55 protein-coding genes (3 of these 55 cut by a window edge) are annotated in these 54,633 nt (G+C 67.8%); 26 read left to right on the plus strand and 29 right to left on the minus strand.

Features of this window, described 5'->3' with window-relative positions:
- A protein-coding gene (locus tag AC07YZ_RS08500) for a hypothetical protein (RefSeq protein ID WP_494794436.1) crosses the window boundary here: on the minus strand, positions 1–517 show its 5' portion. Its footprint begins 302 nt before the window's first position; the window shows 517 of its 819 coding nt (coding positions 1–517); it begins with the start codon at positions 515–517; the stop codon falls past the left edge of the window.
- 180 nt (positions 518–697) lie between these two features.
- Between AC07YZ_RS08500 and AC07YZ_RS08505 the strand changes: the two genes are divergently transcribed.
- A complete protein-coding gene (locus AC07YZ_RS08505) occupies positions 698–1,045 on the plus strand; it encodes an FKBP-type peptidyl-prolyl cis-trans isomerase (RefSeq protein ID WP_226493598.1) in 348 nt (115 codons plus the stop codon).
- A gap of 142 nt (positions 1,046–1,187) precedes the next feature.
- Entirely contained in the window at positions 1,188–2,183 is a 996-nt protein-coding gene (locus AC07YZ_RS08510; protein WP_226493597.1) for a 2-hydroxyacid dehydrogenase, read from the plus strand.
- 44 nt (positions 2,184–2,227) lie between these two features.
- On the opposite strand, the gene AC07YZ_RS08515 is transcribed toward AC07YZ_RS08510, so the two are convergent.
- The 4 genes from AC07YZ_RS08515 to AC07YZ_RS08530 all read right to left on the minus strand — a co-directional run bounded on the left by AC07YZ_RS08515 (position 2,228) and on the right by AC07YZ_RS08530 (position 5,822).
- Positions 2,228–3,244, minus strand: coding sequence for an ankyrin repeat domain-containing protein (locus AC07YZ_RS08515; RefSeq protein WP_494794437.1), 1,017 nt, complete (start codon positions 3,242–3,244; stop codon positions 2,228–2,230).
- Positions 3,241–3,816: an RNA polymerase sigma factor gene (locus AC07YZ_RS08520; protein ID WP_226493595.1), complete on the minus strand. Its 576-nt coding sequence runs from the start codon at positions 3,814–3,816 to the stop codon at positions 3,241–3,243. Before AC07YZ_RS08520 ends, AC07YZ_RS08515 begins: the two co-directional genes overlap by 4 nt.
- Before the next feature lie 59 nt (positions 3,817–3,875).
- On the minus strand, positions 3,876–4,790 hold the full coding sequence (locus AC07YZ_RS08525) for a hypothetical protein (RefSeq protein WP_226493594.1): 915 nt from the start codon (positions 4,788–4,790) through the stop codon (positions 3,876–3,878).
- Between the two features lie 99 nt (positions 4,791–4,889).
- Complete coding sequence (locus AC07YZ_RS08530; RefSeq protein ID WP_226493593.1) at positions 4,890–5,822, minus strand: LysR family transcriptional regulator; 933 nt, start codon at positions 5,820–5,822, stop codon at positions 4,890–4,892.
- A 203-nt stretch (positions 5,823–6,025) separates the two neighbouring features.
- Between AC07YZ_RS08530 and AC07YZ_RS08535 the strand changes: the two genes are divergently transcribed.
- The 5 genes from AC07YZ_RS08535 to AC07YZ_RS08555 all read left to right on the plus strand — a co-directional run bounded on the left by AC07YZ_RS08535 (position 6,026) and on the right by AC07YZ_RS08555 (position 9,845).
- The gene (locus AC07YZ_RS08535; protein WP_226493592.1) at positions 6,026–6,649 is read left to right on the plus strand and encodes a DUF4148 domain-containing protein; all 624 of its coding nucleotides are present in this window, start codon (positions 6,026–6,028) and stop codon (positions 6,647–6,649) included.
- A gap of 128 nt (positions 6,650–6,777) precedes the next feature.
- On the plus strand, positions 6,778–7,161 hold the full coding sequence (locus AC07YZ_RS08540) for a cupin domain-containing protein (RefSeq protein WP_226493591.1): 384 nt from the start codon (positions 6,778–6,780) through the stop codon (positions 7,159–7,161).
- A gap of 130 nt (positions 7,162–7,291) precedes the next feature.
- On the plus strand, positions 7,292–7,561 hold the full coding sequence (locus tag AC07YZ_RS08545; protein ID WP_226493590.1) for a MoaD/ThiS family protein: 270 nt from the start codon (positions 7,292–7,294) through the stop codon (positions 7,559–7,561).
- 27 nt (positions 7,562–7,588) lie between these two features.
- Entirely contained in the window at positions 7,589–8,683 is a 1,095-nt protein-coding gene (locus AC07YZ_RS08550; RefSeq protein WP_494794438.1) for a WD40/YVTN/BNR-like repeat-containing protein, read from the plus strand.
- 313 nt (positions 8,684–8,996) lie between these two features.
- A complete protein-coding gene (locus AC07YZ_RS08555) occupies positions 8,997–9,845 on the plus strand; it encodes a 2OG-Fe(II) oxygenase (RefSeq protein ID WP_226493588.1) in 849 nt (282 codons plus the stop codon).
- Positions 9,846–9,878: 33 nt separating this feature from the next.
- Here the strand turns inward: AC07YZ_RS08555 and AC07YZ_RS08560 are convergent, their stop codons facing one another.
- The 4 genes from AC07YZ_RS08560 to AC07YZ_RS08575 form a co-directional block, all read right to left on the minus strand.
- Positions 9,879–11,249: a sensor histidine kinase gene (locus AC07YZ_RS08560; protein ID WP_226493587.1), complete on the minus strand. Its 1,371-nt coding sequence runs from the start codon at positions 11,247–11,249 to the stop codon at positions 9,879–9,881.
- Positions 11,246–11,908: a response regulator gene (locus AC07YZ_RS08565; protein ID WP_226493586.1), complete on the minus strand. Its 663-nt coding sequence runs from the start codon at positions 11,906–11,908 to the stop codon at positions 11,246–11,248. Before AC07YZ_RS08565 ends, AC07YZ_RS08560 begins: the two co-directional genes overlap by 4 nt.
- A 4-nt stretch (positions 11,909–11,912) precedes the next feature.
- On the minus strand, positions 11,913–12,965 hold the full coding sequence (locus tag AC07YZ_RS08570) for an endonuclease/exonuclease/phosphatase family protein (RefSeq protein WP_226494769.1): 1,053 nt from the start codon (positions 12,963–12,965) through the stop codon (positions 11,913–11,915).
- 191 nt (positions 12,966–13,156) lie between these two features.
- A complete protein-coding gene (locus tag AC07YZ_RS08575; protein WP_494794439.1) occupies positions 13,157–14,956 on the minus strand; it encodes a DEAD/DEAH box helicase in 1,800 nt (599 codons plus the stop codon).
- 258 nt (positions 14,957–15,214) lie between these two features.
- Here AC07YZ_RS08575 and ettA point away from each other — a divergent pair, with 258 nt between their 5' ends.
- From ettA to AC07YZ_RS08590, 3 genes are all read left to right on the plus strand, one after another.
- Positions 15,215–16,876, plus strand: a complete 1,662-nt coding sequence (gene ettA, locus AC07YZ_RS08580; RefSeq protein ID WP_494794440.1) for an energy-dependent translational throttle protein EttA — start codon at positions 15,215–15,217, stop codon at positions 16,874–16,876.
- Positions 16,877–17,001: 125 nt separating this feature from the next.
- The gene (locus AC07YZ_RS08585; protein WP_494794441.1) at positions 17,002–17,547 is read left to right on the plus strand and encodes a DUF1415 domain-containing protein; all 546 of its coding nucleotides are present in this window, start codon (positions 17,002–17,004) and stop codon (positions 17,545–17,547) included.
- 109 nt (positions 17,548–17,656) lie between these two features.
- Positions 17,657–19,756 carry a DUF1631 family protein gene (locus tag AC07YZ_RS08590; RefSeq protein WP_494794442.1) on the plus strand — a complete coding sequence of 700 codons (2,100 nt, stop codon included), beginning with the start codon at positions 17,657–17,659 and terminating at the stop codon, positions 19,754–19,756.
- Between the two features lie 63 nt (positions 19,757–19,819).
- On the opposite strand, the gene AC07YZ_RS08595 is transcribed toward AC07YZ_RS08590, so the two are convergent.
- The 6 genes from AC07YZ_RS08595 to AC07YZ_RS08620 form a co-directional block, all read right to left on the minus strand.
- Positions 19,820–21,157, minus strand: coding sequence for a TAXI family TRAP transporter solute-binding subunit (locus AC07YZ_RS08595; RefSeq protein WP_226493581.1), 1,338 nt, complete (start codon positions 21,155–21,157; stop codon positions 19,820–19,822).
- A 40-nt stretch (positions 21,158–21,197) separates the two neighbouring features.
- Complete coding sequence (locus AC07YZ_RS08600) at positions 21,198–22,784, minus strand: methyl-accepting chemotaxis protein (RefSeq protein WP_494794443.1); 1,587 nt, start codon at positions 22,782–22,784, stop codon at positions 21,198–21,200.
- A 284-nt stretch (positions 22,785–23,068) separates the two neighbouring features.
- On the minus strand, positions 23,069–23,548 hold the full coding sequence (locus AC07YZ_RS08605) for a DUF411 domain-containing protein (RefSeq protein WP_494794444.1): 480 nt from the start codon (positions 23,546–23,548) through the stop codon (positions 23,069–23,071).
- 228 nt (positions 23,549–23,776) lie between these two features.
- Positions 23,777–24,205: a hypothetical protein gene (locus AC07YZ_RS08610; protein WP_226493578.1), complete on the minus strand. Its 429-nt coding sequence runs from the start codon at positions 24,203–24,205 to the stop codon at positions 23,777–23,779.
- Positions 24,206–24,249: 44 nt separating this feature from the next.
- Positions 24,250–25,032, minus strand: a complete 783-nt coding sequence (locus AC07YZ_RS08615) for a DUF1223 domain-containing protein (protein WP_494794445.1) — start codon at positions 25,030–25,032, stop codon at positions 24,250–24,252.
- A 108-nt stretch (positions 25,033–25,140) separates the two neighbouring features.
- Positions 25,141–25,803, minus strand: coding sequence for a cation efflux transmembrane domain-containing protein (locus tag AC07YZ_RS08620; RefSeq protein ID WP_494794572.1), 663 nt, complete (start codon positions 25,801–25,803; stop codon positions 25,141–25,143).
- A gap of 85 nt (positions 25,804–25,888) precedes the next feature.
- On the opposite strand from AC07YZ_RS08620, the gene AC07YZ_RS08625 reads away from it, so the two are divergent.
- Positions 25,889–26,359, plus strand: a complete 471-nt coding sequence (locus tag AC07YZ_RS08625; RefSeq protein ID WP_226493576.1) for a Cd(II)/Pb(II)-responsive transcriptional regulator — start codon at positions 25,889–25,891, stop codon at positions 26,357–26,359.
- A gap of 92 nt (positions 26,360–26,451) precedes the next feature.
- On the opposite strand, the gene AC07YZ_RS08630 is transcribed toward AC07YZ_RS08625, so the two are convergent.
- The 4 genes from AC07YZ_RS08630 to AC07YZ_RS08645 form a co-directional block, all read right to left on the minus strand.
- Complete coding sequence (locus AC07YZ_RS08630; protein ID WP_264181860.1) at positions 26,452–27,207, minus strand: amino acid ABC transporter ATP-binding protein; 756 nt, start codon at positions 27,205–27,207, stop codon at positions 26,452–26,454.
- A 32-nt stretch (positions 27,208–27,239) separates the two neighbouring features.
- A complete protein-coding gene (locus AC07YZ_RS08635; RefSeq protein ID WP_494794446.1) occupies positions 27,240–28,343 on the minus strand; it encodes an amino acid ABC transporter permease in 1,104 nt (367 codons plus the stop codon).
- Positions 28,344–28,353: 10 nt separating this feature from the next.
- Entirely contained in the window at positions 28,354–29,553 is a 1,200-nt protein-coding gene (locus tag AC07YZ_RS08640) for an amino acid ABC transporter permease (RefSeq protein WP_494794447.1), read from the minus strand.
- 110 nt (positions 29,554–29,663) lie between these two features.
- A complete protein-coding gene (locus AC07YZ_RS08645) occupies positions 29,664–30,692 on the minus strand; it encodes an amino acid ABC transporter substrate-binding protein (RefSeq protein ID WP_226493573.1) in 1,029 nt (342 codons plus the stop codon).
- A gap of 302 nt (positions 30,693–30,994) precedes the next feature.
- On the opposite strand from AC07YZ_RS08645, the gene AC07YZ_RS08650 reads away from it, so the two are divergent.
- Both AC07YZ_RS08650 and AC07YZ_RS08655 read left to right on the plus strand, forming a co-directional pair.
- Complete coding sequence (locus tag AC07YZ_RS08650; protein WP_494794448.1) at positions 30,995–32,743, plus strand: long-chain fatty acid--CoA ligase; 1,749 nt, start codon at positions 30,995–30,997, stop codon at positions 32,741–32,743.
- 4 nt (positions 32,744–32,747) lie between these two features.
- Positions 32,748–32,972 (plus strand): hypothetical protein, encoded by a 225-nt coding sequence (locus AC07YZ_RS08655; protein WP_494794449.1) that lies wholly within the window; start codon positions 32,748–32,750, stop codon positions 32,970–32,972.
- 50 nt (positions 32,973–33,022) lie between these two features.
- On the opposite strand, the gene AC07YZ_RS08660 is transcribed toward AC07YZ_RS08655, so the two are convergent.
- Complete coding sequence (locus AC07YZ_RS08660) at positions 33,023–34,174, minus strand: CaiB/BaiF CoA transferase family protein (RefSeq protein WP_226493570.1); 1,152 nt, start codon at positions 34,172–34,174, stop codon at positions 33,023–33,025.
- Between the two features lie 80 nt (positions 34,175–34,254).
- Positions 34,255–35,553 (minus strand): 4-aminobutyrate--2-oxoglutarate transaminase, encoded by a 1,299-nt coding sequence (gene gabT / locus AC07YZ_RS08665; protein ID WP_494794450.1) that lies wholly within the window; start codon positions 35,551–35,553, stop codon positions 34,255–34,257.
- Positions 35,554–35,698: 145 nt separating this feature from the next.
- Between gabT and AC07YZ_RS08670 the strand changes: the two genes are divergently transcribed.
- The 4 genes from AC07YZ_RS08670 (at position 35,699) to AC07YZ_RS08685 (ending at position 41,638) form a co-directional block, all read left to right on the plus strand.
- Positions 35,699–37,105, plus strand: a complete 1,407-nt coding sequence (locus AC07YZ_RS08670) for an aminotransferase-like domain-containing protein (RefSeq protein WP_226493568.1) — start codon at positions 35,699–35,701, stop codon at positions 37,103–37,105.
- A gap of 124 nt (positions 37,106–37,229) precedes the next feature.
- Positions 37,230–39,851: an alanine--tRNA ligase gene (alaS, locus tag AC07YZ_RS08675; RefSeq protein ID WP_494794451.1), complete on the plus strand. Its 2,622-nt coding sequence runs from the start codon at positions 37,230–37,232 to the stop codon at positions 39,849–39,851.
- Positions 39,848–40,411, plus strand: coding sequence for a TlpA family protein disulfide reductase (locus tag AC07YZ_RS08680; protein ID WP_494794452.1), 564 nt, complete (start codon positions 39,848–39,850; stop codon positions 40,409–40,411). The genes alaS and AC07YZ_RS08680 overlap by 4 nt, the downstream gene beginning before the upstream one ends.
- A 111-nt stretch (positions 40,412–40,522) precedes the next feature.
- Positions 40,523–41,638, plus strand: a complete 1,116-nt coding sequence (locus AC07YZ_RS08685) for a transglutaminase-like domain-containing protein (RefSeq protein ID WP_494794453.1) — start codon at positions 40,523–40,525, stop codon at positions 41,636–41,638.
- 36 nt (positions 41,639–41,674) lie between these two features.
- Here the strand turns inward: AC07YZ_RS08685 and AC07YZ_RS08690 are convergent, their stop codons facing one another.
- Complete coding sequence (locus tag AC07YZ_RS08690; protein WP_494794454.1) at positions 41,675–42,628, minus strand: pseudouridine synthase; 954 nt, start codon at positions 42,626–42,628, stop codon at positions 41,675–41,677.
- Between the two features lie 85 nt (positions 42,629–42,713).
- On the opposite strand from AC07YZ_RS08690, the gene AC07YZ_RS08695 reads away from it, so the two are divergent.
- Positions 42,714–42,986 (plus strand): hypothetical protein, encoded by a 273-nt coding sequence (locus AC07YZ_RS08695; RefSeq protein WP_494794455.1) that lies wholly within the window; start codon positions 42,714–42,716, stop codon positions 42,984–42,986.
- Positions 42,987–43,263: 277 nt separating this feature from the next.
- On the opposite strand, the gene trmB is transcribed toward AC07YZ_RS08695, so the two are convergent.
- The 6 genes from trmB to AC07YZ_RS08725 form a co-directional block, all read right to left on the minus strand.
- Complete coding sequence (gene trmB, locus AC07YZ_RS08700; RefSeq protein WP_494794456.1) at positions 43,264–44,031, minus strand: tRNA (guanosine(46)-N7)-methyltransferase TrmB; 768 nt, start codon at positions 44,029–44,031, stop codon at positions 43,264–43,266.
- 58 nt (positions 44,032–44,089) lie between these two features.
- A complete protein-coding gene (locus AC07YZ_RS08705) occupies positions 44,090–45,397 on the minus strand; it encodes a glycosyltransferase family 2 protein (RefSeq protein WP_494794457.1) in 1,308 nt (435 codons plus the stop codon).
- Positions 45,394–45,939, minus strand: a complete 546-nt coding sequence (locus tag AC07YZ_RS08710; RefSeq protein ID WP_494794458.1) for a dTDP-4-dehydrorhamnose 3,5-epimerase family protein — start codon at positions 45,937–45,939, stop codon at positions 45,394–45,396. The genes AC07YZ_RS08705 and AC07YZ_RS08710 overlap by 4 nt, the downstream gene beginning before the upstream one ends.
- A 107-nt stretch (positions 45,940–46,046) precedes the next feature.
- Positions 46,047–46,958 carry a tRNA glutamyl-Q(34) synthetase GluQRS gene (gene gluQRS / locus AC07YZ_RS08715; RefSeq protein ID WP_494794459.1) on the minus strand — a complete coding sequence of 304 codons (912 nt, stop codon included), beginning with the start codon at positions 46,956–46,958 and terminating at the stop codon, positions 46,047–46,049.
- Positions 46,959–47,063: 105 nt separating this feature from the next.
- Entirely contained in the window at positions 47,064–48,188 is a 1,125-nt protein-coding gene (locus tag AC07YZ_RS08720) for an NAD(P)/FAD-dependent oxidoreductase (RefSeq protein WP_226493559.1), read from the minus strand.
- Between the two features lie 71 nt (positions 48,189–48,259).
- Positions 48,260–49,210 (minus strand): LysR family transcriptional regulator, encoded by a 951-nt coding sequence (locus tag AC07YZ_RS08725; protein ID WP_494794460.1) that lies wholly within the window; start codon positions 49,208–49,210, stop codon positions 48,260–48,262.
- A 148-nt stretch (positions 49,211–49,358) separates the two neighbouring features.
- Here AC07YZ_RS08725 and AC07YZ_RS08730 point away from each other — a divergent pair, with 148 nt between their 5' ends.
- From AC07YZ_RS08730 to AC07YZ_RS08745, 4 genes are all read left to right on the plus strand, one after another.
- Entirely contained in the window at positions 49,359–50,060 is a 702-nt protein-coding gene (locus tag AC07YZ_RS08730) for a pirin family protein (protein ID WP_494794461.1), read from the plus strand.
- Between the two features lie 46 nt (positions 50,061–50,106).
- The gene (locus AC07YZ_RS08735) at positions 50,107–50,517 is read left to right on the plus strand and encodes a DoxX family protein (protein WP_494794462.1); all 411 of its coding nucleotides are present in this window, start codon (positions 50,107–50,109) and stop codon (positions 50,515–50,517) included.
- A gap of 86 nt (positions 50,518–50,603) precedes the next feature.
- On the plus strand, positions 50,604–51,161 hold the full coding sequence (locus AC07YZ_RS08740) for a flavodoxin family protein (protein ID WP_226493555.1): 558 nt from the start codon (positions 50,604–50,606) through the stop codon (positions 51,159–51,161).
- Between the two features lie 29 nt (positions 51,162–51,190).
- Positions 51,191–51,886 carry a DUF599 domain-containing protein gene (locus AC07YZ_RS08745; protein ID WP_226493554.1) on the plus strand — a complete coding sequence of 232 codons (696 nt, stop codon included), beginning with the start codon at positions 51,191–51,193 and terminating at the stop codon, positions 51,884–51,886.
- A 10-nt stretch (positions 51,887–51,896) separates the two neighbouring features.
- Here the strand turns inward: AC07YZ_RS08745 and AC07YZ_RS08750 are convergent, their stop codons facing one another.
- Complete coding sequence (locus AC07YZ_RS08750) at positions 51,897–52,478, minus strand: phosphatase PAP2 family protein (protein WP_226493553.1); 582 nt, start codon at positions 52,476–52,478, stop codon at positions 51,897–51,899.
- Between the two features lie 354 nt (positions 52,479–52,832).
- On the opposite strand from AC07YZ_RS08750, the gene AC07YZ_RS08755 reads away from it, so the two are divergent.
- On the plus strand, positions 52,833–53,078 hold the full coding sequence (locus tag AC07YZ_RS08755; protein ID WP_494794463.1) for an acyl carrier protein: 246 nt from the start codon (positions 52,833–52,835) through the stop codon (positions 53,076–53,078).
- On the plus strand, positions 53,075–54,340 hold the full coding sequence (locus AC07YZ_RS08760; RefSeq protein WP_494794464.1) for a beta-ketoacyl-[acyl-carrier-protein] synthase family protein: 1,266 nt from the start codon (positions 53,075–53,077) through the stop codon (positions 54,338–54,340). Before AC07YZ_RS08755 ends, AC07YZ_RS08760 begins: the two co-directional genes overlap by 4 nt.
- Before the next feature lie 9 nt (positions 54,341–54,349).
- Positions 54,350–54,633, plus strand: partial view of a phosphopantetheine-binding protein gene (locus AC07YZ_RS08765; protein WP_226493550.1) — the 5' portion only. The gene runs 1 nt beyond the window's last position; the window shows 284 of its 285 coding nt (coding positions 1–284); it begins with the start codon at positions 54,350–54,352; the stop codon is cut by the window's right edge — 2 of its three bases fall inside, at positions 54,632–54,633.
- A protein-coding gene (locus tag AC07YZ_RS08770; RefSeq protein ID WP_494794465.1) for a COG4648 family protein crosses the window boundary here: on the plus strand, positions 54,631–54,633 show its beginning. It continues 672 nt past the right edge of the window; only the first 3 of its 675 coding nucleotides appear in the window; its start codon is at positions 54,631–54,633; the stop codon falls past the right edge of the window. The genes AC07YZ_RS08765 and AC07YZ_RS08770 overlap by 4 nt, the downstream gene beginning before the upstream one ends.

Below are 54,633 nucleotides of genomic sequence, written 5' to 3' on the forward strand. Positions count from 1 at the left end.
CGCTGCGCTCGTAGGGACGGATCTCCGGCTCGGGCGCGCGGTAGAACCTGCGTTCGCGGAACACCGCCACGCCGATCACGCCGACATCGTCCGGGCGGCCGGTGCGCGCGGCGTAGGAGCGCGACAAGCGGGTGAATTCGAAGGCCGCGATCTCGCGGCGGCTCTTGCGCCAGCCGCTCACGTCGTAGCGCTGCCCCGGCGCGAGCACGTAGCCGGGCTGGTCGAAGTCCGCGGTTTCGCCGGTGATGACGTTCACCCCATCGACCGACACCACGTTGAGCAGCCGTCCGCGGGTGGGGTTGTACAGCTCCACCGCGTAGCGCGCGCCCGGTTCACCCGCCACCCAGAACTCGCCCCGGTGGCGGTAGAGCGGCAGGATTTCACCGCTGTCGCGGTTGATGATGCGCACATCGGCCAGCTGGCCCTGGGCCATGGCGGGCAGCGCCGCCAGCAAGGCCGTGCCGGCGATGGCGCCCAGCGCCATGCGGCGGGTGAGGGGGGTGGGATTGGGGTTCATGTCTAGTCTCCTGACACCTGTGTTGGTTGGGAGTCTGCAGTACACCCGGCGCGCGTTAACGCTTGCCATGGTCGATGAAAAGCTTGTGTAAATCCGTGTTGCCAATGGTGCGACGTGCGGGCTTTGCGCCGGGGCTGGAATAATCGCCCCTTCCTATTTAATACCATCCAAGGACATTTCATGATCACCACCCCCAGCGGCCTGCAATACGAAGACACCGTGGTCGGCGGCGGCGAAGTCGCCCAGGCCGGTCGCCCGGTGCAGGTGCACTACACCGGCTGGCTGTTCAACGACGGCGTGCAAGGCGCCAAGTTCGACTCCAGCAAGGACCGCGGCCAGCCCTTCGAATTCCCGCTCGGTGCCGGCCACGTCATCAAGGGCTGGGACGAGGGCGTGCAAGGCATGGCCGTGGGCGGCACGCGCCGCCTGGTCATCCCGGCCGCGCTGGGCTACGGCGCGCGCGGTGCGGGCGGGGTGATTCCGCCCAACGCCACGCTGCTGTTCGAAGTGGATCTCCTGGCGGTATAAGGCTTCCCCCCTGCGCCGCTTCGCGGCTTCCCCCCAGGGGGACCACGCCCTTGGACCGGCGGAGCCGGGTCTTCGGCGTGTGCTGGGTGGGTCCTCGCGCTCCGGATGAGCGCGGGTCAATCGTTTAAACCGGAGTCATGCCTTGACCCAACGCCCCGCCATCCTGATCGCACGTGCCGTGTTTCCCGAGGTGGTGGCGCGCCTGCGTGAGCATTTCGAGGTCGAGACCAACGAGCTGGACGCGCCCTTCACGCCCGCGCAGCTGATCGAGCGGCTGCAGGGCAAGGTGGGGGTGATGACCACGGGCAGCGAGCGGATCGACGCGGCGCTGCTGGCGGCCTGCCCGCAACTGCGTGTCGTGGCCAACATCGCGGTGGGCTACAACAATTTTGACGTGCCGGCCATGACGGCCGCCGGCGTGCTCGCGACCAACACACCCGACGTGTTGACCGAGACCACCGCCGACTTCGGTTTTGCATTGCTCATGGCCACGGCGCGGCGCATCAGCGAGAGCGAGCATTTCCTGCGCGCCGGTCAGTGGAACCGCTGGGCGCTGGACATGTTTGCCGGTGCCGAGGTGCACGGCAGCACGCTGGGCATCCTGGGCATGGGGCGCATTGGCCAAGGCATCGCCCGGCGCGGCGCGCACGGCTTTGGCATGAACGTGATCTACCACAACCGCTCGCGGCTCGACGCCGAGAGCGAAGCCGCCTGCCGGGCGCGCTACGTCAGCAAGGCCGAGCTGCTGCAACAGGCCGACCACCTGGTGCTCGTCGTGCCCTACAGCGCCGAATCGCACCACACCATCGGTGCGGCCGAGCTCGCGCAGATGAAGCCCACGGCCACACTGATCAACATCGCGCGCGGCGGCATCGTGGACGACGCGGCGCTGGCCGTGGCGCTGCGCGAGAAGCGCATCGCCGCTGCGGGGCTGGACGTGTTCGAGGGGGAACCCCGGGTGCACCCGGACCTGTTGACCGTGCCCAACGTGGTGCTCACGCCGCACATCGCCAGCGCCACCTTGCCCACCCGTCTGGCGATGGCGAATCTGGCGGCCGACAACCTGATCGCCTATCTGGGCACCGGGCAGGCACTGACCCCCCTGAATCCTTCGGTTCAGGCGGGCAGCGGGCGCTGACCGCCGTCTGATCACTGTCTGGCCGCTGGGCCAGTCCATGGGTGTCAGCGGTCCGGGTCCACCCGCAGCAGCGGCAACACCGCTTCTTCGCCGGCCTGGCGGGCGTGTTCGCTGGCGTTGCGCCCATCGTGGTCGGCGCGCCGAAGGTCGGCGCCCGCGCCCAGCAGCAGACGGATCAGCGCGGCGTCACCGCGCCGCGCGGCCCACATGAGCGCGGTGCGGCCGTCGGCGTCGACGCTGTTCACGTCAACCCCTTGCGCCAGCAGGCTGCGCACCGCCGCAGCATTGCCCCGTGCGGCGGCGTCCAGCAGCTCGGAACCCGCTGGGGAAACGCCGCGGCGGGCCACCCCCGCCCCCATCTGTTGGCGGGACGAGTCCATGGGCGCGGCCTGCACTGGAGCTGGTGCTGGCGCCGCAGCGCCAACCGCATCGGCCGCATCGCGGTTCGCGCTGGCTTCCTCGCGGGCCAGTGGGCTGGCCGGTGCCGGGCGCATGGACCCGGGGGCCCCGGGTGCGGCGCGCGGTGATGACAACGGAGCAGGAGCAGGCGGCGGCGCTGGAGGGGCAGCGGTCGCCGGCAGGGGTTCTGACGTCGCTTCGTTGCGTTGGCGTTGCGCTTTGGCCTTGGGAGCCGGGGCCGCCTCTTGGACCGGAGCGGGTTCCACCGCCTTTCGGGAGGTGTCTGCGGCCGGTGGTGTGGCTTCGGGTGCGGGTGCGGCCGATGGCGGGGCTGGCAGGCCGAACGCGGCCTCACGCTCCTCGGGTGTGCCGCGGTCGAACTGCAGGACCAGCAGGCCGACCAGGCCAAGCACGGCCACGCTGCCCAGGGCCCGCCAGGCCCAGCGGTGGTCGTTGGCGGCGGGCTGCGGCTTCACGCCGGGCGTGCCGGCACGGCTGGCGGACTGGGCGGCGGCCACACTGCGTGCGTGGGCCAGCACGGCGTCGCGCAGCGCCGGGTCGGGGCGCGCGCTGTCGAGCGCGTTGGCCTCGTGGTAACGGCGCAGCAGCAGGTCCTCGGGGCCCGGGCCGTGCGCTGGCGGGTGTGGCTGGTCGCGGTTCATGCGTGCGCCTCCAGGGTTTCGCGCAGGCGGGCGCGGGCGTAGCGCAGCCGGCTCTTGGCCGTCTCCGGGCTGACGCCGGTGGTCTGTGCGATCTCGGCCAGGCTCAGGCCGCCTTCGGCCTGCAGCAGGAACGCTTCGCGCTGCGCAGCGGGCAAGGCCGCGAGCGCGTCCAGCAGGGCCTGCGCCTGCTCGCGCGAGGTCAGCTGGCGCTCGGGGCCGAAGCCGGATGCGGCCGCCAGCGTGTCGGCCAGCGTCGCGCCTTCTTCGGTCTGTGCGTCCAGGCTGGTGTGGTGCTTGTGGGTGCGCCAGTGGTCCACCAGGCGGTGGTGGGCCAGGGTGAAGAGCCAGGTCCGAAAGCGCGCGCGGGCCTCGTATGCCGGGGCCTGCCGCGCGAGGCTGAACCACACGTCCTGCACCAGGTCGTCGGCCAGGGCGCTGTTGTTCACGCTGCGCTGAACGAAGCGCCACACCGGCAGGGCGTGGCGGTCGTACAGGGTTTCGAAAGCGCGTGCGTCACCGGCCACAAAAGCGTGCATGAGTTGCTCGTCGCTGGGGGAACCGGCCGCGTCCATGCGACCGATTATGGTGCTGCGCCCCCGCGACGCATCCGCGTGTCCGGCCCCTCAGCCGCTCAGTTCGGATCGGGCGCGTAGCGCGGGTAGGGGGCGCCGGGGAAGGGGTTGGGGCGGTGGGGCATCGCATCGGGGGGGATGACGCCCATGGCGATCAGGTTCTCACGGCTGTCGTAGCGGATGCGGATCAGCTCATCGGGCCGCTGGCTGCGGCGCTCGAACGTGGTGTGGCCCACCCAGGAGCCCTCGCGCTCGCCGTGGCCGGTGCCCAGGCGCGGCGCCGGGCTGGCGGGCGCCATGCGGCGCGATGCCACGGCCTCTTCGCGCGCCAGGGAGCCGTCGTGCTGTGCCTTGGCCTCGGCAGCGGGCGCCGGTGGGGGTGGTGGCACGCTGCTCGGCGCGGCGCTGCTGTCCTGGCTCATGGCCTGGGCCGATTCCCCCGCGCCCAGGCGTTCGCGCAGGGGGGCCTGGCTGTAGGGCTCGGGCGCGATCACCGCGGGCATCGGTGTCTTTTCGCGGAACACGGCGACTCCGATCACGCCCACCTGGGCGGCCCGCCCGGTGCGCGCGGCGTAGGACGCGGGCGCTGCGGTGAAGTGGAATGCGGCCACCTCGGCGTCGCTCTTGCGCCAGCCGGTGATGTCGTAGCGCTGCCAGGGACTGAGCACGTAGCCGGTCTGCTCCCACGAGGCGGTTTCGCCCGAAACGACGTTCACCCCATCAACCGACACCACGCTCATGATGCGGGCGTCCAAGGTGTTGCGCACCGACACGGCGTAACGCGCGCCTGGGCGGCCGACCACCCAATGTTCACCCCGGTGCCGGATCACCGGCAGCACCTCGCCGCTGTCGCGGTCGATCACGTGGACGTCGGCGATCCGTCCGACGGCCTGGGCGGGCAGGGCGCTGAACAGGGCCAGGGCGGCGAGCGCGGGCAGAGCCAGGCGCTGAAGAGGGGAACGACGGGGTTTCATGAAAGCTCCAGAAAGTGGATGGAGCTCACTGAAACGAACGGGGTCGCCAAACGGGGTTGAGCCGCCGCAGGTTCTTGTGAAACCGGTTGTAACGGCGCTTCAGCAGGCCTCGCAGGCGGCCAGGGCGTTGACCACAGCCAGCTGGGTCTGCACGGTCAGGAAGTCCAGAAACACGCGGGTGCGCCGCGGCATGAACTTGCGGCTCGGCAGCGCGGCGTAGAGCGTGTAGCGGCCGGTGATCCAGGGCGCGAGCACGCGCACCAGGGCGCCTCTGGCCAGGTGGGGCGCCGCCAGTTCCACCGTGGTCGCCGCGATGCCGGCGCCGTCGAGCGCGGCGCGCAGCTGCGTGTCGGTGTGGTTGGTCCAGAGCACGGCAGGCACGTCGATTTCGACGCTCTCATCGGCCTTGTCCGACCGGAACAGCTGCCAGCCGAGCTTGCGGTGGTTGTCGGGTTTGATGCGCAGGCACTCGTGCTGGACGAGCTCGGCGGGCGTCTGCGGCGCGGGCCGGCGCGCGAGGTAGGCCGGCGAGGCCACCAGGATGGCTTCGCCAGAGATGATCTTGCGCGCGATCACGTCGGCATCGAAGGACGTGGGGGCGCCGAGCAGGGTGACGTCGTAGTCTTCGATCGGTGGCTCGCGGTGGTTGTTCACCTCGATGTCGAGCTGGATCTTGGGATACGCCTGGCGGAAACCCGCGACCAGTGGCGCGAGGACGTGCGTGGCCAGCACCGGCGGGGCCAGGATGCGCAGCACCCCGGCGAGCTCGTTCGTGTGCGAGCTAACCAGCGCGTGGGCCTCGTCCAGGTCCTGCAGGATCTGGCGCACCCGTTCCAGGTAGGTTTCGCCCGCCTCGGTGAGCGACAGACGTCGGGTGGTCCGGTGCAGCAGCCGGGTGCCCAGGTGCTCTTCCAGATCGGCCACCAGACGGGTCACCACCGCCGGGGAGATGTCCAGGGCACGACCGGCGGCGGCAAAGCCGCCTTCGTCGATCACGCGCTGAAAAACACGCATGGAGGTCAGTCGGTCCATAGGGCAGTCTTCAGGGTTTCAAGGGGACATTGTTTCTGTTTCAGCAATATAGCAGAGAGGATTTGCCTGTTTTTCTATGGAAACGGAAACTTTAAAGTTCACCCCATCGCAGCGCAAAACCTCAATCAACGCTTCGATGCTGGGCAGACCCTGATGTGTTTTGCGGCCTTTCCAGCCTCACCAACCCTGAAAGGAAACTTGTCATGAAACGCTCTTACTTCACCGCCATCACCCTCGCCATTGCCACCCTGTCCGCCGGTCACGCCCTGGCGGCCGACCCCGCAACGGCCAAGACCCGCGAGCAGGTCCGCGCCGAGCTGCTGGAAGCCCAGCGCACCGGCAACATCGTGGCCAACGCCGAAACCGGCGAGTTGCAGAACCAGGTCTACCCGGGCCGCTATGCCGCCGAGGTGGTTGCCCAGGGCAAGACCCGCGCCGAAGTCCAGGCCGAGCTGCGCGACGCGGTCCGCACGGGCGACGTCGTGGCCAACAGCGAAACCGGTGAAACGTTGAGCCAGCTCCATCCGCAGAACTACCCCGCCCAGGTCGTGGCCCAGCCCAGGACGCGTGTGGAAGTTCAGGCCGAACTGCGCGAAGCGGTCCGCACGGGCGACCTCGTGGCCAACGCCGAAACCGGTGAAAAGCTGAACCAGGTGTACCCCGGCCGCTACGCTTCCGAGGCGGTGGCCCAGGGCAAGACCCGCGCCGAAGTCCGCGCCGAGCTGATCGAAGCCCAGCGCACGGGCGACATCGTGGCCAACGGCGAAACCGGCCAGAAGCTCAACGAGCTGTACCCGAACCGCTACTCCGCGAAGTCGGTGAACTGATCACCGGATGCCGGTTCGACAGCCTGGTGGCCACCAGCCACCAGGCTGTTGTCGCATCTGGCGCCGATGCGGCGGGCGGTCCGTGAAAGGCCATCTGGTACAACCGGGCTCCAACCGAGGAGCGCGTGATGAGTCAGTTCAACAAGGTGGTGCTGTACACCGACAGCGATGGCCGTGCGAAATTTCGCGAGGAGGCCGTGCCTCTGACCGAGGGCACGCCCGCGGCCCGGCTGTCGCCGCTCATGGCCAGCGGCGGCTACCAGTTGCGCCAGAGTCCGGTGGGCTTTCGCAGCCAGTTCCATTGCACCGGTGCGCCGCAGTGGTTGTTCGTGCTGCAGGGGCGGATGGAGATCGGTCTGCAGGATGGCAGCTCGCGCGTCTTTGGCCCGGGTGATCACTTCTATTCCGCCGACACCTTGCCCGAGGGCGCCACGTTCGACCCGAAGCTGCACGGCCACTGGAGCCGGCAGGTGGGGGACGAGCCGCTGGTGACCTTGTTCGTGCGAGGGTGATTCGGGTGCACGGCCCGACCCGTTGAGAGGAAAACCAGGCCCCGGTTTACAGCGGCTTACACGCCCCGCTGGCGCCGCTTGCACACGCCCGGGCAATGGCTGAAACTGGTGGACCCGCCCGTCAGCCGCCATGGTCCACGTCGAATTCGCCCCCAGCCTGCGCCGCCATGTGGACTGCGCGCCGCAGCAGGTCGTGCCCGGCACGCTGCGCGAGGTGCTGGAGACCGCGTTGAGGGCCGCCCCCGAACTCGCGCACTACGTGTTTGACGACCAGCGTGCGGTGCGCAAACACGTGGCGGTTTTCGTGAACCGGCAGATGGTGCAGGACCGTGTGACGTTGAATCAGGGTTTGGTGGCCGGCGACAAGGTGCTGGTCGTCCAGGCGCTGAGCGGCGGCTGAACCCCACATCGAACCAAGGAGCCGGACATGCAGCCACTGTTGGTCGCCACCCGAAAAGGCCTGTTCGTGTTGCGTGGTGCTGGCACGGACTGGACCATCGCCGCCCACCACTTCCCGGGTGAGCCCGTCACCAGCGTGCTGGCCGACGCACGCGATGGGGCCTGGTACGCCGCGCTGCGCATGGGCCATTTCGGCGTCAAGCTGCGCCGCAGCGCTGACCAGGGCCAGACTTGGCAAGAGATCGCTGCACCGGCCTTTCCCCTCAAACCCACCGAAGGCCCCTGGGCCGACGATCCGACCCCATGGAGCGTGGACCTTGTCTGGTCGCTCGCGTCGGGTGGCCCGGACCAGCCCGGCACCCTGTGGGCGGGCTGCATTCCGGCCGGGCTGTTCCGCTCCAACGACGCCGGCGCCAGTTGGACGCTCAACACCGCGCTGTGGGAACAGCCGGGGCGCCGCGACTGGTTCGGTGGTGGTTACGACCACGCCGGCATCCACTCCATCGTGGTGGACCCGCGCGATGCGCGCCACGTGACGGTGGCCGTGTCCTGCGGCGGTGTCTGGCAGACGCACGATGGCGGCGAGCATTGGGCGCTCACCGCAGAGGGCATGAGGGCCGACTACCTGCCGGTCGAAAACGCCGAGGACGGCAATACGCAGGATCCCCATTGCCCGGTGCAATGCGCCGCCCATCCCGACGTGCTGTGGGTGCAGCACCACTGCGGCATCTACCGCTCGGACAACGGTGGCCAGCGGTGGACGGGCATCGACGCTCCTGCGCCGTCCGGCTTTGGCTTTGCGGTGGCCTGTGATCCGCAGAACCCCAAGCGCGCCTGGTTCGTGCCGGCACAGGCCGATGCCTGCCGCATCCCGGTGGACGGCCGCATGGTGGTGACGCGCACCGACGACGGTGGTGCCAGCTTCCGGGTCTTTTCCAGCGGTCTGCCGCAGGCCCACGCGTACCACCTGGTCTATCGACATGGTCTGGCTGTGGCCGACGACGGTCAGACCTTGGCCATGGCCTCGACCACCGGCGGCCTGTGGCTGAGCGCCGACGCGGGCGAGCACTGGCAAGGCGTGTCCAACGACCTGCCACCGGTGGCGATGCTGCGCTTCGCCTAAGGCGTTTCCTTCCTTCCCCCCTTCCTTCGTTTCCGATCGCGCGGTTCGAGCCGTCGCGGCAGCGTCTGCGCCTGCACGAAAGGCATGAACATCGGCGTGGTGGGCGCCGAAGCGCTGCCCGATTCTGTGCAAACAAACCCCTGGCGCTCGCCCAGACCGGCTGTGTCTTAAGTGATTCTTAAGTTTCCGTTCTTTACATTTTCCGGTTGGCTGCGACTTGGGCAGACGTTCAATTCACTTGGAGGTGCTATTGATACGGATCGTTTGATGGCTCGCGGCATGGATGTGAACGAACAGTGTCGAGGAGCACACAATGGATGCGCACGGATTGAGCAGCCGCTTTGTTTTTGATGACCCGAAATACGCGGCCCTGGCGGCCGAGAGCGTGGACAAATACGCGCAAGGGTCTCCATTTCCCCATATCGCGTTTGACAACTTTCTGCCCGAGGATGTGGCGCAGGCGGTGTTGAGCGAATTCCCCAAGCCCGGCGACATCGACTGGCACAACTACAACCGCCAGACCGAAATCAAGCTGGTGTGCGCCGATGAAACCAAGTTCGGCCCGGTGACCCGCAACCTGTTCTACCAGTTGCATTCCCTGCCGTTTCTGCGCTTTCTCGAAAAAGTCACCGGCATTCCAAACCTGATTCCCGACCCGGCTTTGCGGGGTGGTGGGTTGCACCAGATCCGCAAGGGTGGCCTGCTCAAGCTGCACGCCGATTTCAACCACCACGACGCCACCTTTCTGGACCGCCGGGTGAACATCCTGCTGTACCTGAACAAGGATTGGAAAGAGGAGTACGGCGGCCACCTGGAGTTGTGGAACAAGGACACGTCGTTCTGTGGCGACAAGATCCTGCCGGTCTTCAACCGGCTGGCCATCTTTTCGACCACCAGCGAATCGTTCCACGGGCACCCCGACCCGCTCAATTGCCCGGAAGACGTGACCCGCAAGTCGCTGGCGCTGTATTACTACTCCAACGGTCGGCCCAAGGGCGAGGCCGACGGCATCCACACCACCATCTTCAAAGAGCGTCCCACCGAAGAGTTCAAAGGTGTTCTCTGGCGCATGGGCCAGGACTTTGCCCCGCCCATCCTGTGGCGCGCGGCCCGGCGCATGCGTGAGCGCTATTTCAGCGGAACGATCCAGAAGCGGGGCTGAGCGCTGAGCGCTCCGGCCTGACCGGTCGGGTGTTCAGGTTGGGGTTGGGGTGTCGGCGGCCATGGGAAAGCGGATGCGCGCCAGCAGCCCCCCGGACGGCGCATCGGTGATCTCGAAATGGGCCGCGTGCAGATCGGCGATGCTTCTCACGATCGCCAGGCCCAACCCGCTGCCGGTGGATTGCCCCTGATCGAGCCGGACGAAGCGCTCCTGCACCCGCTCGCGGTCCGCGGCCGCGATGCCCGGTCCGTTGTCCATGACTTCCACCACCGCGTGGTGGCCTTCCACGCGCAAGGCGAGGTCCACGCGGGCCCCTTCGCCGGCGTAGCGCAGGGCGTTGTCCACCAGGTTGTCCAGCATGGCCCGCAGCGCCTGCGCATCGCCCCGCACACAGGCCGGGTCGGCCGAGGTCAGACCCAGATCGATGCGGTGTTCGGCGGCACGCGCCGCGAAGGACACCACCACCTCGCGCACCAGCGCGTCCAGTTGCACCATGGCGTGTTCGGAACGGCGGGCATCGGGTTCCAGCCGCGCCAGCTGCAAGAGCTGGGACACCAGGTGGCTGGTGCGCAGGATGCCCCGGTCCAGTTCGTCCAGCGCGGCGACGCGTTCGGCCTCCGGCGTGCGTCGCACCAGCTGGGCCTGCAGCCGGATGGCAGCCAGTGGCGTGTTGAGTTCGTGCGCGGCGTCGGCGAGGAACTGCCGCTGGTGGGCCAGCAGGACGTCCATGCGCGTGAGCAGCTGATTCAGGGTTTCGGCCAGTGGCACGATCTCCGCGGGCAACCCGGTGGTGGACACCGCTTGCAGGTCCGCGACATCGCGCTGGCCCAGTTCGCGGCGCATGTTTTCCAGCGGACGCAACGAGCGCAGGACCGCCTGGTGGATCAGCATGCCCAGCACCACCACCAGAACGCCCAGCGGGATCAACAGCCAGGTGGTCAGCTCGTAGAAGTGCTGCCGCCGGATATGGGTGGTGACGGCCACCTGGACCAGGCGGTCCCCCTGGGGCAGGGTGTAGAGGCGCCAACTCTGGCCACGCCAGGTCACGATGTGGTGCCCCGAGGGCTGCATCGGTGGACCGACCTCGGGCAGCGACGAGTACTGCAGCACACCCTGGTTGCTCCAGATCTGGCTGACGAACTGGTCCAGATACCTGTCTTCGGCGAACCACTTCTTTTCCAGGATGGACAGGTCTTGCGGTGCCTTGGGTGCCGCGTTGGCGCTGCCGGCATTCAAGGTCTTGTCATGCCGCAACACCGCCTGGGCAATCTGCTCCAGGCCCTGGTCCCGCACGTCGTTGAATCCACCCCAGGCGAGCCGAAACGTCAGAACACCGACCACCACCGAGGTCAGAACCAGGGCCGAGATCTGCCAGAGCAGAAGGCGCGATCGGATGGAGTTCAAGCGAGCGGCACCAGTTTGTAGCCCACACCCCGCACGTTGACGATCCAGGGCTCGCCTAGCTTCTTGCGCAGGTGGTGCAGATGCACCTCGACGGCGTTGCTGGTGACCTCGTTGCCCCAGTTGTAGAGTTGCTTTTCCAGCACATTCACCGACAGCACGGCACCGGGCTGGCGCATCAGTATTTCCAGCAGATCGAACTCGCGCGGCGACAGCGCCAGCGGCGTGTCTCCGAGCCGTGCCTGTCGCTCGATCGGATTCAGTTGCAGCCGACCCAGCTGAAGCTGCGGCTGGCTTTGACCGCTTCGGCGGCGCGCGAGCGCGTGGATGCGGGCGATCAGTTCATCCAGATCAAAGGGTTTGCTCAGGTAGTCGTCGGCCCCCAGGTTCAATCCGGCCACGCGATCCTGAACAGCATCCCGTGCCGTCACCAGCATCACCGGGGTCTGCAGCCCCTGCTGACGCATCCGACGCAGTATCTGCAGGCCATCGATCTTGGGCAGCCCGATGTCGAGCAGGATCACGTCGTAGGTGTGGCTTTCGAGTGCGTTCAGCACATGCTGGCCGTCTCGCACCCGGTCCAGGGTGAACCCGGCCAGGGTCAGGCCTTTTTCCATGCTGGCGCCCAGCATGGCGTCGTCTTCGGCAAGCAGCAATTTCATGGGATCAGGAGGGTTCGTGTTCCGCACCGGTATTGGAACAGAACGGAACCTGTTCTTGGCCCTGCCGTTGCACCGGGTCCGGCAGCCGCAGGCGCAACAGCGCGCGCACGAACCCATGGTCGCTGCGGCTGCGGTCGCGGCCTTCGAACAGGTGGTCGTTGAAGACGTCGACGCGCTTCACATCGCCGATGGAGGCGCGGCTGGTGGCCACGAACTCTTCGCTCACCAGCACCTGGTCAAGCACCTCGGGGTAGCCCTGGTGGATGTGGGAGAAGGCCACGTCCCGGCGCAGCGCGGCCTCGCCCATCACGTCCCAGGCGCTGAAGAGCGCGTTGTCGCGCGCGCCCTTGTCGTAAGCCACTTGCGAGGTGGCGGCGATGAGTTGTGTGGTGACGCTGTGCGGTCCATCGTTCAGGTCGCCCATCACGATCAGTGGCAGTCGTGTGCGGTGCAGCAGCTCCACCACCTTCAGGCGCAGCGCCAGCGCTTCGCCAGCGCGCATGATGAGCGAGCGCAGCGAGCCGATGGCCTGCACGGTGGGGTCGTCCGGGTCTTCCAGTGGCCGGCCCTCGGCGTCTTGCAGGTACTTGGGGCGTTTGGATTTCAGGTGCGCGGTGATCACGCCCACGGCCTGGCCGTGCTTCATGCGCAGGGTGGCGAACAGCGGCGGGCGCTCGAAGCGGGTATGCGGCCCGAGGCCCGGCACATCCACCACCGCAGCGGCCGGAAAATCGACCAGCGACAGGACCGACTCGACCTTGAGGCGGCTGACGATGCCCACGCGCGGCGTGCCCTGCGCGCCGTGCTGGCCGGGGCCGTTCTCCGCGCCCGGCACGCTCACGAAGCCGTACTGCAGGCCGCTGCGCGCCACCGCCGCGCGCAACGCGACCTCGTCCCACACCTCCTGCACCGCGATCACATCGGCGTTGAGCACCTTGAAGCGTGCGCCGAGCCATTCGACCTTGCGCTCGAACTCGTTCTGGCTGTAGGGGTCCTGACCGTCGTAGAAGTGCCGCCCGGGCTGCGCCAGGTTGAGCAGATTGCAAGTTGCCACCATGAGGGTGGCGAAACGCGACTGCGCCCCGTTGCCGGTGAGGGCAGACGGGGCGACAGGGACTTGCGGGACGGGATACGTGCGGTCAGTTTCCATGACCGCACTGTAGTGCCAAACCCGGCGGGCCACGGGGTGCCCGCGCCGTCGAGGTCCGGGGCGCTGGAACCGCCCGGGAACCGACGGTGGAGGGGAAGTTACCGGATCCGGCCGAAGCTGGTGCGCAGCGGATCGGCGGGGCCTCCGCGCGGCGCGTCGCCGTTGCGGCCCTGGCCACCACGGCCCTGGCCGGAGCGGTTGCCGCGGTTGCCGGTGCGCATCGAGTCGATGCTGGTGCGCAGCGGGTCGGGCTGACCACCCGGGGCGGCGGTGCGTGGACGCGGTTCGCGGATGCGCAGGCTGCCCAGGTGGGCGTTGGGTCCAGGCTGGCGCTCTGCGCCGCCCTCGCCACGCGCCGGGCCACGGTCGCCGCGCTCGGGGCGATCGCCCCGATCCATGCGGTCACCCTGGGCCTGGCGCGGCGGGCGTTGGCCCTGCGCGCCATTGCGGTTGCCGCCGTTGCGCGGCTGGCCATTGCCGTTACCGTTGGGGCGCTGACCCGCCTGGGCGCGGCGACCTTCGCCGCGCGGGCCGTCGGCGGCCGGGCTGCCGTCACCGGCCGGGCGCTGGCGCTGGCCACCGCCGTTGCCGCGGCCACCTTGTGGCGCGTCGGCCTTCTTCTCGCGCACGCGCTGCAGCATCTCGGTGCGCGCGGCCTTGGCGGCGGCGGCCATCACCTCGCGGCTCGGCGGCTTGCCGGCGCCGCCCCAGATGGTCTGGCGGCCCATGGCGATGGGCTCGGCCTTTTCACCCGGCTCGGGCATGAACTCCTGGAAGATCTGCACCGGGATCTGCTGCTTGGTGAAGCGCTCGATGTCCATCATGAAGCCTTCTTCGTCCAGGCTCACGAGGTTGACGGCTTCACCGCTGTTGCCAGCGCGGCCGGTGCGGCCGATGCGGTGCACGTAGTCTTCGCAGACGTTGGGGATCTCGTAATTCACCACGTGCGGCAGCTCGTCGATGTCGATGCCGCGCGCCGCGATGTCGGTGGCCACCAGGGCCCGGATGTCGCCGCTCTTGAAGCCGGCCAGTGCCTGGGTGCGGGCACCCTGACTCTTGTTGCCGTGCAGCGCCATCGCCTGGATGCCGTTTTTCGTGAGGTACTCGGCGACGTTGTTGGCGCCGAACTTGGTGCGGGTGAACACCAGCACCTGGCTCCAGTTGTGCTCGTTGATGATGTGCACCAGCAGGGCCTTCTTCTTGCCGCGGCCCACGGGGTGGATCACCTGGCTGATGCGCTGCACCGTGGTGTTGCGCGGGGTGACCTGGATGTGCAGCGGATCTTTCAGCAGGGCGCTGGCGAGGTCGCGGATTTCGTCGCTGAAGGTGGCGGAGAACAGCAGGCTCTGCTTTTCCTTGGGCACCAGGGCCAGGATCTTCTTCACGTCGTGGATGAAGCCCATGTCCAGCATGCGGTCGGCTTCGTCCAGCACCAGCATCTGCACGCCGGAGAGGTCGAGGAAACCCTGTTGCTGCAGATCGAGCAGGCGCCCGGGCGTGGCCACCAGGATGTCCACGCCGCGCTTCATGGCGTTGATCTGCGGGTTCATGCCCACGCCGCCGAAGACGACGGTGGAGGTCAGCGAGAGGTGCTTGCCGTAAGTGCGCACCGATTCTTCGACCTGGGCGGCCAGCTCGCGGGTGGGGGTGAGCACGAGGGCGCGGATGGCCACGCCGCCGAATTTGCTCTTGGCGCGTTCGCCCTGGCTCAGCAGGTGCAGCAGGGGCAGGGTGAAGGCGGCGGTCTTGCCGGTGCCGGTCTGGGCACCACCGAGCAGATCGCGTCCGGCCAGCACGGCGGGGATCGCCTCGGCCTGGATGGGGGTGGGGGTTTCGTAACCGTGCTCGCGCACAGCTTGCACGATGGCCGGGGCCAGATTCAGTTCTTCGAAGTTCATTGCTTGATGAGGCGCCCGTCCAGGGCGCTGGGGGCATCGGCCACTCCGGCTGCTGTCCTCTGTGTAGGAGGGCGGCGGCCGGTCAGTCTGGGGCTGATGGATTCACAAGGTGGGTGGCGGCCAGTGGCTGGTGCACACCCCCAGCATTGTGCTGGTGCCGGGCCTACTGAAGTGCCCAACAGCCGGTATTGTCGCATGCTGGGATAATCATGGGTTGCGCGGCCTTTCGGCCGCAGATCACTCGGACAGACAGACACCATGGCTCAATACGTTTTCTCCATGAACCGGGTCGGCAAAATCGTGCCGCCCAAGCGCCAGATTCTCAAGGACATCTCCCTCTCTTTCTTCCCCGGCGCCAAGATCGGCGTGCTCGGCACCAACGGCTCTGGCAAGTCCACGCTGCTCAAGATCATGGCCGGCCTGGACAAGGAGATCGAGGGCGAAGCCATCCCGATGCCGGGCATCCGCATCGGCTACCTGCCGCAGGAACCCCAGCTCGACCCCGAACAGAACGTGCGCGAAGCGGTCGAGGCCAGCATGAGCGGCGTGCGCGCCGCCCAGAAGCGGCTCGAAGAGGTGTACGCGGCCTACGCCGAAGAAGACGCCGACTTCGATGCCCTGGCCGCCGAGCAGGCCCAGCTCGAAGCCATCATTTCCACCGCTGGCACCGACAGCGAACACCAGCTCGAGATCGCCGCCGACGCGTTGCGCCTGCCGCCCTGGGAGGCCAAGATCGGCCTGCTCTCCGGCGGTGAAAAACGCCGTGTGGCGCTGTGCTGCATGCTGTTGTCCAAGCCCGACATGCTGCTGCTGGACGAACCCACCAACCACCTGGACGCCGAGTCGGTGGAATGGCTGGAGCAGTTCCTCAAGCGCTTCTCGGGCACCGTGGTGGCCATCACCCACGACCGCTACTTCCTGGACAACGCGGCCGAGTGGATTCTTGAACTCGACCGCGGCCAAGGCATCCCCTACAAGGGCAATTACTCCACATGGCTGGAGCAGAAGGAAGCCCGTCTGGAGCAGGAGCAGCGCACCGAAGACGCCCGCACCAAGGCCATGAAGAAGGAACTGGAGTGGGTGCGCCAGAACCCCAAGGGTCGGCAAGCCAAGAGCAAGGCCCGCCTGGCGCGCTTTGAAGAGCTGAGCGACGTCGACTACCAAAAGCGCAACGAAACCAACGAGATCTTCATTCCCGTGGCCGAGCGCCTGGGCAACGAGGTGTTCGAGTTCAAGAACGTGAGCAAGAGCTATGGCGACCGCCTGCTGATCGACAACCTGAGCTTCCAGATCCCGGCGGGCGCCATCGTCGGCATCATCGGCCCCAACGGCGCGGGCAAGTCCACGCTGTTCAAGCTGATCTCGGGCAAGGAGCAGCCCGACAGCGGTGAAGTCAAGATCGGCCAGACCGTGAAGATGGCGGTGGTGGACCAGAGCCGCGACGACCTGTCGAACGAAAAGACCGTCTGGGAAGACATCTCGGGCGGCCTGGACATGATCACCGTGGGCAAGTTCCAGATGCCCAGCCGGGCCTACTGCGGCCGTTTCAACTTCTCCGGCGGTGACCAGCAGAAACGCGTGGGCACGCTTTCGGGCGGTGAACGCGGTCGCCTGCACCTGGCCAAGACCCTGGCCGAAGGCGGCAACGTGCTGCTGCTGGACGAACCTTCGAACGACCTGGACGTGGAAACCCTGCGCGCGCTGGAAGACGCGTTGCTGGAGTTCGCCGGCTGCGCGCTGGTGATCAGCCACGATCGCTGGTTCCTGGACCGCATCGCCACCCACATCCTGGCCGCCGAAGGCGACAGCCAGTGGGTGTTCTTCAACGGCAACTACCAGGAATACGAGGCCGACAAGAAGAAGCGCCTGGGCGAAGAGGGTGCGCGGCCGCATCGGTTCCGCTACAAAGCCTTGAAGTGAGGCCCACCCCCGCGCCGCGCCTTGCGGCGCGTCACCCCCTCAAGGGGGCAATGCCTGCGGACCGGGAAACCCGGACCCGCGGCATTCTGCGATAGCTACCCTTTTCTCGATTTGCACTTTCTCTTATGACCGACGAACAAGTTCTTGCCGACACCCGCCACTGGATCGAGGAGGCGGTGATCGGGCTGAACCTGTGTCCGTTCGCGCGGTCGGTCTATGTGAAGAACCAGGTGCGCATCGTGGTGAGCCGGGCGCGGCATCTGGATGCGTTCCTGGACGAGCTGGACCGGGAGCTGGACCTGCTGGTGAACACGCCGGCCGACGAAATCGACACCACGTTGCTGGTGCACCCCACGCTGTTTCCGGATTTTTTCGTCTTCAACGACTTCATGGGCGTGGTGGACGATGTGGTGGAAGAGCACGGGCTCGACGGCGTGATCCAGGTCGCGAGCTTCCACCCTCAGTTCCAGTTTGAGGGCGTTGAACCCGACGACATCAGTAACGCCACCAACCGCGCGCCTTTCCCCACGCTGCACCTGTTGCGCGAAGAAAGCGTGGCGCGTGCGGTGGCTTCCGATGGCGGGGACGCGGACGCGATCGTCGAGCGCAACATCCAGACCCTGCGGGCCCTGGGCGCCTCGGGGTGGCAGGCGTTGTTGGCAAAGCCCTGAACTGGCGGGTTTGGGCGCGCACATCCGGGTTTCGCGTACCAGGCTGGGTGGTGATAATGCAAGGCATACCAACCCTCACTCCTCGCGGAGATGAAAGGTACCCGGCCCCATGGACGCCAGCCCCAACGAGTCCTTTGATGCGTGCCTGAAAGAAGCCCTTGTGCAAACGCGCGAGTGGATTCCGCGCTGGCTTGCCAAACTGCACGAGACGCTGCAACAGCGCGAAAGCGTTGCAAGCCACCTGCATGAAAAGCAGGCACTCGGTCAGGCCCGGACCACACTGGAGAGCCACCGCGAGGTGATCGCGGCGCGTTTTCTGGAAGCCTTTGCCGAGTCGGTGGAAGGCGCGCTGCCTTCCTCCGGCAGCAAGGTTCGCAGCCTGAAATCGCTGAGCTTTGACGAACTGGAGCTCATGGGCGACGAGCAGGTGCAGGAGACGGTGGAGCTCGCCCGGGTGCAGCAGGTGATCAAGATGTCGGCCGACGAGGAACTGGTCGGACTCAACGCGCGCATGAGCCGCGCCCGTGGCCTGCAGCGGGTGCGCATCGAGGCCAACCCGTTGCGCTCCGAGGTGGTGGTAACAGCCTTGATACGCGCGCTCAGCGGGTTGCATGTGGACCCGGCGGTGCGTTCGCGCTGGTTGCAGACCGGTGCCGTGGCCCTCGGCGAGGAGTTGCAGGGCATGTACGCGCGCCTGAGTGCGCTGCTCGACAGCTGGGGCGTCGTGCCCGCGGGCTACACCGTGATCCAGACGCCCCAGGGCCGGACACCGACCCCGGCAGGGCCGGAGAGCGGCTCGCGCAGCGAATCGGTTTCGACGGAAGCGGTGCGCGGCCCCGATGCGCTGCTCACCCTGGACCACCTGCACCAGTTGCTGGTGGGCAACCTCGATCAGGCGGGCAGCGGCCCCAGCGACCAGGGCGCCTCGGGCTCGGGCAACGCCATGGTGCGCACCCTGGCGGCCGAGGTGGTCACGCTGATGCTGCGGCGCCTGACGACCGATGAGCGGCTGCTGGCCCCGCTGCGTGAGATGCTGCAGGGCCTGAAGCCGGCGCTCTTGCAGCTCGCGCGCAGCGACCCGCGTTTTTTTGCCGATCGGCACAACCCCGCTCGCCGCCTGCTCGATGCCATCGCCGAGCGCGGCCTGGCATTCACCAGCGAGCAGGACTCGGGATACACCGCGTTCGCCACCCAGGTGAACGACGTCGTGCGCGCGTTGCAGGCTCCGGGTGCCGATCTGCCGGACCGTTTTCCCGGCTTGCTGGAGCAACTGACGCGCTCGCAGGCCGAGGCCCTGGCGCCCCGGCAGGCGCAGGCCCGCGGGCTGGCCGTGCAGACCCTGATGCGGGTGGAGCAGCGCAACCTGCTGGCCGAACGGGTGGCGGCCGAGTTCCGCGCGCGCAACGATTTCGAGCGCGCGCCCGGCGTGGTGCGGCGCTTTCTGACCGGACCCTGGTCGCAGGTGGTGGCGCAGGCCCGCATGGACGCGGCCGAAAAGCCGGCGACGTCCGCATCCCTGGCACCCGCGCAGACGCCCGCGGTGCGTTACACCGAGATCCTGCCCGACCTGTTGTGGTCTTCCCAGCTGGCGCAGGCCAGTCGCAACCGGCCGCGCCTGATCAAGGTCATCCCCGGCTTGCTGCGCACCTTGCGCGAGGGGCTGGACGCGATCGATTACCCACGGGCCCAGACCGAGGCGTTTTTCGCGGCCCTGATGGGCCTGCACGAGGCCGCGTACAAGACCCAGCGCAACGAACCCGTCGAGGAAGCGCCACCGAGTGCTCAGTTCGAACCGGATGGCGACGAGCTCTGGATGCAACCGGCCGAAGCGCGCGACACCGGTTTCATGGAAGACGCGCTGATTGACACGCAGCCGGCTTTCGTGGACACCGAGATCCTGCCGCGCGACTGGGCCGATCTCAAGGAGGAGATGGCCGATGAGCAGGTGCAGGTTCTGCCCGTGGGCGCCTGGGTCGATGTCTGGCACGAGGGCCGTGCACTGCGCTGCCAGGTCACCTGGGCCAGTCCCCACGGGACCATGTTCCTGTTCACCGGGGCGGACGGGCGTTCCCTGTCCATGACGAAGCGGGGGGTGGAGCGCCTGCTGGCCCAGGACCGGCTGCGCGTGGTGGCCGACCATGGCATGGTCGACGACGCGCTGGACGACGTGACGCGCCAGGCCTGGATCAACAGCGCCCGGCAGCCATAGGCCTCGTCGTGCGGCGTCGGGGGTGGGTTTCGCTGGAGGCCCCCCCCTGCGAGGCCGCTTTGCTCAGGTCTTTCGCAGCAGTTTCTTGCGCACCAGGTGGATGTTGTTGCGCAGGGCGTAGAGCTCGTCGGTGTGCGACAGGGGCACCACGATTTTTTCCACCTTCAGTTCCATCGCGTCGAGCTGGTCGAGCAGCTCCTGCACCGGGGTGCCCCCTGGCTCGGCCGAGCCTTCGCTGCGCTGCTCGATGTCGCGCAGCTCGGCGTACCAGCGGAACACCCGTGAGCGGATGCGGAAGGTGTAGAGCGGCGGCACGATGCGCGAGAGCGGCAGCGCCAGCGCGATGATCAGGCCCATGGCCAGCCACATGCGTTCGACCAGGTTGGCCAGCCAGAACGGCAGGTAGCGTTGCAGGAACGGCGGGCCGTTGCGGATGGCGCGCACCGCCTCGGGCGACAGCGGCACTTCGCTGTGTTCCAGGCTGGGGTATTCGCGGGCTCGGCTGAACCAGCCAGCGCCCCCGTGCAGGCCGGTGGCGGTCTGGGCGAACAGCTGCAGGATGGCCGGGTGTGTCTTGCTGGTGGCCAGCAGGCTGGTGGTGGAGGCCACGAGCCGCATGTCGTGCGTGGGGATGTTCTTGGAGAGATCGACCACCCCTTGCGGCATCACCACCGGCGTGAGGTACCCAAAACGGCGCGAATAGGCTTCGCTCTGCGCGAAGTCCAGCAGCTTGATGCCCGGCGACTGCAGCAGCATCTGCACCATGAGCGATTCGGGGGCCGAGGCGAACACCACGGCGTCCACCTGGCCGTCCAGGAAGGCGACGGTGGCCGGGGTCTGTTCCAGTTCGCTGAGCTGGAGCTGGTTGCGCTCGACGCGGTTGACGTCGAGCAGGGTGGAGAACAGGCGCGGCACGCCGCTGCCGGGGGTGCCCACGTTGACGCGCCAGCCCTGCAGCTCGGTCAGGGTGGTGATGGTGTCGGTCTGGTTCAGGCGTTGCGCCGAGTCTTCCCGGTAAAACAGCCACAGCGGTTCGACGAACAGGCTGCCCAGCGAAGAAATCGACTCCTCGTCGTCATAGCCGATGTCGGCGCTGCCGCCCTGCACGAATCCCAGGTCGGCCCGGCCGGTGCGCAGCAGTTCGAGGTTGGCCGACGAGCCTTCGGAGGGCAGCAGTTCCACGGTGATGCCGTAGCGCGCCAGCGCGTCGGCGTAGCGTTTGCCGAACTCGTCGTAGGCGCTTTGCGCCGGGCCGGTGGCCAGCACCACGCGCTTGGGTGGGTTGGGGTCGAGCCACCAGTAGGTGAGCGCGAGCAGGGCGATGGTCAGCAGCGCGAACGGGCCGAAGGACACCGCCAGATCGCGCAGCGACAGCAGGGTGTAGCGGATGTTGTGGGGCATTGCGCTACCTTAGCACGCAGCCGTTGCGTGCCGGTGGCGCTCAGGCGTGGCCGTGCGTGGACAGGTTGCTCAAGCGGAAGATCTGCACCGCGTCGTGCATCACCCGGGCCTGGCTCTGCAGCGAACTGGCCGCCGCGGCCAGTTCTTCGACCATGGCCGAGTTCTGCTGCGTCACGGTGTCGAGCTGCACCACCGCCTGGTTGATCTGCGACAGGCCCAGGGACTGTTCGCGCGTGGCACCGGTGATCTCGCCGATCAGGTTGTTGACCTGCTGCACCGCGCCGACGATGTTGCCCATGGTCTTGCCGGCGTTGTGCACCAGTTGGCTGCCCTGCGAGACCTGGCTGGCCGAGGTGTCGATCAGGAGCTTGATTTCCTTGGCGGCACCCAGCGTGCGCTGCGCCAGGCTGCGCACCTCGGCGGCCACGACCGCGAAGCCGCGGCCCTGTTCGCCCGCCCGCGCCGCCTCCACAGCGGCGTTCAGCGCGAGGATGTTGGTCTGGAACGAAATGCTGTCGATCACCTGGATGATTTCTCCGATGCGGCTGGACGAGCGGCTGATCTCGTCCATGGTCGAGACCACCGCGCCCATGGCCTCGTTGCCCTCGCGTGCGACCTGCGTCGCCTGGCCGGCCAGCACGCCCGCTTCGCGTGCCGAGTGGGCACTCTGCGCCACCGTGTTGGTGAGCTGCTCCATCGAGGCCGCGGTTTCCTCCAGGCTGCTGGCCTGCGATTCGGTGCGCGCCGAGAGGTCGTGGTTGCCGCTGGCGATCTCGCCAGACGCGACCTGCACGCCTTCCACTTCGTGGCGAACGTCGGTGACCACGGCCTGCAGGTTGACGTTGAGCTGGTTCAGCGCGCGCGCCAGGTCGCCCAGTTCACCGGTCAGCTGCCCCCGGAAGCGCGCCGAAAGGTCGCCCGCGGCCATCTGGTTGGCAAACCGAACGGCCTCTTCCACGGGCCGCACCATCAGACGGCGCATGAAGGCCGAGGCCATGATCGCAAGCGCGGCGGTGGCGCCAAACGCCGCGTAATGCACGGCGTCGGGCATGCCTTCGGTGGCGCTTTCGAGCATCTGCACCAGAAAAGCCAGCGCGAGGGCGATCACTCCCATCCGGCGGCCCAGGGTCGGGCGGGTCCAGCGCTGCAGCGCGCCGCGCCAGCCGGTGCGCACCACCCGGGCGCGGTGCAGCGCGATGCTGGGTCGGCCGCTCTCGGTCTCCGAGCGCATGCGCTGGTACAGCGCTTCGGCCTCTTCCACTTGCTGGCGTGTGGGCTTGGTGCGCACCGACATGTAGCCTACGGGCTGGCCGTTCTCGACGATCGGTGTGGCGTTGGCCAGGACCCAGTAGTGGTCGCCGCTCTTGCGGCGGTTCTTCACCATGGCCGACCAGGGCGAGCCGCTTTGCAGCGTGGCCCACATGTCGCGGAAGGCCTCGGCGGGCATGTCGGGGTGGCGCACGATGTTGTGCGGTTGGCCGATCAGTTCCTCACGGCTGTAGCCGCTGACCGCCACGAAATTCGGGTTGCAGTAGGTGATGCGGCTTTGCAGGTCGGTGGTGGAGACAAGTGTGACCCCGTCCGGAATGACGAACTCCTGGTGCGTGACGGGCAAATTGGTGCGCATGCGAACACCCCGAAAGGTTGGGTGGAACGGGCGGCATCACTGGGGAACGGATGCCGATCTACCCAACCCAGTATCGGGTTCCGGCGCTTTCGCAAAGCCCCGAATACCCCTGGTTTCACCGGCTATATATAAGTGTTTGGTGTTAAGGTTCCTTAAGGTTCGTGCCGGGATCGCGTGCCCTTCATTCGCCGCGTTGCCGTTCCATCACCGGGTAGCTGCCCAGCAGCGCGAGGGTGGTGATTGCCAGGATCTTCTGCATGGGGGCTCCGGGAGACAGGCGGCCTTCAGCTGCGGAAATAGGACTGGTAGACCTGACCGCTGCCGTCGGGCAGCACCAGCACCACGTCGTAGGGGTCCTTGCGGCCACCGTACACGGGGCCGTCCATGCCCGGGCTGCCCACTGGCATGCCCGGCACCGATAGTCCGATGGCCTTGGGTTTTTCCGCCAGCAGGCGGCGGATTTCGCGCGCGTTGACATGGCCTTCGACCACGTAGCCGCCGATGAGCGCCGTGTGGCACGAGGCGTATTTGTCGGGCAGGCCCAGGCGCTTGCGCACCGCGGTGTTGCCCGTTTCGAAGAGTTGGACCTGGAAGCCGTCGCGCTGCAGGTAGGCAACCCAGTCTTTGCAGCAGCCGCAGCTCGGGTCTTTCCAGACCTGCAGCACCGGCAGGGCGTTGGCGGCGGGGGTGACGGCCCAGACGGGCAGGGCGGTGGCAGCCAGCAGGGCGGGGCCGGCGGCGAGGAGGAGGGAACGTCTTTGCATGGTGGCTCCTGAAAAAGAAACAGAAACGAAAGAAGGGTCAGACACTGGGGCTGAACGTGGACGGTGCCGCGCCCGCCCGCGTCGAAGAGTCAGGGGAGGTCGCAAGCGGCGCGGAAGACGGCGGCTGGCGCCGTCGGGAATGGCTCATGAAAACCTCTTGAAAACACAGACCGGCGTCGGCCGTGGCCACAGTCGGGGCGGCGGTGGACGCACCAAGGGCGTGTGAACTCAGGAAATGGGCGGCTTGTGGCCCTGCTGCGGCTCGGCGCTGGCGAACCGCACGGTCTGCGGCGCCGCGAGCAGCGGGTGGGCTTGCCGCGCGGGCACGCCAGGCGGGGTCGGCTGGGCCATGGCCACGCCGTTGCAGACGTCGCAGGTGCTGTGCGTCAGGGTACTGCCGTCCTGCGCCTGCGCGGTCGGTGCGTCTTGCGTCGCCATGCCGTGCGCAGTGGGCGCCTGCAACACGGTCGCCAGAGCCGGTGGGCCCAGGTTCTCGGCGCAGCCGGCGTGGGCAGCGCCTTGCGCCGGGGGCACCAGCATGGAAACCGCCATGGCATCGCCCACCCAGCCGCGCAGGGGCAGCAGGGCGATCAGGCAGGCGATGAGGAAGTGGCGCATGTGCAGGGAATGATAGGGCTGGCCCGGGGGAAGTTCCATGCGCGGGATCAAATGCCGGGATGGTCGGGTGTGGGCGTCATCGCTCAGGAGCAGCTCAGCACCAGCGCCTGCACGGGGCGGGTGCCACCACTGTCGGTGACCACGAAGGCCACGCGCAGACCGACGGCCACCGCCGGCAGATCGAGCTGCACGCGGTGCGCCTGCGCCGCCGACCAGGCCGGCACCGGCCGGTACAGGCCCACCACGTGGTCGTGCTTCAGGTGTTCGCCCGCGTTTTCGCCGCGCGTGACCTGGCTGCTCAACCCGTCCCGCAGCACCGCCCAGTAGCCCGCGAACATGGGCTGGCCGCCGCTGGCGTCGATGTGGGCCGTGACCTGGTGATCCACACGGCGCAGACGCAGAGCGGGGGCCTGCGCCGCCGGCAGGCGGGGCAACTGCCGGGCGGTCTGCCCCTGCCAGTTCCGGTGGTCCTGGCCGTTGAGCACCACCTGGGGCGTGTACACGTAACGGCCCCCGAGCGCTGCCTTGATCTGGTGCTGCCTGGCCGTGGTCTGCGGTGTGGCGAAACGGTCCAGCCAGCCCAGATGGTCCCAATAGCTCACGTGAAACGCCAACGCAATCACACCCTCCTGCGCCTTCAGGCCGGAGAGCCAGCGGTCGGCCGGCGGGCAGGAGCTGCAGCCCTCGGAGGTGTAGAGCTCCACCACGGCGGGCGGTTGCGCGTCGGTGCTGGCCTCGCAGGTCTGGGCGCGGGCGTTGTGCGCGATGGCGGCGCCGGCCAGCAGCGCCAGCCAGAGCCCGGGCTGCCACGCATTGGGGCGGCTCGGTGGGGTGGCTGGGGTCGGAGGGGGGCGGGTGCGGGGCATGGCGATCTCCTTGGGCGCGGAGGCCGTTGGTCGCCCTTGGAGGCGGCCTTCTTTCAGCCGACCCGGCCTGGCCCGACGGACGGTTGCCGTCTGCGCCGGCGGCGCGGGTCAGTGCACATGGCCCTGACCCTGGACCCGAGACGGCAATCCGGCGAGTTCGCCCCGGGCCTGGCGCAGCACCGAGGTGCCCGCGCTGATGGCCAGTGCCGCCATGACCGCGGCCACGCCGAGATCGGGCCAGGCCGAACCGGTGCCGAACACCCCCACCGCCGCGCCCATGACCGCGAGGTTGGACAGCGCGTCGTTGCGCGAGCACAGCCACACGCTGCGCATGTTGGCGTCGCCACTGCGGAAGCGGTAGAGCAACACCGCCACGCCCGCGTTGACCAGCAGCGCGACGAAGCCGACCACACCCATGGTCAGGGGCTCGGGCACGCTGCCGGTGTGCAGCGTCCAGCCGGCGCGCGCCAGCACGAACACCCCGTAGGCGAACATGGTGGCGCCTTTGATCCAGGCCGCGCGGCTGCGCCACACCATCGCCATGCCGAACACCGCGAGCGAGAGCCCGTAGTTGGCGGCGTCGCCGGCGAAGTCCACCGCGTCGGCCAGCAGCGAGACCGAGCCGGCTTGCAGGCCCGCCACCAGTTCGACACCGAACATCGCGGCGTTCAGGACCAGGGCGATCCACAGCGCGCGGCGCCAGCGCGGATCGAGCAGGGCGGGGTTGGTGGCCGTTTCGGAAGAGCAGCCGGTGGAGCAGGAACAGGCCATGGTGGGGGCTTTCGTGGAGGGTGGTGCGCCGGTGGGCGGGAGGTCTGCCATGATTGGAAACCTTGAAGCCACTTGAAGGTCAAGCATGACGCAACCCCCTGTGTCGCAGGTGCCACGGCACCGCATTGGCGAAGCCGCCCAACGCTCGGGCGTGAGCGCGGCCAACATCCGCTACTACGAGCGCGAGGGCCTGCTGCAGGCCCAGACCCGCGCCGACAATGACTACCGCCTCTACAGCGAGGCCGACATCCACCGCCTGCGCTTTGTGCGCCAGTGCCGGGCCATGGACATGTCGCTTGACGAGGTGCGCACCCTGCTGGCACTGGACCTGAACGACAAGACCGACTGCGCCACCGCCAGCGCCGCGCTCGATGAACATCTGGGCCATGTGCGGCAGCGGCTGCGCGAGCTGCGCGCGCTGGAGAAAGACCTGCTCGCCTTGCGCAACCGCTGCGACGGTTCCGACGACCACTGCCACATCATCGAAGCGCTGCACCAACGGGCCGATGCGGTGCTGCTCGAATCCCCAGGTCCTGTTCCCCGGCGTCACGTCTGAAAAAAACCGGTCCGCGGGCAAAAAAAAGGGCCGCCCCAGCATAAGGGCCGCCCTTCTTCTTTGTGGCCCCGCAGGTGGGGCGACGCCGGGGCTCAATGCCCCAGGATCTTGGACAGGAAGTCCTTGCTCCGGTCGGTCTGCGGGTGGTTGAAGAACTCCTCGGGCGTGTTCTGCTCCACCACCTGGCCCTGGTCCATAAAGATCACGCGGTCGGCCACGGCCTTGGCGAAGCCCATTTCGTGCGTCACGCACAACATGGTCATGCCCTGGTCGGCCAGGCCGATCATCACGTCCAGCACTTCCTTGATCATCTCCGGGTCGAGCGCCGAGGTGGGCTCGTCGAACAGCATGATCTTGGGCGTGAGACACAGCGCGCGCGCAATCGCCACGCGCTGCTGCTGACCGCCCGAGAGCTGCAGCGGGTACTTGTGGGCGTGTTCGGCGATGCGCACGCGCTCCAGCTGCACCATGGCCTTTTCGATCGCCACGTTGCGTGGCAGCTTGGCCACCCAGGTGGGCGAGAGGATCAGGTTTTCCAGCACGGTCAGGTGCGGGAACAGGTTGAACTGCTGGAACACCATGCCCACTTCGCGGCGCACCTTGTCGATGCCCTTGACGTCGTCACCGACCACGGTGCCGTCCACCGTGAGCTTGCCTTCCTGGTATTCCTCCAGCGCGTTGACGCAGCGGATCAGGGTGGACTTGCCCGAGCCCGAGGGGCCGCAGATCACGACCTTCTCGCCCTTGGCGAAACTGAGGTTGACGTCGCGCAGCACGTGGTAGCCATTGCTGGCATACCACTTGTTGACGCCTTCGAAATGAATGATGGGGGCTTCTTGTTGGGTCATGAGAGGCTTTCTGATTTTGGGATGTTCTGCGTTCAGCGGACTTTGCTGACGGCGGTGCGCTTTTCCACCCACAGGCTGTAGCGCGACATGGCAAAACAGAACACGAAATAGATCAGCGTGATGAAGAAATAGGCTTCGAGCTTGAACGGGCGCCAGTCGGCGTCGGCGTTGAGTGCCAGGGCCAGTGCGCCGGTGAGCTCGTAAAGCGAGACGATGGTGACCAGCGAGGTGTCCTTGAACATGCCGATGAAGGTGTTCATGAGCGAAGGCACCACCATGGACAGTGCCTGCGGCAGCACGATCTTGCGCTGGGTCTGCCAATAGGTGAGACCCAGCGTGGCCGCGGCCTCGGTCTGGCCCTTGGGCAGGGCCTGCAGGCCACCGCGCACCACTTCGGCCATGTAGGCCGCCGAGAACAGCGTGATGCCCACCACCACGCGGATCAACACGTCAATGCTCACGCCCTCGGGCATGAACAGCGGCAGCATGAACGAGGCCATGAACAGCACCGTGATCAGCGGCACACCGCGGATCAGCTCCACGTAGAGCGTGCACAGTGTCTTGATGGCCGGCATGTTGGAGCGCCGGCCCAGCGCCACGAAGATCGAAAGTGGAAACGCCATCGTCATGGACACCACGGTCAGCATCACGGTCAGTGGCAGGCCACCCCACTGGTCGGTGGGCACCGCGGTCAGGCCGAGCACGCCACCCTTCATGAGCAGGAAATACACCACCAGCATGGTCAGCCAGATGGGGCCGAGCAAGCGGTTCCAGAAACGCGGCATGCAGCTGATGCCGACCACGCCCAGCATGAGCGCGGTGGCGATCACCGGGCGCCAGTGTTCGGTGTCCGGGTAGCGGCCCATCACGATGAGCCGGCCCTTTTCGGCGACCACACCCCAGCAGGCGCCGATGCCGCGCACGCTGTTGCAGGCCTCCAGGTTGGCGCCGAAGACGGCGTTCGTGAACACCCAGCCCGCAGCACCATACAGGGCCCACAGCGCCAGCGCCGCCACGATCAGCGTCTTCACGCTGTTGGCGGCGGAGGAGAACAGGTTGGTCTTGAGCCAGGCCAGGGCGCCCACGCTCAGGCCCGGCATGGGCCGGGCTTCGATCGGTTGGTAAATCTGTTGCATGGGGTGTCTCCTAGCGTTCCTGGATCGCTGCACTGGCGTTGAACCAGTTCATGAGCGCTGAAGTGACGAGCGAGAGCGTGAGGTAGACCAGCATCACGATCGAGAGTGCTTCGATGGCGCGGCCGGTCTGGTTGAGCGTGGTGTTGGCGATCGAGACCAGGTCCGGGTAGCCAATGGCCACGGCGAGCGAGGAGTTCTTGGTCAGGTTCAGGTACTGGCTGGTCAGCGGCGGAATGATCACGCGCAGGGCCTGCGGCAACACCACCAGCCGCATCGCCTGGCGCTTGCCCAGACCGAGCGAGGCGGCCGCTTCGTGCTGGCCCAGCGACACCGACGAGATGCCCGAGCGCACGATCTCGGCGATGAACGAGGCGGTGTAGAGCACCAGGCCGAGCAGCAGCGCGAGGAACTCGGGGCTGAAGGCGGCACCTTCTTCGATCTGGAAATCGCCTTTGACCGGCAGGTTCCAGCCGGTGGGCGCGCCACCGGCCAGCCAGCCCAACACGCCCAGGCCGACGATCAGCGCCAGCGACACCAGCAGCACCGGTCTTTGCTGACCCGTCAGGTCAAAGTGTTTGCTGGCCTTGCGGGCGTAGACGTAGGAGCCCGCAACGCCGAGCAGCAGCCCGATGAGCGCCAACGTCTGCCCCAGTTTCCAGATCGGCCAGGGGAAGGAGAAACCGCTTTTGCTCAGGTAGAAGTGACCCACCTGCCAGGCGTCCTCGAAGCTGGGCAGGACTTCGGTGAAGACGATGTACCAGATCAGCAGTTGCAGGTAAATGGGAACGTTGCGGAAGAACTCCACGTAACCGTAGCAGATCTTGCGCAGCAGGAAGTTGGGCGAGAAGCGGCCCACGCCGAGCAGGGTGCCCAGGATCGTGGCCAGCACGATGCCGATGATGGCGACCTTGAGGGTGTTGAGCATGCCGATGGAGAACGCGGTCCAGTACGTGCTCATCACGTCGTACGGGATCATGGTTTCGCTGACGTCGAAACCGAACGGCTGACCCATGAAGTCGTAACCGCTCTGGATGCCGCGCTCGCGCATGTTGCGCAGCGTGTTGCGCACCAGCAGCCAGATCAGGGCCACCACCGATGCGATGGCGACCACCTGGTAGATGACGCTGCGGCCTTCGCGGCTGTTCCAGGACATGGAGCGCTTCTTGCGGGCGGGCAGGGGCCGCGCTTCAATCATGGGGGAATGGGACATGGACGATGTTCCAGAAGAGAAAGCTGTAAAAAAACCGGCACAAACGCCCTACGAACCAGGTTCGCAGAGCGTTTGTGCCAGCTGGGGGCCAAGTGCCTGAGAGGAACGGATCAGCGCAGCGGGGCCGCGTACATGAAGCCGCCTGCGCTCCACAGGTTGTTCTTGCCGCGCGGCAGGTTGATCGGGGTCTTGGGGCCGACGTTGCGCTCGAAGCTCTCACCGTAGTTGCCCACGGCCTTGATGGAGCGGGCCAGCCATTCCTTGTCCAGGCCCAGGTGCTTGCCCAGGTCTTCGGTGGAGCCCAGCATGCGGCCGACCTGCGGGTCGGTGCTCTTCTTCATCTCTTCCACGTTGGCCTGGGTGATGCCGTATTCCTCGGCTTCGATTAGGCCGTTGAGCACCCACTTGGTGATGGCGAAGAATTCGTCGTCACCGCGGCGGACCATCGGGCCCAGCGGCTCCTTGGAGATCAGGTCGGGCAGGATCACGTGGTCGGCCGGCACCTTGGCTTCCTTGGCGCGCACCGAGGCGAGGCCCGAGGCGTCGGTGGTGTAGGCCTGGCAACGGCCAGCGAAGTAGGCGCCGGTGGAGGCTTCCACTTTCTCGAACACCACGGGTTTGATGTTGAGCTTGTTGGCGCGGGAGAAGTCGGTCAGGTTCTTCTCGGTGGTGGTGCCGGACTGCACGCACACCGTGGCACCCTTGAGCTGCTTGGCGCTGGTGATCTTGCCCTTGTTGACCAGGAAGCCCTGGCCGTCGTAGTAGTTCACGCCCACGAAGTGCAGACCCAGCGAGGCGTCGCGGGACAGGGTGTTGGTGGTGTTGCGCGCAAGAATGTCCACCTCGCCCGACTGCAGGGCCGTGAAACGCTGCTGGGCATTCAATGGCACCCATTTGACCTTGGTGGCGTCGCCCAGCACAGCAGCGGCCACCGCCTTGCAGTAGTCCACGTCCAGGCCCGTCCAGGCCCCGTTGCTGTCGGCTTGCGAGAACCCTGCCAGACCGGTGTTCACGCCGCAGACCAGCTGGCCCCGGCTCTTGATGGCGTCCAGCGTCTTGCCAGCGTGCGCGGGCAGACTCATCAGAGTGGCGGCAGCGCCCAGGGCGGTGGCGGTCAGTTTCAGGGAATTCAATTTCATTCGGGTCACTCCATTGGCTGTTGAATGTTGATTTGTCAGGCCGGACTTGCACCAGAAATGGGCACTGCCGGTCCGCAGGGCGACTGTAGCCCCGCCCCTGCGGGCGAGTCATCGGGGTTTACGTGGGCGGTTCATGCAAAAAAGACATGACTCCATCGACGCGCGCCCCATTCACGCTCCTGGGTTTGAGCGTCAGCAGGTTCCATGCCAGTAGGTCCGGTCCCAACCGCGACAAGCCCGGGTGCCATGTTGTGCGGCAGCCCCGTATGCTTGCCGGCAAAACAGACCCAGGAGACAAGCCCATGAGTCACACCGCACCCACGGCGTCCGCATTGGCGCCCGTTGAGCCCGCGCGGGCACACCACCGCTTCTGGCCCGCGCGCCTGCCGCACCGGCTGCACCCGCCCGCCACCTCGCTGTGGCACAACCTGGCCGTGAGTGCCCTGCGTTACCCCGACAAGCCGGCGCTGGTGTTCTTCGACCAGGTGCTGAGCTACCGGCAACTGCACGATCAGGCCGAACGCCTGGCGGCCCATCTGCGGCAACAGGGTGTGCAGGACGGCGACCGCGTGATTCTGCTGATGCAGAACTGCCCGCAGTGGGTGGTGGCGCACTTCGCCATCCTGCGGGCCAACGCGGTGGTGGTGCCGGTCAATCCCATGAACCGCGCCGAAGAGCTCAAGCACTACATCAGCGACCCGGACGCGCGGGTGGCCATCGCGGCGGCCGATCTGGCCGGCGAGCTGCTGCAGGCCAGCGCCGAATTGCCCGAGGCCGAGCGCCTGCGCCATCTGGTGGTGTCCCACTACCGCGACGCCATGGGCCCCGAGGCCGAGGTGCCTCCGGCCTGGGCCAACTGGCTCGGCACCCGCCACCCGGCGCCCACGTTGCCCGGCGGCAGCGTGAGCGACTGGGCCAGCGCCTTGGCCTGTGCGGACACTCCGCCCGCGCACAACCGCACCCCGGAGGACCTGGCTGTGTTGCCCTACACCAGTGGCACCACCGGCCTGCCCAAGGGCTGCATGCACCCGCACCGCTCGCTCATGCACAACGCGGTGGCCAGTTGCCTGTGGGGCAATGGCACGCCTGAGAACACCCAGTTGCTGGTGGTGCCGCTGTTCCACATCACCGGCATGGTCGCCGGCATGCACGCGGGGGTGTACGTTGGCGCCACCATCGTGCTCATGCCGCGCTGGGACCGCGAACTCGCCGGGCGGCTGATCTCGACCTGGCGTGTCACGCACTGGACCAACATTCCCACCATGGTGATCGACCTGCTGGCGAGCCCCAGCTTCGAGCATTACGACCTCTCCAGCCTGGTCTACATCGGCGGTGGCGGCGCGGCCATGCCCCAGGCGGTGGCGCAGCGGCTGCTCGATCGGTTCGGGCTGCGCTACGCCGAAGGCTATGGCCTGACCGAAACCGCCGCGCCCTCGCACAGCAACCCGCCCGACCGCCCGAAGCAGCAGTGCCTGGGCGTGCCGTTCATGAGCACCGATGCGCGCGTGGTCGACCCCGACGCGCTGCAGGAGATGCCGCCGGGGGAGGCGGGCGAGATCATCATCCACGGCCCCGAGGTGTTCGACGGTTACTGGAAACGGCCGCAGGCGACCGAGGCCGCGTTCATCACCTTCGAGGGCAAGCGCTTCTTCCGCTCGGGCGACCTGGGCCGGGTGGACGAGGACGGTTATTTCTTCATCACCGACCGCCTCAAACGCATGATCAACGCCAGCGGTTTCAAGGTCTGGCCGGCCGAGGTGGAGCTGCTGATGTACAAGCACCCGGCGATCGCCGAGGCCTGTGTGATCGCCACCCGCGACGCCTACCGTGGCGAAAGCGTGAAGGCGGTGGTGGTGCTGCGCGAGAGCGCGCGCGGCAGCACCAGCGAGCAGGACATCATCGACTGGTGCCGCGAGCACATGGCGGTCTACAAATGCCCGCGCACGGTGCAGCTGGTCGATACGCTGCCCAAGAGCGGGACCGGCAAGGTGATGTGGCGCCTGCTGCAGGAGCAGGAAGCCGCGGCGGCCACGGGGCGCGCGGCACAATGACCGCATGCCTTTTCAACCGTCTTCGCTCAAGCGCCTGTGGCAGCCACACCGTGGCCTGTTCTGGCTCATGCTGGCGTTCAACCTGCTGTCGTCCGCGCTGGTCTGGTACGTGCACCTCGCGCAGCCGGCCGAGGGCCTGCGCCTGGGCCTGAGTCTGCTGGCGCTGTCCAACGCCGGCCTGGGCTGGTGGATCGCCGTGCGCCTGTGGCGCGAAGGCGGCACGCGGTAGGGGGCTTCTGCCGGCGGCCGGGCGCCCGCACGGCGGCGCTGTGGTGGGGCCTATCGTTCCCAGCGCGCCGGGTCGGCGCCCAGCGTGGGCGGCGGCAGATCGGCGGTGGGGCGCTGCCCGTCGAACACCATGGGGTTGGCGATCATCGGCGGGGCCGAGTCGTTGCCGGGCGTGAGCCGCAGGCCGCGCGCGGCCACGTGCGGGTGGGCCATCACCTGGGCGATGTCCAGGATCGGCGAACACGGCACACCGGCGCGGTCCAGCAGCTGCACCCAGTCGGCGGTGTCGCGCTGCAGGGTCCAGCCGGTGAGCAGCGGCACCAGCGTGGCGCGGTGCTCCACCCGCGCTGGGTTGGTGGAAAAGCGCGTGTCGCGCGAGACGGCGGGTTGCCCGGCGGCTTCGCACAGGCGGGCGAACTGGCCGTCGTTGCCCACGGCCAGCACCATGTGGCCGTCGCGCGTGGGGAACACCTGGTAGGGCACGATGTTCGGGTGCGCGTTGCCCATGCGGGTCGGCGTCTTGTTTCCGATCAGCTGGTTGGCGCCCTGGTTGGCCAGCATGGCGACCTGCACGTCGAACAGCGCGGCGTCGATGTGGCGCCCGCGCCCTGTGCGCTCGCGCTCGTGCAGCGCGGCCAGGATGGCGGTGGTGGCGTAGACCCCCGTCATCAGGTCGGTCACGGCCACGCCCACCTTCTGTGGCTCTTCCCCTTTATTCCCGGTAATGCTCATGAGCCCGGCTTCCGCCTGGATGGCGAAGTCGTAACCGGCCTTGTGCGCCAGCGGGCCGTTCTGCCCGTAGCCGGTGATCGAGCAATAGATCAGCCGCGGGTTGATGGCCTGCAGGCTGGTGGCGTCGAGCCCGTATTTGGCCAACTGGCCGACCTTGTAGTTCTCGATCAGCACGTCCGCTTCGCGCGCGAGTTCGCGCACCTGCTGGATGCCTTCGGCGCTGGCGATGTCGATCGTGACCGAGCGCTTGCCGCGGTTGGCGCAGATGAAGTAGGCGGCCACGCGGTCGGCGCCTTCGCCCCACCAGGGCGGGCCCCAGGTCCGGGTGTCGTCGCCCACGCCCGGGCGCTCCACCTTCAGGACCTCGGCGCCGTAGTCGGCCAGCAACTGGCCGGCCCAGGGGCCGGCGAGCACGCGCGAGAGGTCGAGCACACGCACGCCCGCGAGCGGGCGGGGAGGGGTGGGGCTCATTCGAGCCGACGCCGGGCCGCCCCAAGCCGGATCAGCCCCCTCGGGGGGCAGCGACCCGCGAAGCGGTGGAGCGTGGGGGCTCATCCTGCCAAAGCGGCTTCGAGCGACGCAGCGATGATCGCCAGACCCTCGTCCAGCACGGCATCGCTCGCGGTCAGCGGCACCAGGATGCGCACCACGTTGCCGTAGGTGCCGCAGGTGAGGATGATCAGGCCGCGCTTCGTGGCCTCAGTGGCGAGCGCCTTGGTCAGGTCGGCGTCGGGCTGGTGCGGGTCGCCGTTCTTGCACAGCTCCATGGCCACCATGGCGCCCAGGCCGCGCACGTCGGCGATGCACTTGTGCTTCTTCGCCAGCGTCTGTAGGCTGGCGGTGATGCGTTGGCCCACGTCGCGGCTGCGCTGCAGCAGGTCGTGTTTTTCAAACTCGTCGAGCACGGCCAGGGCCGCGGCGCAGGCCAGCGGGCTGCCGGCGTAGGTGCCGCCCAGGCCACCGGCGGCGGGCGCGTCCATCACCTCGGCGCGGCCGACCACGGCCGAGATCGGGAACCCACCGGCCATGGACTTGGCCAGGGTGATCAGGTCGGGCGCCACGCCGGTCTGCTCGCAGGCGAACCAGGTGCCGGTGCGGCCGGCGCCGGTCTGCACCTCGTCGCAGACCAGCAGGATGCCGTGCTGGTCGCACAACGCGCGCAGGCGCTGCATCAGCTCGGGCGGCGCCACGTTGAAGCCGCCTTCACCCTGCACCGGCTCGATGATGATCGCCGCCACGCGGCGCGCTTCGATGTCGTTCTTGAAGATCTGTTCGACCGAGTCGATCGCGTCCTGAACGCTCACGCCGTGCAGCGCGTTCGGGAAGCGGGCGTGGAAGATTTCGCCGGGAAAGGGGCCGAAACCGGTCTTGTACGGCGCGACCTTGCCGGTCAGGCCCAGCGTCATCATGGTGCGGCCGTGGTAGCCGCCGGTGAAGGCGATCACGCCCGAGCGGCCGGTGTGGGCGCGGGCGATCTTGATCGCGTTTTCCACCGCTTCGGCGCCGGTGGTGAGGAACAGGGTCTTCTTGGCGAAGTCACCGGGGGCCTTGGCGTTCAGGCGCTCGGCCAGTTCCACGTAGGGCTCGTAGGCCAGCACCTGGAAGCAGGTGTGGGTGTACTGGTCGAGCTGGGCCTTCACGGCCTCGATCACGGCCGGGTTGCGGTGGCCGGTGTTGAGCACGGCGATGCCGCCGGCGAAGTCGATGTAGCGGCGACCTTCCACGTCCCAGATCTCGGCGTTCTCGCCCTTGGCGATGAAGATGGCATGGCTTTGGCCCACGCCGCGTGGGATGGCGGCCTGGCGGCGGGCCATGAGCATGGCGTTGGTGGCTTGGGGTTCGCGTTGCATACAGGGCTCCAGAGGGTGAAGAGAATTCAGGCTGTCGCACACTGTAGGGGCCGCTGGCCGGCGCTAACATATACAGACACCGAGCCCGGGGCGATGCACTGTATAGCCGCATCGACCGGTACACAACAACCCGGAAGCGCCGCGCATGTTCACCCTGAACCCCAAAAACACCACGCCCCTGGTGGTGCAAATCGTCGAGGGGTTTAGCGACCTGATCCAGAGCGGCAACCTGCGCCCGGGCTCCAAGGCCCCCTCCATCCGCCAGTTCGCCCATGCCCACGGCGTGAGCGTGTACACCGTGGTCGACGCCTACGACCGGCTGGTGGCGCTGGGCTATTTCGTCTCGCGCCCGCATTCGGGCTTCTTCGTGCGCAAGCGCGAGGGCGTGCCCCGCGTGGCGCCGGGTGGCGCGACCACCGAGGCCGCCAACTACAACTTCGACTCCATGTGGTACCTGCGCCGGGTGTTCGAAGCCCGTGCGCTGCGCATGAAGCCGGGCTGCGGCTGGCTGCCGGGCGACTGGCTGTTTGAAGAGGGCCTGCGGCGCAGCCTGCGCGCGCTGGCGGCCGAAAACGTGGACCTGGGTGGCTACGGCGAGCCCAAGGGCTTCGCGCCGCTGCGCCAGCTGGTGCGCGACCTGCTGGCCGAGCAGGAGATCGCCGTCAGCGCCGACCAGGTGCTGCTCACCCAGGGCTCCAGCCAGGCCATGGACCTGGTGGCGCGCCGCCTGGTGCGCCCGGGCGACGCGGTGCTGGTGGACGACCCGGGCTACCCCAATCTGCTGTTTTCGCTGCGCTTCCTGGGTGCGCGGCTGATCGGCGTGCCGCGCACGCCCAACGGCTACGACCTGGCCGCGCTCGAAGCGCTGGTGATCGAACACAAGCCCAAGGTGTTCTTCACCCAGCCCCGGCTGCAGAGCCCCACCGGCTCGGTGGCCAACCTGGCGCACCTGCATCGCGTGGTGCAGCTCGCCGAGCAGCACCAGTTCACCGTGGTGGAAAACGACATCTACGCCGACCTCGACCCCGAGCCGCGCCCCTCGCTGGCCAGCCTGGACCAGTTGCAGCGTGTCGTCTACATCAGCAGTTTTTCCAAGACCATCTCGCCCAACATCCGCGTCGGCTTCCTGGCCGCGCCGCCCGATCTGCTGGAAGACTTCGCCCAGCTCAAAATGATCTCGGGCCTGACCTCGTCCGAGTTCAGCGAGCGCCTGGCCTACGGCGCGCTGGTGGACGGGCGCTGGCGCAAGCACCTGCGCGGCCTGCGCGAGCGCCTGGCGCAGGCGCACCAGCGCGTGGCCCAGCAGCTGGAGAACCTGGGCTTCGAGCTGTTCTGCGAGCCCAAGGCCGGCATGTTCCTCTGGGCCCGTCACCCGGACATTCAGAACGCCACCGAGCTGGCCTACAAGGCGGCCGAACAGGACATCCTGCTCGGCCCCGGCCACCTGTTCGCGCCCGACCTGCAGCCCAGCCCCTGGTCCCGCTTCAACGTGGCCTTCACCGAAGAGCCGCAGGTGCTGGCCTTCCTGAAAGCCCAGGCCCGGGCGGGCTGAAAACCCCTGAATCCGGCGGATTCGGGACAACGCGCGCCAGTTTGCGAAAATAGCCGGTTCGGTGCCGCCCGATGCGTTGGCGCACCCACCCGATTCCGACCGATAACCACCCGCCAAGGCCACCATGACCCGTCCCGCTTCCGTCGCCGACATCCGCAAGACCTTCCTGGACTTCTTCGCCTCCAAGGGCCACACCGTGGTGGCGTCCAGCCCGCTCGTTCCCGGCAACGACCCCACGCTCATGTTCACCAACTCGGGCATGGTCCAGTTCAAGGACGTGTTCCTCGGCACCGACAAGCGCCCCTACGTGCGCGCCGCCTCGGTGCAGGCCTGCCTGCGCGCCGGTGGCAAACACAACGACCTGGAAAACGTGGGCTACACCGCGCGCCACCACACCTTCTTCGAGATGCTGGGCAACTGGTCGTTTGGCGACTACTTCAAGCGCGAGAGCCTGAAGTGGGCCTGGGAGCTGCTGACCGAGGTCTACAAGCTGCCCGCCGAGCGCCTGCTCGCTACCGTCTACGCCGAAGACGACGAGGCCTACGACATCTGGACCAAAGAGATCGGCCTGCCACCCGAGCGCGTGATCCGCATCGGCGACAACAAGGGCGGCCGCTACAAGAGCGACAACTTCTGGATGATGGCCGATACGGGACCTTGCGGCCCCTGCTCGGAAATCTTTTACGACCACGGCGACCACATCCCCGGTGGCCCTCCGGGCAGCCCCGATGAAGACGGCGACCGCTTCATCGAGATCTGGAACAACGTGTTCATGCAGTTCAACATGGACGAAACCGGCGCCGTCACGCCGCTGCCCGCGCCCTGCGTGGACACCGGCATGGGCCTGGAGCGCCTGGCCGCCATCCTGCAGCACGTGCACAGCAACTACGAGATCGACATCTTCGACGCGCTGATCAAGGCCGCCGGCCGCGAGACCGGCACCGCCGACCTCACGAACCCCTCGCTCAAGGTGATCGCCGACCACATCCGCGCCACGGCCTTCCTGATCAGCGACGGCGTGATCCCCAGCAATGAAGGCCGCGGTTACGTGCAGCGCCGCATCGTGCGCCGCGCCATCCGCCACGGCTACAAGCTGGGCCAGAAGACCCCGTTCTTCCACAAGCTGGTGCCCGATCTGGTGAAGATGATGGGCGAGGCCTACCCCAACATGGCCTCGCAAGCACAGCGCATCACCGAGGTGCTCAAGGCCGAGGAAGAGCGCTTCTACGAGACGCTGGCCAACGGCATGGAGATCCTGGATGCGGCCCTGGCCGACGGCGCCCAGGTGCTGCCAGGCGACGTGGCCTTCAAGCTGCACGACACCTACGGCTTCCCGCTCGACCTCTCGGCCGACGTCTGCCGCGAGCGTGGTCTGACGGTGGACGAGGCCGGTTTCCACGCCGCCATGGAAGCGCAGAAGGCCAAGGGCCGCGCGGCCGGCAAGTTCAAGATGGACAAGGCGCTGGATTACACCGGCGCCGGCAACAGCTTCGTCGGCTACGAGCAGCTCGAAGCCCCGGCCAAGGTGGTGGCGCTGTACCTGGACGGCACGCCCGTGGCCGAGCTCAAGGCGGGTCAACAAGGCGTCGTGGTGCTGGACACCACCCCCTTCTACGCCGAGAGCGGTGGCCAGGTGGGTGACGAAGGTCTCATCACCAGCGGTTCGGCCAAGTTCGCCGTGGGCGACACGCAGAAGATCAAGGCCGACGTGTTCGGCCACCACGGCGCGATGGAGCAGGGCACGCTCGCCGTGGGCGACACCGTGACCGCCTGCGTGAATACCGCCTTGCGCGCCGCCACGGTGCGCAACCACAGCGCCACGCACCTGATGCACAAGGCGCTGCGCGAAGTGCTGGGCACGCATGTACAGCAGAAGGGCTCGCTGGTGAACGCCGAGCGCACCCGCTTCGACTTCGCGCACAACGCGCCGGTGACGGACGCGCAGATCCGCCAGATCGAGGCCATCGTCAACGCCGAGGTGCTGGCCAACGCGGCGGCCAAGGCGGAGCTGATGGACATCGAGGCAGCCCAGAAGACCGGCGCGATGATGCTGTTCGGCGAGAAGTACGGGGAGATCGTGCGCGTGCTGAGCATCGGCTCGACGCAGGAGCTGTGCGGCGGTACCCATGTGCAGCGCACCGGTGACATCGGCCTGTTCAAGGTGGTGGGCGAGAGCGGCGTGGCCGCGGGCGTGCGCCGCATCGAGGCGGTGACCGGCGCCAACGCGCTGGCCTACCTGCAGTCGCTGGAAGACACCGTGGCCCAGGCGGCCGGCGCGCTGAAGGCGCCCGCCGCCGAGCTGACCGGCCGCATCGGCCAGACGCTGGAGCAGGTCAAGGCGCTGGAAAAAGAAGTCGCCGCCCTCAAGGGCAAGCTGGCCTCCAGCCAGGGTGATGAACTCATGGCGCAGGCCGTGGACGTGAAGGGCCTCAAGGTGTTGGCCGCCGTGCTCAACGGCGCCGACGCCAAGACCCTGCGCGACACCATGGACAAGCTGAAAGACAAGCTCAAGACCGCCGCCATCGTGCTGGCCGCCGTGGACGGCGGCAAGGTGCAGCTGGCCGCCGGTGTCACGGCCGACAGCGTGGGCAAGGTGAAAGCTGGCGAGTTGGTGAACTTTGTCGCCCAGCAGGTGGGCGGTAAGGGCGGCGGCAAGCCCGACATGGCCATGGCCGGCGGCACGGACGCCAGCGGTCTGCCCAAGGCCCTGGCTTCGGTGCAGGGCTGGGTGGCAGAGCGTCTGTGAAACACGGCCTGACACGGCGCGGCCTGCTCGGCGCTTCGCTGGGCCTGTGGGCCGGCGCGCTGCCGACCACCGCGCTGCACGCGGCCGACACCGCCACTGGCCAGCGCCCGGGCTACCAGCTCAGCGACTGGCCCGCGCAGCGGCCCACGCCGGCGCTGGATGCGCAGAACCTGCAGGGCGAGCGCGTGCGCCTGGCGGACTTCCAGGGCCGCGTGGTGTTGCTCAATTTCTGGGCCACCTGGTGCCCGCCCTGCCGCGCGGAAATGCCCACCCTGCAGGCCGTGCCCGAGTGGCTGGGCGAAGACAAGGTGGTGGTGCTGGCGCTCAACCACCGGGAGGCCGGCCGCACCGCGCGCCGCTTCCTCGCGGCCAGCGGCCTGACGCTGCCCGTGCTGCTGGACCCGCAGGGCGACATCACCCAGGCCTGGGGCGTGCGCGCCTTTCCCACCACGGTGTTGATCGACGCCCAGGGCCGGGCGCGCCAGGTGGTGCAGGGCGAGGTGGACTGGAGCAGCCCGACCGCCCTGGGGTGGGTGGAGCGCCTGCTCGCACAACGCTGATCGGTACGGGATAATCCGTCCTCCCCCGGTCGGCCGCCGACCGGCCTTCCTGGCTCTGCGTGGCACCCTGTGTGTGCGACTCGGCCTTTTGATCATTCCGGAGCTCCTTTCATGACCCCCGATCGCCGCCATTTCCTGCGCTGCGCCGCCTCGTCCATGGCCGCCAGCGTGCCCTTGTTCCACAGCGCTGGCGCGTTCGCGCAGGCCGCCGCCCAGCCGGCGTTCAACCCCCAGCCGAGCGGCTGGCGCACCTTCGATGTGACGACCCGCGTGGACATCCTCGATGCCGAGGGGCAGACCCAGGCCTGGCTGCCGGTGCCCTCCATCGAGAGCGACTGGCAGCGCGGCCTGACGCACGACTTCAGCACCAACGGCCAGGGCCGGCTGGTGGAAGACGGCCGCTACGGTGCCCGCATGCTGCACGTGGAGTTCTCGGCCGGCGAAAAAGCGCCCTTCGTCGAGATCACCAGCCGCGTGCAGACCCGCAACCGCGGGATCGACTGGGTGCAGAAAGGCGTGACCGAAGACCCGGCCACGCTGCGCTTCTGGACCCAGCCGACCAAGCTGCTGCCCACCGATGGCATCGTGCGCGAAACGGCGCAAAAGGCCATCCGCGGCACCCGCACCGACGTTCAAAAGGCCCAGGCCATCTACGACTGGGTGGTCACCAACACCTACCGCGAGCCCACCACCCGCGGCTGCGGTCCGGGAGACATCAAGGCTCTGCTGGAAACCGGCAACCTGGGCGGCAAATGCGCCGACCTCAACGCCCTGTTCGTGGGGCTGTGTCGCGCCGCGGGCGTGCCGGCGCGCGACGTGTACGGCGTGCGCCTGGCCCCGTCGGCCTTTGGCTACAAGCAGCTGGGCGCCGGCTCGGCCAGCCTCAAGGGTGCGCAGCACTGCCGCGCCGAGGTGTTCCTGACCGGCCTGGGCTGGGTGGCCATGGACCCGGCCGACGTGACCAAGGTGATGCGCCACGAGGCACCCGAGTGGATCAAGACCGCGCAACACCCGCTGGTGTCGCCGGTGAACAAGGCCCTGTTCGGCAGCTGGGAAGGCAACTGGATGGGCTGGAACATGGCGCACGACCTCACGCTGCCGGGCGCCCAGGGGCCGGAGCTGGGCTTCTTCATGTACCCGGCGGCGGAAACCGGTGGCGAGCGGCTCGACTCCTACGCGCCCGACGATTTCAAGTACCAGATCTCGGCGCGCGAAATCCAGGCCTGATCGCTCCCGGCAACCACCCGCGGGTGTTGGAGTGGCCTATTCGGGCCAGTCCAGCGCCCGCCGGCTTTGGAAGTGGCGGTGTTCGCCGGTCACCGGATCGTCGAAGGCCAGGGTCTGCGCCAGCAGGCGCAGCGGTGCGGCGAAATCTTCGGCTTCATTCGGCCCGCGCAGCACGCTCGGGTAGAACTGGTCCCCCGCGATGGGCCGACCCAGCGCGTTCATGTGCACCCGCAGCTGGTGGCGCTTGCCCGTCACCGGCTCCAGCGCATAGCGCGCCCAGTCGCCACGGCGCTCGCGCAGCGTGATGCGCGTTTCGCTGTTGGCCTCGCCCTCGGCCTCGCACATCCGGAAAAACGCGCCGTCTTCTTCCACGATGCGGCTGCGGCGCACCAGCGGGAAGGCCAGGTCGTCGCGGCAGGGCGCGATGGCTTCGTAGACCTTGTGCACCGCGCGCTCGCGAAACAGCGCCTGGTAGGCCGCACGCTCCTGTGGCCGCACCGCGAAGGCCACCAGCCCGGCGGTTTCGCGGTCGATGCGGTGGATCGGGCTCAGGTCTTCCAGCCCCAGCCGGCGCTTGAGCCGCACCAGCAGGCTCTGCTGCACATAGCGCCCACCCGGCGTCACGGGCAGAAAGTGCGGCTTGTCCGCCACCACCAGATGGGCGTCCTGGAACACCAGGCCTTCTTCGAACGGCACAGCCGGCTCGCCGGGCAGGGCGCGGTAGTAATACAGGCGGGTGCCGCCCCGGTAGGGCGCTTCGGGCGCCAGGGGCCGGCCGCTGTCGTCCAGCACCTCGCCGTTGGCCAGTCGCTCGGCCCAGGCGCCGCGGTCCACCGCGGGCAGGCGCTCGGCCAGAAAGTCGATCACGCCGGGCCAGCGCGCATCACCGGCCTTGAGCGCCGGCAGCGCCACGCAACTGGGCGAGACGCCATCGCGCACGGGGATCAAGGGGTTCTTCGACGGACGGGCCACGGGGTTGAAAGGGGACAAGCAAATGCGGTTATTCTCTGCGCCTTCGGGGGCCGCCGGCGCCGCTCTGGCGCAACGGCCCCGTTCACAGGAATCCACTTTGACCATGCACAACGCTGCCCCACCGCATCCGGATCACGCCGCACGCCAATGCGCGCCGCGCGCGCGCCTGCTGCGCCTGACGGCCGCGGTGGGCCTGTCGTCCCTGCTGCTGGGGGGCTGTGCCGTGGTCGCCGTGGTTGACGTGGCCGCGTCGGCGGTGGTGGGTGTGGCCGGCCTGGCGGTGGACGCGGCGGTGGGCACGGCCCGCATCGGCGGCAAGATCATCGGCGCTGGCGCCGATGCGGCGCTGGACCCGGACGAACCCGAGGACGAGTGAGGCCGGGCACGCTGGCGGCTCGCGCCGGGTGGCGTGCCGTTTCTTCTCAGTTCACCACGCCGGAGCGTGGCTCGCGACGCATGAAACGGTGTAGCCCAGGGCACCGCCGGGCCGCCCTTCGACAAGCTCAGGACGGACGGCCAGTGCGCCTTGCAGGCCGCAGCCTCGCCAGAGGCGAGGCTTCTTCGGGCCGTCCAAGCCTGCGCAGGCAGGCTCGGAGCCGCGGCCCTCAGCCCCCTTGAGGGGGTCGCGCGAAGCGCGGCAGGGGTGGTTCATCCTACATGCGTTGGAACACCAGATCCCACACGCCGTGGCCGAGCTTGAGGCCGCGGTTCTCGAACTTGGTGAGGGGCCGGTAGTCCGGCTTGGGCACATAGCCGTCGCTGCCCGGCGCCGCCGTGTTCTTCAGCAGCGGCTCGGCGCTCAGCACCTCCAGCATCTGCTGGGCATAGGGTTCCCAGTCGGTCGCCAGGTGCAGGTAACCGTCCGGTTTGAGGTGCCGCGCCAGGCGGTTCACGAAAGGGGTCTGGATCAGGCGGCGCTTGTGGTGCCGGGTCTTGTGCCAGGGGTCGGGGAAGAAGATGTGCACGCCGTCCAGACTGGCCTCGGGCAGCATGTGGTCGAGCACCTCGACCGCGTCGTGGCGGAAGATGCGGATGTTCTCCAGCCCTTGTTCGCCCACGAGCTTGAGCAGCGCGCCCACACCGGGTTCGTGCACCTCGCAGCAGAGGAAGTTGTCGCCCGGGCGCACGCTGGCGATGTGGGCCGTGGCGCCGCCCATGCCGAAGCCGATCTCCATGATCAGCGGCGCCTGGCGGCCAAACGCCGCGTTCACGTCCAGTGTCTGGCTGGCGTCGTAGTGGAGCAGGAAGCGTGGGCCGAACTGCTCGTAGGCGCGGGCCTGGCCCGGGCCGGTGCGTCCGGCGCGCAGCACATAGCTCTTGATGACGCGCATGTAGGGCACGCCCTCGGGCTTGGGGTGCTCGGGCTGGGCGGGCGCGTTGTTGCCGGGTTCGGCGGGAGAGGTCGGGGGGGAGGATGTCATGGCACGGCGGAAACAGGGTGCCAGATTGTAGGTGGCGGGGTGGCGTGGATCGCCACCGTCAGGCGGGTTCGACCTCGATCCAGCCGATGGCCAGGCCGAGCCAGCGCCGGTCGTTGTTGATGTCCAGGTCGATCGGGCGGTGGGTGGTGGGCACCGAGAGGGTGAGCAGCAGGGGAGCCCGTTCCCCGTCGGGCAGTTGGTCCGGGGCGATGTGCGCGGTCCAGAGAAAACCACCCGCTTCGGCGGGCCGGTGGTCGGCCTCCACCGTGCGGCCGTTCACGCTCAGGCGCGACGCGGCCAGCAGGCCGGCCTGGATCTCGTGGATCACCTGGAGCGTGAGCTTCAATGGCCGGTCGACGCGCACGGGCAGCACCCGTGCCGAGTGGCACGCGGGGCCGCTCCAGCGAAAGGCCGAGCCGTTGCCGTCCTGTTCGAGCGAATGCCACTCGTAGCCGGCGTTCTCGTTGACGCACGGAAACCGGACCGGTCGATCGACCGGCCGGCAGTGGCTGGCGTCGCCCCAGTGGTGCGAGCCCTTGAAGGTCTGGTTCAGGACCGCGCCCGCGCTGGCCTTGTCGCTGGTGTTCATGGGGGTCTCGACCCGCAGCAGCCGGTCTTCGCTGGCCGCGCGCAGGGCGGTGGTCAGTTCCCGCCGCAGATGGGCCTGGTGGTCCTCGCGCAGTGCCGCGAGGCAGGCGCTTTGTTCACCGACGTCGCGGCGCCGGTAGGCGTTCCTGCGCCAGGCCGCGTTGAACTTGAACACGGAGAGCTGGCCCGTCATGGCGAAGGTGGCACCGGCTTCGTGGCAGCGCACAATGAACTCATAGTCCACCGCGACGCGCGCCTCGTCGGGCCCCACCCAGCCGCCGACATCCCGCGCGATCTGCCGCGTGTGCAGCAGGGACGAGGGCGGGAAAAAATGCCGGGGTGTGAAGCGATCGTTCGGAAAGAAACCGGTCACGGCGCGCAGACCCGAGCTCGGGGGGCCGTAGAGCAGGCAGACGGCCGCCACCACGTCGGCCCCGGTGCGCTCGAAGGTGTCGCGGGCCGCCCGCAGATGGCCCGGCGCCCAGAGGTCGTCGTGGCCGAGGTAGGCGATGTAGCGGCCCCGGGCCATGGCCAGGCCGGTGTTGTTGGGGCCCCATTGGCTGCCGCAGTTGTGTTCGAGGTTGACCCAGACCAGGCGGCTGTCGCCCAAGGACCGCGCCACCGCTTCGCTATCGTCGCTGCAGTGGTCGCCGATCACCAGCAGCTCGAAGTCGCGCTCGGTCTGCTCCAGCACCGAAGCCAGCGCCAGGCGCAGCGCCGCGCTCCAGTTGTAGGTGGCGACGATGACGCTGAAGGTGGGCGCTGGTGCCAGGTTCACCAGCCGTGTCCTTTGTCGAAGCTGTAGGGCACGCTCTCCGGCGCCACACGGTATTTGTCGGGGTTCTCGTGGTTGTAGGGTTCGGTCGGCATGTTGACGAAAACCGCATCGACCAGGCCGATGTTCTGCACGGCGTGCACCACGTACGGCGGGATCAGCAGCAGGCCGCGGTTGCGTTCAGTCAGGTAGATCTCGTTGATCAGGCCGTGGGTGGGCGAGTCGGGGCGCGTGTCCCACAGCACGTATTTGACGAACCCGGAGAGGGAAAACATGCGGTCGGACTGGATCTTGTGATAGACCCAGCCCTTGACCTTGCCGGGGCGGATCATGGACGCGTACACATGGTGCAAGGGGGCCGGGTGGAAGCCCCAGGCCCGGCTCATCATCTCCACGATCTCTCCCCGTTCGTCCTCGTGGGTGATGGCGGGGCGCACCACCACGTCGGCGATCAGGCGCTGCTTGCGCTCGCCCGAGGCCGTGACGGTGGAGACGTCTTTGGTGGCCAGGATCGGGTCCGTGGCTGCGGTGGGGGTCTTGCTCATTCAGGGGCTCCGGTCGCACACGGGGTGTGACGGCCCAGCTGGCCGTGCACTGCGGGCCAGTCTAGCCCATCGTTACAAGGCGTTGCGCTCCGCTGAGCCCCTTGTCTTCACACGCCTGCGGAGCCAGCGCCGAACGCCCACGCCCCGACCCAGGACGCCAGCACCTGGTCCACGCTGCCGCCCGACCCGGGCAGGCCCAGGTGGGCGGCCGCCCGGGTCAGCGCCGCCACCGGATCGCCCAGATCCAGGGCCTGGGCACTGTTTTGTTTGCTGAGCTTTTCACCGTTGGCCCCCAGCACCAGGGGCGTGTGCAGATAACCCGGCGTGGGCAGACCCAGCGCGCGCTGCAGCAGGATCTGGCGCGCGGTGTTGTCGCAAAGGTCCTCACCGCGCACCACCTGGGTGATGCCTTGCGCGGCGTCGTCCACCACCACGGCGAGCTGGTAGGCCCAGAGGCCATCGGCGCGTTTCAGGACGAAGTCGCCCACCTCGGTGGCCACGTTCTGCGTCTGGGGGCCCAGGCGGCGGTCGGTCCAGGCCACGTCGCTGGCGCTGGCGTCCAGCCAGAAGCGCCAGGCGCGCGCTGTCTTGCCCTGCAGGCCGCCGTGTTCGGGGCGGCAGGTGCCGGGGTAGACCGCGGCGTGGTGGCGCTCGCGGACCCGTCCCCGGGCCCGCAGGGCGGCTTCGATGTCTTTGCGCGAACAGCCGCAGGGGTAGGCCCGGCCGCTGGCGATGAGCGCGTCCAGCGCCTGCTGGTAGGGCGCACCGCGCTGCGACTGCCAGATCACGGGTTCGTCGCTCACCAGACCGCAGGCGGCGAGCTGTTGCAGGATGAACCGGTCGGCGCCGGGCACGCAGCGCGGGGTGTCCACGTCCTCGATGCGCACGATCCACACGCCGCCATGGGCGCGGGCATCGAGCCAGCTGGCCAGCGCCGCGACGAGCGAGCCCGCATGCAGCGGGCCGGTGGGGGAGGGCGCGAAGCGCCCGCGGTAGGACGAAGCAACCGACAAAGCCATGTACTCGGAGCGCGTGTCTGTGCCAGCACACACCGCGGGACTGGCTTCGCCGGACCGCTGGTTTGGTCCCCCCGGGGGGGAAGCCGCGCAGCGGCGCAGGGGGGGTCAAATCATTGCGAGCGCGAGTTCCAGTCCGGAGACGAAGGCGTCTTCCACCCGGTGGCCCAGGCACCAGTCGCCGCACAGGCCGATGCCCAGCGCCTTGTCGTAGGCGTAGGGCTTGCCCAGCGGCACCTGGGTTTGCGCGAAGCGCCAGCGGTGCGCCTCGGCGTGGGTCGGGGTGGCGCGGATGCCGGTGATCTCGGCAAAGCCCTTGAGCAGCTTGGCCTTGACGCGCTCTTCGTCGTCTTCCAGGTGCTTGGACGACCAGGTGGGGCTGGCCTGGATGGTCCAGCGTTCGATGGGCTCGCGCCGCGGCTTGCTGCTCTCGCGGGCAAGCCAACTGATGCGGTGGTGGGTGCTGCGCGCGGCGTTCCACTGGGGGCCGAGGTGGGGCAGGCCGGGCTGCATGGCGTTGGGGTAGGCCACCATCAACGTCCAGCAGGGCGCCACCTGAACACCGGCCAGGCTCTGGCGCAGGGTGGGGGCGTGGCCCGACACCAGCAGCAGGTCGTGGGCCTGAGGGTGCGGCATGGCCAGCACGATCTGGTCAAAGCCGCCGAGCACGTTCTGACCGCCGTCGCTGTCTTCGGCGCGCAGTTGCCACTGCTCGGGGTTCAGCACATCGCGTTCGATGTGGGTGACGCGGGTCCCGGTGAAGGTGCGGGCGGTGAGGTTGCCATGCAGTTCGGGGTGCACCAGGGGCTGCGCCCAGTGCTCGACCAGGGCGCTCATGCCGGGCGCCGCCACGAAATGGGGCTCGGTGGGCGGCGGGGCGCTGGCCAGCACGTGGCCAAACGCGTCGAGCACGCGCACGGTGTTGGCGCTCCAGGGGCGCACCACATCTTGTGCCGGGAGCAAGGCGGTGGCGAAGCGCTTGTCGCGCACCGTGAAGTACTGCGTGCCGTGGTCAAAACCACCGAACTCGGTGCGCCGGGTGGCCATGCGTCCGCCCAGGTTGCGGCTCTTTTCGAACAGCGTGACGCGGTGCCCGGCTTGCAGCAGAGTGCGCGCGCAGGCCACGCCCGCCATGCCCGCGCCCACCACGGCGATGTGGCGGGGTGCCTTGGGCGCGGGTGCGGCCGCAGCGGTGGAGGAGGCTTTGGAGCGTCTGGTCTTGTTGTTGTTCATGGCTCGTGTGCGGTGGATGGATGGGATGCCTGACTTTATCAGTCCTGCCGCTGCCGGCTGCCCCGTCTGGATCAAGTGAGGTGGTGGTTTTCCAGCAGGGCGGCGCGGGTGGTCGGGTGCTGCAACTGGTCCAGCCACCAGCGCAGGGCCTGGCCGGTGTCGGCGGCCGAGCGCGGGCGGCGCCAGGCGTAGGCAAGGCGGATCGTGTGGTGGGGCCGTTGCGCCATGGTCTTGACCACCAGCAGCCCGGCGGTGATGTAGGGCTGTGCCAGCGGCTGGGGCAGGAAGCCGCAGCCCATGCCACGCAGCTGCGCCTCCAGCTTGTGCCGCATGGTGGGCACGGTGAGCACCTCCTGGCCGGGCAGCAGGTTGTAGGTCTGGCCCGCGCCGCGCACGGTGCTGTCGGCCACGGCCACCGCGCGGTGGTGGCGCAGGTCGTCGTCGCACAGCGGGTGTTCCACGGCGGCCAGCGGGTGGTGCGGCGCCACGGCGTAGACGAAGCGCAACGGGCCCAGCGGCGCGGTCTGGATCTCGGGCAGCGAGATTTCGGCAAACACACCCAGCGCCAGATCGGCCTGGCCGCTTTGCAGGGCTTCCATGGTGCCCGAGAGCGTTTCGGCGCGCAGCTTCAGCCGCGTGGGCGCGCCGGTGGCGTAGAAGGCCTCGCACAGTTCGAACTGCGTGGCGTGGGAAATGATGGCGTCGGCGGCGATGGTGAGCTGCGGTTCCCAGCCGGTGGCCACACGCTTGACCCGCTGGGCCACGGCGTCGAGCTCATCGAGCAGGTACTGGCCGGCGCGCAGCAGTTCGGCCCCGGCGGGGGTGAGCTGGGCACGCCGCGCGCTGCGGTCGAACAACAACACGTCCAGCGCGTCCTCGATCTGGCGCACGCGGTAGGTGAGGGCGCTGGGCACCATGCCGAGTTCGCGCGCGGCCGCGGCCATGCTGCCCAGCCGCGCCACGGCTTCGAGCAGGCCCAGGTTCTCGGGCGAAAGGGCGGAACGCGGGGTCGGGCTGGCCATGGCTTTTTGGGGGTCAATGGTTCAATTGGTTTGAATGATGCCATCAAAACCATGCAAACCGCACGGGGGGTCGGGCGCCCACAATCCATTCATGCCAGCCCACCACCTCGAGGTGGCCGCTGGTTCACCCAGATGAAAGGACGACACCATGATGCAGATTCGACGCTCGCAGGAACGTGGTCAGGCCGATCACGGCTGGCTCAAGAGCCACCACTCGTTTTCGTTCGCGGGCTACTACGACCCGGCCTGGATGGGCTGGGGCAACCTGCGCGTGATCAACGAAGACCGCATCGCCCCGGGCACCGGCTTCGGCACGCACGGCCACCGCGACATGGAAATCATCAGCTACGTGCTCGAAGGCAGCCTGGCCCACAAAGACAGCATGGGCAACGTCAAGGCCATCCCGCCGGGTGAGGTGCAGCGCATGAGCGCTGGCCGCGGCGTGATGCACAGCGAGTTCAACCACGCGCCCAACCGCACCACGCATTTCCTGCAGATCTGGATCGAGCCCAACGTGACGGGCATCGAGCCCGGCTACGAGCAGAAGCGTTTTGCGGATGAGGAAAAGCGTGGCCAACTGCGCCTGGTGGCCTCCGGCGATGGCGCCCAGGGCTCCGTCACCATCCACGCCGACGCGGCCATGTACGCCGGCCTGTTCGATGGCGACGAGGCGGCGGAACTTTCGCTCAAGCCCGCGCGCAAAGCCTATGTGCACCTGGTGCGCGGCGCATTGGATGTGAACGGCCAGCGTCTGCAGGGCGGCGACGCCGCGGTGCTGGCCGGCGACAGCCTTCTCTCGCTGGCCCATGGCGAAGACGCCGAGGTGCTGGTGTTCGATCTCGCGTCCTGACATCCCGTCCCGTTCTTTTTCAACTTTTTACCTGAGGAGTGCTTCCATGCTGTCATCCCTGCAAAACCCCCTGGCCCTGATCGGCCGCATCCTGCTGGCCGTGCTGTTTGTGCCGGCCGGTTTCGGCAAGATCGCCGGCTTCTCCGGCACCGTGGGGTACGCCGCCTCCATGGGCATGCCAATGCCCACGGTGGGCGTGGCCGCCGCACTGGTGATCGAGTTGCTGGGCGGCCTGGCGCTGCTGATCGGACTGGGCACCCGATGGGCGGCCCTGGCCCTGGCGGTGTTCACGCTGGTGGCCAGCTTCTTCTTCCACGCTTACTGGTCCCTGCCGGCCGAGCAGCAGATGATGCAGCAGCTGATGTTCTTCAAGAACGTCGCCATCACCGGCGGCTTGCTCGCCTTCGTGGCCTTTGGTGCCGGCGCGTTCAGCCTGGACGGGCGCCGCAAGGGCTGAAAGGCCGGGAGCCGTCACCGTTTCGCAGTTTTTTCCAACCCGCGCGGCATGCTCAACATGCCGCGCATTCCTTCAGGAGGCTTCAGATGTCCAAAGTTGTCGTGGTTTACCACTCGGGCTATGGCCACACCCAGCGCATGGCGCAAGCGGTGGCCGAAGGCGCCAATGCCGAACTCATCGCGATCGACGCCGACGGCAATCTGCCCGAGGGCGGCTGGGAAACGCTGGCCGCGGCCGATGCGATCATCATGGGTTCGCCCACCTACATGGGCAGCGTGAGCTGGCAGTTCAAGAAATTCGCCGACGCCTCCAGCAAGCCCTGGTTTTCCCAGCAATGGAAAGACAAGATCGCGGCCGGTTTCACCAACAGCGCGGGCATGAACGGCGACAAGCTGTCCACGCTGCACTACCTGTTCACCCTGGCCATGCAGCACGGCATGATCTGGGTGAGCCAGGGCCTTATGCCCAGCAACACCAAGGCCGCCCAGCGCAACGACGTGAATTACCTGGTGTCGTACAGCGGCGCGATCGCACAAAGCCCCTCCGACGCGAGCGCCAACGAGATGCTGCCCGGTGACCTGGAGACCGCGCGCCTGTTTGGCCAGCGCGTGGCGGCCACCGCAGCCAGGTTCGTGAAGGCCTGAGGCAACCGGAGCCGTCGTACCATCGGTGCATGAAGGTTCTCAGCATCATTCCCTGGGCCGACTGGCTGGCGCTGGTCGGGTTTTTTGCGCTGTGGGTCGGTTACGCGTGGTTTGCGCGCGTCCGGGGCCGCAGCCGCGCGTCCCTGCTGGTCACCACCAACCGCTACCGCGCCTACTGGATGCTGCAGGCCACCGCGCGCGATCCGCGCATGCTCGACGGCCTCATCACGCAAACGCTCTCGCACACGCCCTCGTTTTTCTCGTCCACCTCCATTCTGGTCATCGGGGGCCTGTTTGCCCTGCTCGGCACCACCGACAAGGCCACCGAGCTGATGAGCGAAATCCCGTTCGCCCAGACCACGTCGCTGGTGGTGTTCGAGTTCAAAATCTTGGTGCTGGTGGCGATCTTCGTCTACGCCTTCTTTCGTTTTTCCTGGTGCATGCGGCAGTACACCTTCGTGGCGCTGATCATCGGGTCCATGCCGCCGCCGGCGGATTTCGAGTCGGGCAAGTTCGACCGCCAGCAGTACGCCGACCGGGCGGCCGCCATGGTCGGCGCTGCCGCCGAAACCTTCAACGATGGCTTGCGCGCCTACTACTTCTCGTTCGCGGCGCTGGCCTGGTTCGTTTCACCGCTGGCCATGGTGCTGGGCACGCTGGCGGTGGTGGCGATCCTCTACAGCCGGGAGTTCCGCTCCGAGGTGCTGCACCTGTTGCGGGACTGAAGATCCGCGATCACGCCAGGGTCAAGCCCTGGCGTTTGCGACCCGGATACAGCGATGCGGCGGCAAAGACCAGACCCACGACCGCGCCACTGAGCGCATCGATGGCGACGTGTTGCAAAGTTGCAATGGTCGACCAGATGATGGCAATGCAATGCACGGCGCTGATCCAGCGCAATAGCCGGGGTGCATTCATTTCCCGGAATATCCGGTCGAGCCAGAATGCCGAAAATACCGCCGAGGCCACATGCAATGATGGACAGGCATTTCCGGAGGCATCAATACCCTTGATCATGGCCAATCCGGGGTAATCGTTCCAGTCAATGCCGAAATCGGGCGTGCGGGTCGGGAAAGCCCAGAATATGGCCAGGCAGAACAGGCACAGCAAGCTGATCCACAGGCCAAAAAGCAGCAGGGTGCGCAGGTCTTTCATCAAGGCGGGCGGCAGCGATACATAGACCCAGAGCGAGGCGTAGATCGGGAAAGCGGCCGGGACGAAACCGATCCAGTGGTCCAGCCAGATGGCCGGCACGACCACCGGTGTTTGTGTGGGATTGTTGAGAATCGTGAAATAGGCCCAGAAAAACAGCGTCATGAATGCCGTGGTTCCCAATGACTTGAGGGGCCAGAGAATGATCAGGCGCTTTGCAAACTCACGGTGCCAGCTTAATTCCATTGTTCGGTTTCATTCAATTTCAGGTCAAATGGGCTTTGCCCATTGAATACAAAGGTGCTCACGATCCATTGTTTGATCATGGGGCATTGGAAATGCATCATAACTGCCCCGGGCGGTGGAATATTTCCGGGATGTACAATCGCTCAAGGATAAACGCGCTCGGCTTCCTGGTGTGCTGCACACCGGAAAGACCGCTGCAAGACGGGCTGAGCGACAGCGGGCCGCAGCGTTGCCAGGGACAGGGGCGGCAGTGCCTCGCATGACGTATATGCAATGGACTCGACTGAACTGATACAAAAATTCCTCCAGGACCGCTTGGGCACCGCGCCTGAAAGCATCGTTCCCGGCGCACAGCTGGTCGATCTGGGCCTGGACTCGCTGATGCTGGCCGAACTGATGTTCGAGGCCGAGGATCGGTTCGCGATCTCGATCCCCTCCGACCTGCAGATGCCCAACACGGTCGGCGACATGACAGCCCTGATCGACACGCTGCTCGCCTCCAAAGCCTCGGCCTCATGAGTGCCCGGCGCGTGGCCATCACGGGCCTTGGCATTGTCAGTCCCTACGGCGGCGGGCTCGACGATTTTTTCCAGCGGCTGCTGGCCGGTGAGTCCGCGGTCCGCCACCTGGTGACCGACGACGTTCCGCGTCCCCTGTCCATTCCGTTTGTCGGCTGTCCGGGTTTTGACGCGGAAAAGGCGCTGGGCAAGCCCCTGGCCCTGATGATGGAGCGGTTCTCGCAACTCGGCGTGGCCGCGGCGTTTGCCGCCTGGGACCACGCGGGGCTCGCGCGCGAGGCCCTGGAAGAGGGTGCGCGCGACAACTGGGGCTGTATCTGGGGCACGGCACTGGGCGGCATCCTGGCCTACGAAAAGGGTTACCGCGACATGTGGATCAAGGGCCGCGAGCGCCTGTCGCCGCTGGCCGTGGTGCTGGGCATGAACAACGCGGTCAATGCGCACATTTCCATTCAGCTGGGGCTGGGCGGTGTCAGCACCAGCCACACCGCGGCCTGCGCGTCGTCCACCATCGCGATCGGCGAGGCGTTCCGGCGCGTGCGCTCGGGGGAGGCCACGGTCATGCTGGCCGGCGGCTCCGATGTGTCGCAGGCCTATGGCGTGGCACGCGCCTGGGAAGCCATGCGCGTCATGGCCCCAGGGAATGGCGACACCGCCGCGTTTGCCTGCCGCCCGTTCGCGCAGGACCGGCGTGGCCTGGTGCTGGGGGAGGGTGGCGCGGCCCTGGTGCTGGAAGACTGGGACCACGCGGTGGCGCGCGGAGCGCAGATCCAGGGCGAGATCGTCGGGTATGGCAACAGTTGTGACCACAGCCACCTGGTTCGGCCCGACGCCCGTGGCCAGGTGCGCGCGCTGCGCGCGGCGCTGGCCGACGCCCGGCTGGAGACGACCGACATCGGCTACATCAACGCCCACGGCACGGCCACGCTCGAAGGCGATCCTGTGGAAATCGGCGCGCTCAAGGCGGTGTTCGCCGAACAGGCCGCTGCGTTGCCGGTGAGTGCCACCAAATCCATGCACGGTCATCTGCTGGGCGCCGCCGGCGCCATCGAGGCCGTCACCACCGTGCTCGCCCTGCGCGAGCAGGCCATTCCTCCCACCGCCCACCTGAGAGGCCGGCTTGATCCGGCCTGCGAAGGGGTGGACCATGTGCTGGAGGGGCGCCGCGGTGTGCGGCTCAAGGCCGCCATCTCCAATTCATTTGCCTTCGGGGGCAGCAACGCCGTGCTGGCGTTTCGTGCCGTACCGGAACACGTTCTGTGAAGAGTTGCCATGTCTGATACCCCTGTTTCCGCTTCCTTCGACGACCTCATGAGCGAGGTCGCGGGCCTGATCGTCGAGGCCCTGAACCTGGACGTTCGACCCGATGAGGTCCTGCCCGACGACCCGCTCTACGGCGACGGCCTGGGTCTGGACTCGATCGACATGCTGGAGATCGCCCTGGTCATCTCCAAGCGCTTTGGTTTCCAGTTGCGCTCGGACAACGAGAACAACGACCAGATCTTTTCGTCCTTGCGGGCCCTGTGCACGCACATCGCCAGCCAGCGCACCAAATG

It is taken from the genome of Hydrogenophaga sp. GW101-3F08, from assembly GCF_059424585.1.

Excerpts from the sequence above, each read along its gene's own strand:
- AC07YZ_RS08505 (WP_226493598.1), top strand. The coding sequence starts at position 698 with ATGATCACCACCCCCAGCGGCCTGCAATACGAAGACACCGTGGTCGGC.
- AC07YZ_RS08515 (WP_494794437.1), bottom strand. The coding sequence starts at position 3,244 with ATGAACCGCGACCAGCCACACCCGCCAGCGCACGGCCCGGGCCCCGAG.
- AC07YZ_RS08520 (WP_226493595.1), bottom strand. The coding sequence starts at position 3,816 with ATGGACGCGGCCGGTTCCCCCAGCGACGAGCAACTCATGCACGCTTTT.
- AC07YZ_RS08525 (WP_226493594.1), bottom strand. The coding sequence starts at position 4,790 with ATGAAACCCCGTCGTTCCCCTCTTCAGCGCCTGGCTCTGCCCGCGCTC.
- AC07YZ_RS08530 (WP_226493593.1), bottom strand. The coding sequence starts at position 5,822 with ATGGACCGACTGACCTCCATGCGTGTTTTTCAGCGCGTGATCGACGAA.
- AC07YZ_RS08535 (WP_226493592.1), top strand. The coding sequence starts at position 6,026 with ATGAAACGCTCTTACTTCACCGCCATCACCCTCGCCATTGCCACCCTG.
- AC07YZ_RS08540 (WP_226493591.1), top strand. The coding sequence starts at position 6,778 with ATGAGTCAGTTCAACAAGGTGGTGCTGTACACCGACAGCGATGGCCGT.
- AC07YZ_RS08545 (WP_226493590.1), top strand. The coding sequence starts at position 7,292 with ATGGTCCACGTCGAATTCGCCCCCAGCCTGCGCCGCCATGTGGACTGC.
- AC07YZ_RS08550 (WP_494794438.1), top strand. The coding sequence starts at position 7,589 with ATGCAGCCACTGTTGGTCGCCACCCGAAAAGGCCTGTTCGTGTTGCGT.
- AC07YZ_RS08555 (WP_226493588.1), top strand. The coding sequence starts at position 8,997 with ATGGATGCGCACGGATTGAGCAGCCGCTTTGTTTTTGATGACCCGAAA.
- AC07YZ_RS08565 (WP_226493586.1), bottom strand. The coding sequence starts at position 11,908 with ATGAAATTGCTGCTTGCCGAAGACGACGCCATGCTGGGCGCCAGCATG.
- AC07YZ_RS08570 (WP_226494769.1), bottom strand. The coding sequence starts at position 12,965 with ATGGTGGCAACTTGCAATCTGCTCAACCTGGCGCAGCCCGGGCGGCAC.
- AC07YZ_RS08575 (WP_494794439.1), bottom strand. The coding sequence starts at position 14,956 with ATGAACTTCGAAGAACTGAATCTGGCCCCGGCCATCGTGCAAGCTGTG.
- ettA (WP_494794440.1), top strand. The coding sequence starts at position 15,215 with ATGGCTCAATACGTTTTCTCCATGAACCGGGTCGGCAAAATCGTGCCG.
- AC07YZ_RS08585 (WP_494794441.1), top strand. The coding sequence starts at position 17,002 with ATGACCGACGAACAAGTTCTTGCCGACACCCGCCACTGGATCGAGGAG.
- AC07YZ_RS08590 (WP_494794442.1), top strand. The coding sequence starts at position 17,657 with ATGGACGCCAGCCCCAACGAGTCCTTTGATGCGTGCCTGAAAGAAGCC.
- AC07YZ_RS08595 (WP_226493581.1), bottom strand. The coding sequence starts at position 21,157 with ATGCCCCACAACATCCGCTACACCCTGCTGTCGCTGCGCGATCTGGCG.
- AC07YZ_RS08600 (WP_494794443.1), bottom strand. The coding sequence starts at position 22,784 with ATGCGCACCAATTTGCCCGTCACGCACCAGGAGTTCGTCATTCCGGAC.
- AC07YZ_RS08605 (WP_494794444.1), bottom strand. The coding sequence starts at position 23,548 with ATGCAAAGACGTTCCCTCCTCCTCGCCGCCGGCCCCGCCCTGCTGGCT.
- AC07YZ_RS08610 (WP_226493578.1), bottom strand. The coding sequence starts at position 24,205 with ATGGAACTTCCCCCGGGCCAGCCCTATCATTCCCTGCACATGCGCCAC.
- AC07YZ_RS08615 (WP_494794445.1), bottom strand. The coding sequence starts at position 25,032 with ATGCCCCGCACCCGCCCCCCTCCGACCCCAGCCACCCCACCGAGCCGC.
- AC07YZ_RS08620 (WP_494794572.1), bottom strand. The coding sequence starts at position 25,803 with ATGGCCTGTTCCTGCTCCACCGGCTGCTCTTCCGAAACGGCCACCAAC.
- AC07YZ_RS08625 (WP_226493576.1), top strand. The coding sequence starts at position 25,889 with ATGACGCAACCCCCTGTGTCGCAGGTGCCACGGCACCGCATTGGCGAA.
- AC07YZ_RS08630 (WP_264181860.1), bottom strand. The coding sequence starts at position 27,207 with ATGACCCAACAAGAAGCCCCCATCATTCATTTCGAAGGCGTCAACAAG.
- AC07YZ_RS08635 (WP_494794446.1), bottom strand. The coding sequence starts at position 28,343 with ATGCAACAGATTTACCAACCGATCGAAGCCCGGCCCATGCCGGGCCTG.
- AC07YZ_RS08640 (WP_494794447.1), bottom strand. The coding sequence starts at position 29,553 with ATGTCCCATTCCCCCATGATTGAAGCGCGGCCCCTGCCCGCCCGCAAG.
- AC07YZ_RS08645 (WP_226493573.1), bottom strand. The coding sequence starts at position 30,692 with ATGAAATTGAATTCCCTGAAACTGACCGCCACCGCCCTGGGCGCTGCC.
- AC07YZ_RS08650 (WP_494794448.1), top strand. The coding sequence starts at position 30,995 with ATGAGTCACACCGCACCCACGGCGTCCGCATTGGCGCCCGTTGAGCCC.
- AC07YZ_RS08655 (WP_494794449.1), top strand. The coding sequence starts at position 32,748 with ATGCCTTTTCAACCGTCTTCGCTCAAGCGCCTGTGGCAGCCACACCGT.
- AC07YZ_RS08660 (WP_226493570.1), bottom strand. The coding sequence starts at position 34,174 with ATGAGCCCCACCCCTCCCCGCCCGCTCGCGGGCGTGCGTGTGCTCGAC.
- gabT (WP_494794450.1), bottom strand. The coding sequence starts at position 35,553 with ATGCAACGCGAACCCCAAGCCACCAACGCCATGCTCATGGCCCGCCGC.
- AC07YZ_RS08670 (WP_226493568.1), top strand. The coding sequence starts at position 35,699 with ATGTTCACCCTGAACCCCAAAAACACCACGCCCCTGGTGGTGCAAATC.
- alaS (WP_494794451.1), top strand. The coding sequence starts at position 37,230 with ATGACCCGTCCCGCTTCCGTCGCCGACATCCGCAAGACCTTCCTGGAC.
- AC07YZ_RS08685 (WP_494794453.1), top strand. The coding sequence starts at position 40,523 with ATGACCCCCGATCGCCGCCATTTCCTGCGCTGCGCCGCCTCGTCCATG.
- AC07YZ_RS08695 (WP_494794455.1), top strand. The coding sequence starts at position 42,714 with ATGCACAACGCTGCCCCACCGCATCCGGATCACGCCGCACGCCAATGC.
- trmB (WP_494794456.1), bottom strand. The coding sequence starts at position 44,031 with ATGACATCCTCCCCCCCGACCTCTCCCGCCGAACCCGGCAACAACGCG.
- AC07YZ_RS08710 (WP_494794458.1), bottom strand. The coding sequence starts at position 45,939 with ATGAGCAAGACCCCCACCGCAGCCACGGACCCGATCCTGGCCACCAAA.
- gluQRS (WP_494794459.1), bottom strand. The coding sequence starts at position 46,958 with ATGGCTTTGTCGGTTGCTTCGTCCTACCGCGGGCGCTTCGCGCCCTCC.
- AC07YZ_RS08720 (WP_226493559.1), bottom strand. The coding sequence starts at position 48,188 with ATGAACAACAACAAGACCAGACGCTCCAAAGCCTCCTCCACCGCTGCG.
- AC07YZ_RS08725 (WP_494794460.1), bottom strand. The coding sequence starts at position 49,210 with ATGGCCAGCCCGACCCCGCGTTCCGCCCTTTCGCCCGAGAACCTGGGC.
- AC07YZ_RS08730 (WP_494794461.1), top strand. The coding sequence starts at position 49,359 with ATGATGCAGATTCGACGCTCGCAGGAACGTGGTCAGGCCGATCACGGC.
- AC07YZ_RS08735 (WP_494794462.1), top strand. The coding sequence starts at position 50,107 with ATGCTGTCATCCCTGCAAAACCCCCTGGCCCTGATCGGCCGCATCCTG.
- AC07YZ_RS08740 (WP_226493555.1), top strand. The coding sequence starts at position 50,604 with ATGTCCAAAGTTGTCGTGGTTTACCACTCGGGCTATGGCCACACCCAG.
- AC07YZ_RS08745 (WP_226493554.1), top strand. The coding sequence starts at position 51,191 with ATGAAGGTTCTCAGCATCATTCCCTGGGCCGACTGGCTGGCGCTGGTC.
- AC07YZ_RS08750 (WP_226493553.1), bottom strand. The coding sequence starts at position 52,478 with ATGACGCTGTTTTTCTGGGCCTATTTCACGATTCTCAACAATCCCACA.
- AC07YZ_RS08755 (WP_494794463.1), top strand. The coding sequence starts at position 52,833 with ATGGACTCGACTGAACTGATACAAAAATTCCTCCAGGACCGCTTGGGC.
- AC07YZ_RS08760 (WP_494794464.1), top strand. The coding sequence starts at position 53,075 with ATGAGTGCCCGGCGCGTGGCCATCACGGGCCTTGGCATTGTCAGTCCC.